General features: G+C 61.2%; 53 protein-coding genes (2 of these 53 only partly in view). 30 read left to right on the top strand and 23 right to left on the bottom strand.

All coding sequences use genetic code 11. From position 1 onward, the window contains the following. Together thiE and ACK6BI_RS05325 are read right to left on the bottom strand one after the other, a co-directional pair. Positions 1 to 403, bottom strand: partial view of a thiamine phosphate synthase gene (thiE, locus tag ACK6BI_RS05330; protein WP_409316262.1) — the 5' portion only. 221 nt of this gene lie to the left of the window's left edge; the window shows 403 of its 624 coding nt (coding positions 1–403); its start codon is at positions 401 to 403; its stop codon lies off the left edge, out of view. An 18-nt stretch (positions 404 to 421) separates the two neighbouring features. Beyond that, positions 422 to 1219, bottom strand: a complete 798-nt coding sequence (locus ACK6BI_RS05325) for a hydroxymethylpyrimidine/phosphomethylpyrimidine kinase (protein ID WP_085712267.1) — start codon at positions 1217 to 1219, stop codon at positions 422 to 424. A 303-nt stretch (positions 1220 to 1522) separates the two neighbouring features. Here ACK6BI_RS05325 and ACK6BI_RS05320 point away from each other — a divergent pair, with 303 nt between their 5' ends. The 4 genes from ACK6BI_RS05320 to ACK6BI_RS05305 all read left to right on the top strand — a co-directional run bounded on the left by ACK6BI_RS05320 (position 1523) and on the right by ACK6BI_RS05305 (position 7933). Beyond that, positions 1523 to 3871 carry a 7TM diverse intracellular signaling domain-containing protein gene (locus tag ACK6BI_RS05320; protein ID WP_409316261.1) on the top strand — a complete coding sequence of 783 codons (2349 nt, stop codon included), beginning with the start codon at positions 1523 to 1525 and terminating at the stop codon, positions 3869 to 3871. A gap of 95 nt (positions 3872 to 3966) precedes the next feature. Then, positions 3967 to 5616 carry an acyl-CoA dehydrogenase family protein gene (locus ACK6BI_RS05315; RefSeq protein ID WP_409316260.1) on the top strand — a complete coding sequence of 550 codons (1650 nt, stop codon included), beginning with the start codon at positions 3967 to 3969 and terminating at the stop codon, positions 5614 to 5616. A gap of 109 nt (positions 5617 to 5725) precedes the next feature. Beyond that, a complete protein-coding gene (gene amn, locus ACK6BI_RS05310) occupies positions 5726 to 7225 on the top strand; it encodes an AMP nucleosidase (protein ID WP_260521124.1) in 1500 nt (499 codons plus the stop codon). A 141-nt stretch (positions 7226 to 7366) separates the two neighbouring features. Then, on the top strand, positions 7367 to 7933 hold the full coding sequence (locus tag ACK6BI_RS05305) for a pseudouridine synthase (protein WP_170931653.1): 567 nt from the start codon (positions 7367 to 7369) through the stop codon (positions 7931 to 7933). Here the strand turns inward: ACK6BI_RS05305 and ACK6BI_RS05300 are convergent. Both ACK6BI_RS05300 and ACK6BI_RS05295 read right to left on the bottom strand, forming a co-directional pair. Beyond that, on the bottom strand, positions 7928 to 8137 hold the full coding sequence (locus tag ACK6BI_RS05300; protein WP_003228500.1) for a DUF2788 domain-containing protein: 210 nt from the start codon (positions 8135 to 8137) through the stop codon (positions 7928 to 7930). The genes ACK6BI_RS05305 and ACK6BI_RS05300 overlap by 6 nt on opposite strands. A gap of 171 nt (positions 8138 to 8308) precedes the next feature. Further along, a complete protein-coding gene (locus ACK6BI_RS05295) occupies positions 8309 to 8788 on the bottom strand; it encodes an Lrp/AsnC family transcriptional regulator (RefSeq protein WP_008081091.1) in 480 nt (159 codons plus the stop codon). A gap of 456 nt (positions 8789 to 9244) precedes the next feature. Here ACK6BI_RS05295 and ACK6BI_RS05290 point away from each other — a divergent pair, with 456 nt between their 5' ends. Next, a complete protein-coding gene (locus ACK6BI_RS05290) occupies positions 9245 to 10276 on the top strand; it encodes a DUF6515 family protein (RefSeq protein WP_409316259.1) in 1032 nt (343 codons plus the stop codon). On the opposite strand, the gene ACK6BI_RS05285 is transcribed toward ACK6BI_RS05290, so the two are convergent. Together ACK6BI_RS05285 and ACK6BI_RS05280 are read right to left on the bottom strand one after the other, a co-directional pair. Beyond that, on the bottom strand, positions 10270 to 11166 hold the full coding sequence (locus ACK6BI_RS05285) for a cation diffusion facilitator family transporter (protein WP_409316258.1): 897 nt from the start codon (positions 11164 to 11166) through the stop codon (positions 10270 to 10272). The genes ACK6BI_RS05290 and ACK6BI_RS05285 overlap by 7 nt on opposite strands. Positions 11167 to 11181: 15 nt before the next feature. Continuing rightward, positions 11182 to 11601 (bottom strand): polyribonucleotide nucleotidyltransferase, encoded by a 420-nt coding sequence (locus tag ACK6BI_RS05280; RefSeq protein ID WP_169432047.1) that lies wholly within the window; start codon positions 11599 to 11601, stop codon positions 11182 to 11184. Between the two features lie 361 nt (positions 11602 to 11962). On the opposite strand from ACK6BI_RS05280, the gene hrpB reads away from it, so the two are divergent. Together hrpB and ACK6BI_RS05270 are read left to right on the top strand one after the other, a co-directional pair. Continuing rightward, on the top strand, positions 11963 to 14482 hold the full coding sequence (gene hrpB, locus ACK6BI_RS05275; protein WP_409316257.1) for an ATP-dependent helicase HrpB: 2520 nt from the start codon (positions 11963 to 11965) through the stop codon (positions 14480 to 14482). 92 nt (positions 14483 to 14574) lie between these two features. After that, the gene (locus tag ACK6BI_RS05270; protein WP_409316256.1) at positions 14575 to 15723 is read left to right on the top strand and encodes a hypothetical protein; all 1149 of its coding nucleotides are present in this window, start codon (positions 14575 to 14577) and stop codon (positions 15721 to 15723) included. A 5-nt stretch (positions 15724 to 15728) separates the two neighbouring features. Here ACK6BI_RS05270 and ACK6BI_RS05265 read toward each other — a convergent pair whose 3' ends face one another. Continuing rightward, positions 15729 to 16643, bottom strand: a complete 915-nt coding sequence (locus tag ACK6BI_RS05265; RefSeq protein ID WP_007958716.1) for a LysR family transcriptional regulator — start codon at positions 16641 to 16643, stop codon at positions 15729 to 15731. A 238-nt stretch (positions 16644 to 16881) separates the two neighbouring features. Here ACK6BI_RS05265 and ACK6BI_RS05260 point away from each other — a divergent pair, with 238 nt between their 5' ends. The 5 genes from ACK6BI_RS05260 (at position 16882) to ACK6BI_RS05240 (ending at position 22782) form a co-directional block, all read left to right on the top strand. Continuing rightward, positions 16882 to 18375: an aldehyde dehydrogenase gene (locus ACK6BI_RS05260; RefSeq protein WP_409316255.1), complete on the top strand. Its 1494-nt coding sequence runs from the start codon at positions 16882 to 16884 to the stop codon at positions 18373 to 18375. A gap of 32 nt (positions 18376 to 18407) precedes the next feature. Further along, positions 18408 to 19778, top strand: coding sequence for an aspartate aminotransferase family protein (locus ACK6BI_RS05255; protein ID WP_409316254.1), 1371 nt, complete (start codon positions 18408 to 18410; stop codon positions 19776 to 19778). Between the two features lie 388 nt (positions 19779 to 20166). After that, positions 20167 to 21144, top strand: a complete 978-nt coding sequence (locus tag ACK6BI_RS05250) for an ABC transporter substrate-binding protein (protein ID WP_409316253.1) — start codon at positions 20167 to 20169, stop codon at positions 21142 to 21144. A 10-nt stretch (positions 21145 to 21154) separates the two neighbouring features. Beyond that, the gene (locus ACK6BI_RS05245; RefSeq protein ID WP_065259616.1) at positions 21155 to 21958 is read left to right on the top strand and encodes an ABC transporter permease; all 804 of its coding nucleotides are present in this window, start codon (positions 21155 to 21157) and stop codon (positions 21956 to 21958) included. Then, entirely contained in the window at positions 21946 to 22782 is an 837-nt protein-coding gene (locus ACK6BI_RS05240) for an ABC transporter ATP-binding protein (RefSeq protein ID WP_409316252.1), read from the top strand. Before ACK6BI_RS05245 ends, ACK6BI_RS05240 begins: the two co-directional genes overlap by 13 nt. 2 nt (positions 22783 to 22784) lie before the next feature. On the opposite strand, the gene ACK6BI_RS05235 is transcribed toward ACK6BI_RS05240, so the two are convergent. Together ACK6BI_RS05235 and ACK6BI_RS05230 are read right to left on the bottom strand one after the other, a co-directional pair. Beyond that, complete coding sequence (locus ACK6BI_RS05235; RefSeq protein ID WP_409316251.1) at positions 22785 to 23861, bottom strand: endonuclease/exonuclease/phosphatase family protein; 1077 nt, start codon at positions 23859 to 23861, stop codon at positions 22785 to 22787. A 74-nt stretch (positions 23862 to 23935) separates the two neighbouring features. Further along, the gene (locus ACK6BI_RS05230) at positions 23936 to 24610 is read right to left on the bottom strand and encodes a YciC family protein (protein ID WP_260521114.1); all 675 of its coding nucleotides are present in this window, start codon (positions 24608 to 24610) and stop codon (positions 23936 to 23938) included. A gap of 178 nt (positions 24611 to 24788) precedes the next feature. On the opposite strand from ACK6BI_RS05230, the gene ACK6BI_RS05225 reads away from it, so the two are divergent. From ACK6BI_RS05225 to ACK6BI_RS05215, 3 genes are all read left to right on the top strand, one after another. Next, positions 24789 to 25547, top strand: a complete 759-nt coding sequence (locus ACK6BI_RS05225; RefSeq protein ID WP_409316250.1) for a DUF2076 domain-containing protein — start codon at positions 24789 to 24791, stop codon at positions 25545 to 25547. A 146-nt stretch (positions 25548 to 25693) separates the two neighbouring features. After that, positions 25694 to 26173 (top strand): NYN domain-containing protein, encoded by a 480-nt coding sequence (locus ACK6BI_RS05220; RefSeq protein ID WP_409316249.1) that lies wholly within the window; start codon positions 25694 to 25696, stop codon positions 26171 to 26173. A gap of 17 nt (positions 26174 to 26190) precedes the next feature. Beyond that, the gene (locus ACK6BI_RS05215) at positions 26191 to 26796 is read left to right on the top strand and encodes a PolC-type DNA polymerase III (protein ID WP_409316248.1); all 606 of its coding nucleotides are present in this window, start codon (positions 26191 to 26193) and stop codon (positions 26794 to 26796) included. A 40-nt stretch (positions 26797 to 26836) separates the two neighbouring features. Here ACK6BI_RS05215 and ACK6BI_RS05210 read toward each other — a convergent pair whose 3' ends face one another. Continuing rightward, positions 26837 to 27292 (bottom strand): Lrp/AsnC family transcriptional regulator, encoded by a 456-nt coding sequence (locus tag ACK6BI_RS05210; RefSeq protein WP_409316247.1) that lies wholly within the window; start codon positions 27290 to 27292, stop codon positions 26837 to 26839. Positions 27293 to 27454: 162 nt separating this feature from the next. Here ACK6BI_RS05210 and yedA point away from each other — a divergent pair, with 162 nt between their 5' ends. After that, the gene (gene yedA / locus ACK6BI_RS05205; RefSeq protein WP_409316246.1) at positions 27455 to 28390 is read left to right on the top strand and encodes a drug/metabolite exporter YedA; all 936 of its coding nucleotides are present in this window, start codon (positions 27455 to 27457) and stop codon (positions 28388 to 28390) included. A 52-nt stretch (positions 28391 to 28442) separates the two neighbouring features. Further along, a complete protein-coding gene (locus tag ACK6BI_RS05200) occupies positions 28443 to 29783 on the top strand; it encodes a DEAD/DEAH box helicase (protein WP_409316245.1) in 1341 nt (446 codons plus the stop codon). A gap of 38 nt (positions 29784 to 29821) precedes the next feature. Here the strand turns inward: ACK6BI_RS05200 and ACK6BI_RS05195 are convergent, their stop codons facing one another. Then, complete coding sequence (locus tag ACK6BI_RS05195; RefSeq protein WP_409316244.1) at positions 29822 to 31063, bottom strand: TIGR03862 family flavoprotein; 1242 nt, start codon at positions 31061 to 31063, stop codon at positions 29822 to 29824. Positions 31064 to 31238: 175 nt separating this feature from the next. Then, on the bottom strand, positions 31239 to 32159 hold the full coding sequence (locus tag ACK6BI_RS05190; protein ID WP_409316243.1) for a histone deacetylase: 921 nt from the start codon (positions 32157 to 32159) through the stop codon (positions 31239 to 31241). Positions 32160 to 32241: 82 nt separating this feature from the next. On the opposite strand from ACK6BI_RS05190, the gene ACK6BI_RS05185 reads away from it, so the two are divergent. From ACK6BI_RS05185 to ACK6BI_RS05175, 3 genes are all read left to right on the top strand, one after another. Then, the gene (locus ACK6BI_RS05185; protein WP_409316242.1) at positions 32242 to 32811 is read left to right on the top strand and encodes a GNAT family N-acetyltransferase; all 570 of its coding nucleotides are present in this window, start codon (positions 32242 to 32244) and stop codon (positions 32809 to 32811) included. A 104-nt stretch (positions 32812 to 32915) separates the two neighbouring features. Next, entirely contained in the window at positions 32916 to 33785 is an 870-nt protein-coding gene (tesB, locus tag ACK6BI_RS05180; protein WP_409316241.1) for an acyl-CoA thioesterase II, read from the top strand. Continuing rightward, positions 33782 to 34375, top strand: a complete 594-nt coding sequence (locus ACK6BI_RS05175; protein WP_409316240.1) for an HAD family hydrolase — start codon at positions 33782 to 33784, stop codon at positions 34373 to 34375. Before tesB ends, ACK6BI_RS05175 begins: the two co-directional genes overlap by 4 nt. A gap of 27 nt (positions 34376 to 34402) precedes the next feature. Here ACK6BI_RS05175 and ACK6BI_RS05170 read toward each other — a convergent pair whose 3' ends face one another. Further along, the gene (locus ACK6BI_RS05170; protein WP_409316239.1) at positions 34403 to 35356 is read right to left on the bottom strand and encodes an alpha/beta fold hydrolase; all 954 of its coding nucleotides are present in this window, start codon (positions 35354 to 35356) and stop codon (positions 34403 to 34405) included. Continuing rightward, positions 35357 to 36244: a neutral zinc metallopeptidase gene (locus ACK6BI_RS05165; protein WP_409316238.1), complete on the bottom strand. Its 888-nt coding sequence runs from the start codon at positions 36242 to 36244 to the stop codon at positions 35357 to 35359. Positions 36245 to 36506: 262 nt separating this feature from the next. Here ACK6BI_RS05165 and ACK6BI_RS05160 point away from each other — a divergent pair, with 262 nt between their 5' ends. Then, a complete protein-coding gene (locus tag ACK6BI_RS05160) occupies positions 36507 to 37385 on the top strand; it encodes a DMT family transporter (protein WP_409316237.1) in 879 nt (292 codons plus the stop codon). A gap of 42 nt (positions 37386 to 37427) precedes the next feature. Here the strand turns inward: ACK6BI_RS05160 and ACK6BI_RS05155 are convergent, their stop codons facing one another. After that, a complete protein-coding gene (locus tag ACK6BI_RS05155) occupies positions 37428 to 38765 on the bottom strand; it encodes an MFS transporter (RefSeq protein WP_409316236.1) in 1338 nt (445 codons plus the stop codon). Positions 38766 to 39037: 272 nt separating this feature from the next. On the opposite strand from ACK6BI_RS05155, the gene quiC reads away from it, so the two are divergent. Continuing rightward, a complete protein-coding gene (gene quiC, locus ACK6BI_RS05150) occupies positions 39038 to 40939 on the top strand; it encodes a 3-dehydroshikimate dehydratase QuiC (protein ID WP_409316235.1) in 1902 nt (633 codons plus the stop codon). Positions 40940 to 41041: 102 nt separating this feature from the next. Beyond that, positions 41042 to 41719 carry a TetR family transcriptional regulator gene (locus ACK6BI_RS05145; RefSeq protein WP_409316234.1) on the top strand — a complete coding sequence of 226 codons (678 nt, stop codon included), beginning with the start codon at positions 41042 to 41044 and terminating at the stop codon, positions 41717 to 41719. Positions 41720 to 41742: 23 nt separating this feature from the next. On the opposite strand, the gene ACK6BI_RS05140 is transcribed toward ACK6BI_RS05145, so the two are convergent. From ACK6BI_RS05140 to ACK6BI_RS05130, 3 genes are all read right to left on the bottom strand, one after another. Further along, positions 41743 to 42597: a shikimate dehydrogenase gene (locus ACK6BI_RS05140; RefSeq protein WP_409316233.1), complete on the bottom strand. Its 855-nt coding sequence runs from the start codon at positions 42595 to 42597 to the stop codon at positions 41743 to 41745. Between the two features lie 5 nt (positions 42598 to 42602). Continuing rightward, on the bottom strand, positions 42603 to 43043 hold the full coding sequence (gene aroQ, locus ACK6BI_RS05135; RefSeq protein WP_409316232.1) for a type II 3-dehydroquinate dehydratase: 441 nt from the start codon (positions 43041 to 43043) through the stop codon (positions 42603 to 42605). Between the two features lie 131 nt (positions 43044 to 43174). Then, positions 43175 to 44086, bottom strand: coding sequence for a LysR substrate-binding domain-containing protein (locus tag ACK6BI_RS05130; protein ID WP_409316231.1), 912 nt, complete (start codon positions 44084 to 44086; stop codon positions 43175 to 43177). Between the two features lie 197 nt (positions 44087 to 44283). Between ACK6BI_RS05130 and ACK6BI_RS05125 the strand changes: the two genes are divergently transcribed. Further along, positions 44284 to 44712: a DUF4160 domain-containing protein gene (locus tag ACK6BI_RS05125; protein ID WP_409316230.1), complete on the top strand. Its 429-nt coding sequence runs from the start codon at positions 44284 to 44286 to the stop codon at positions 44710 to 44712. Next, complete coding sequence (locus ACK6BI_RS05120; RefSeq protein ID WP_409316229.1) at positions 44709 to 45155, top strand: DUF2442 domain-containing protein; 447 nt, start codon at positions 44709 to 44711, stop codon at positions 45153 to 45155. Before ACK6BI_RS05125 ends, ACK6BI_RS05120 begins: the two co-directional genes overlap by 4 nt. 56 nt (positions 45156 to 45211) lie before the next feature. Here the strand turns inward: ACK6BI_RS05120 and trmA are convergent, their stop codons facing one another. Together trmA and ACK6BI_RS05110 are read right to left on the bottom strand one after the other, a co-directional pair. Beyond that, positions 45212 to 46291 carry a tRNA (uridine(54)-C5)-methyltransferase TrmA gene (gene trmA, locus ACK6BI_RS05115; protein WP_236190069.1) on the bottom strand — a complete coding sequence of 360 codons (1080 nt, stop codon included), beginning with the start codon at positions 46289 to 46291 and terminating at the stop codon, positions 45212 to 45214. After that, positions 46288 to 47583 carry an NCS2 family permease gene (locus tag ACK6BI_RS05110; RefSeq protein WP_065257543.1) on the bottom strand — a complete coding sequence of 432 codons (1296 nt, stop codon included), beginning with the start codon at positions 47581 to 47583 and terminating at the stop codon, positions 46288 to 46290. Before ACK6BI_RS05110 ends, trmA begins: the two co-directional genes overlap by 4 nt. A gap of 220 nt (positions 47584 to 47803) precedes the next feature. Between ACK6BI_RS05110 and ACK6BI_RS05105 the strand changes: the two genes are divergently transcribed. Beyond that, complete coding sequence (locus ACK6BI_RS05105) at positions 47804 to 48253, top strand: DUF4879 domain-containing protein (RefSeq protein WP_409316228.1); 450 nt, start codon at positions 47804 to 47806, stop codon at positions 48251 to 48253. Positions 48254 to 48303: 50 nt separating this feature from the next. Here the strand turns inward: ACK6BI_RS05105 and ACK6BI_RS05100 are convergent, their stop codons facing one another. Next, positions 48304 to 49542: an MFS transporter gene (locus tag ACK6BI_RS05100; RefSeq protein ID WP_065257539.1), complete on the bottom strand. Its 1239-nt coding sequence runs from the start codon at positions 49540 to 49542 to the stop codon at positions 48304 to 48306. A gap of 399 nt (positions 49543 to 49941) precedes the next feature. Between ACK6BI_RS05100 and ACK6BI_RS05095 the strand changes: the two genes are divergently transcribed. From ACK6BI_RS05095 to ACK6BI_RS05085, 3 genes are read left to right on the top strand one after another with little or no spacing between them, the layout of a single operon-like run. Further along, complete coding sequence (locus tag ACK6BI_RS05095; RefSeq protein WP_409316227.1) at positions 49942 to 51378, top strand: cytochrome ubiquinol oxidase subunit I; 1437 nt, start codon at positions 49942 to 49944, stop codon at positions 51376 to 51378. A gap of 3 nt (positions 51379 to 51381) precedes the next feature. After that, positions 51382 to 52389 (top strand): cytochrome d ubiquinol oxidase subunit II, encoded by a 1008-nt coding sequence (cydB, locus tag ACK6BI_RS05090; RefSeq protein WP_409316226.1) that lies wholly within the window; start codon positions 51382 to 51384, stop codon positions 52387 to 52389. A 57-nt stretch (positions 52390 to 52446) separates the two neighbouring features. Further along, the gene (locus tag ACK6BI_RS05085; protein WP_197870544.1) at positions 52447 to 52614 is read left to right on the top strand and encodes a DUF2474 domain-containing protein; all 168 of its coding nucleotides are present in this window, start codon (positions 52447 to 52449) and stop codon (positions 52612 to 52614) included. A gap of 69 nt (positions 52615 to 52683) precedes the next feature. On the opposite strand, the gene ACK6BI_RS05080 is transcribed toward ACK6BI_RS05085, so the two are convergent. Both ACK6BI_RS05080 and ACK6BI_RS05075 read right to left on the bottom strand, forming a co-directional pair. After that, entirely contained in the window at positions 52684 to 53808 is a 1125-nt protein-coding gene (locus ACK6BI_RS05080; RefSeq protein ID WP_409316225.1) for a methyltransferase, read from the bottom strand. 164 nt (positions 53809 to 53972) lie between these two features. Next, positions 53973 to 54686, bottom strand: coding sequence for an autoinducer binding domain-containing protein (locus ACK6BI_RS05075; RefSeq protein WP_409316224.1), 714 nt, complete (start codon positions 54684 to 54686; stop codon positions 53973 to 53975). Positions 54687 to 55003: 317 nt separating this feature from the next. Between ACK6BI_RS05075 and ACK6BI_RS05070 the strand changes: the two genes are divergently transcribed. Then, positions 55004 to 55674, top strand: the 5' portion of a protein-coding gene (locus ACK6BI_RS05070; protein ID WP_409316223.1) for a ferredoxin--NADP reductase. It continues 106 nt past the right edge of the window; 671 of the gene's 777 nt are visible here — the first part of the coding sequence; the start codon lies at positions 55004 to 55006; its stop codon lies off the right edge, out of view.

Here is a 55674-nt window from a genome sequence, read left to right as displayed (position 1 = left end):
TGGTATTGGAGTTGAAGAAGCGACCGAAGGCGACGTAGCTCGCGCCTTCTTTGACAGCTTGTTCGGCCAGTTCAAGCCGGGCGTGGCAGGTCGAACCGATGATCGCTTTCGAGCCGAGCAGGGCTCGGGTCGCTGACAGCGGGCCGTCGGTCTGGCCCAGGTGTACGCCGACGTTCAGGCGCGCAGCCAGTTCGGCGTCATCGTTGATGATCAACCGGGTCTTGTAGCGTTCGCACAGGTCGCGCAAGGCCTCGGCCTCGCGCAGGCGGCGGGCTTCGTCGCTGCTCTTGTCGCGGTATTGCAGGAGAGTGACGCCGCCTTCGAGCGCCGCCTCCACATACGGCAGGAGCTTGCCGGCCAGCAATGGACCGTCGGTAATGGCGTACAGGCCACGTAGTTTCATCAGGCACACCTCACGACATTACGAGCAGAAATCCAGCGGCAGGCGACGCGGCACGAACTGGCCTTTGCCCAATTGTTCGGCATCGCGCAGGGTGCGCCAAGTGTAATCCAGCGCGGTACGCACGGCGCTGGCCAGGTTTTCGCCCTGAGCCAGACGGCCGGCGAGGGTACTGGCCAGGGTGCAGCCGGAGCCGTGATAGCTGCCCGGCAGGCGCTGGCACTTGAAGGTTTCGCGCAGGCCGTCCCGGCTGTACAGGCGATTGTGGATTTCGGTTTCGTCGCCGTGACCGCCGGTGATCAGCAGGTTCTTGATGAACGGCAACAGTTTTTCAGCGCACTCGTCCGCGGTGCCTTCCGGCAGTTCGGCGAGGATCCGGGCTTCGGGAAGGTTGGGGGTGGCGATGATCGACAGCGGCAGCAGGCGTTCGCGCATGGCGTAGCCGACCTCGTCCTTGCCCAGACGTCCGCCGCCGCCGGCGCGCAGCACCGGATCGCAGACTACCGGCAAGTGCGGGTGCGCCTGGAGCAGCTCGACAACGGTGTCGACCATCTCCAGGGAACCGAGCATGCCCAGTTTCACTGCCGCGACTTCGGAATCGTTGAGCACGGCATTGGCCTGGGCCAGTACCCACTCACGGTCGAGGACGCGAAAGTCAGTGACGTTGACGGTGTCTTGCACGGTCAGGGCGGTGACGGCCGGAGCCGCATGGCAACCCTGAGCGAGCAGGGCTTCGATATCTGCCTGCAGGCCGGCGCCACCACTGGGGTCGTGGCCGGAGAGACAGAGGACAACGGGGCGGGAACTGTAGATATTCATGGTGCGCGAGCTTACCACCAAACCTGTTTTTCGGGTGTTGTGGCGCAGCCCTTGGCCGATAGCTCGGGTTTCCGGAGCCGAGCAGCATCCTGCAGCTGACCGATCCAACAGCTCTAGCTCGGCACTTTGCTCTGAAATGCCCGTTCTAGAGCCTTTATCGGAAAAATTTCCATGGTGCTCAATGGCCATCAACGGCTATGCTAGAGTGGATCCAAACCAATAACAGGTAATACCGGTTTTACGTCATCTCAAAGGGAATGGGGGGCTTCCTGACGCAACCGGACAAGCCACGCCGGGGCTTCAATGCGCTATTTGTTGATGTTGCTGTTCTGTTTGCCCCTCCTGGCAAACGCCGTCGAATTCGACGAGTTCACCCAGAGCCTCCCGCTGGGTCGATCCCTGCAAGTGTTCGAAGACCCGAGCGGTCAGGCGAGCATTGCCGACGTCCGCGCGCAGGCCGCTGCCGGACAATTCAAAAAACACGATAAAGCCACGCTCAATGCCGGTTACTCACGTTCGGCATTCTGGCTGAAGATCGACCTGCATTACCGCCCGAGCAATCCGGCGGTGCAGCGCACCTGGCTGCTGGAGCTGGCCTATCCGCCGCTCGATCACCTCGACCTGTATCTGCCCGATGCCACCGGCGAGTATCGTCTGGTCCGTCAGACCGGAGATGCGCTGCCATTTGCCAGTCGCGAGATCCGGCAGAACAACTACCTGTTCACCCTCACGTTCAAGCCTGATCAGCAACAGACGGTGTATTTGCGATTGTCCAGCGAAGGCTCGATCCAGGCGCCGGTGACGTTGTGGTCGAGCACCGCGTACCTCGAAGATCAGCCGTTGCGTCTTTACGTGCTGGGCCTGATTTATGGCGTGCTGTTGGGAATGCTGGTGTACAACCTGTTCATCTACCTCAGCGTGCGCGACACCAGCTATCTCTATTACATCTTCTATATCGCATCGTTCGGCCTGTACCAGCTGTCGGTCAATGGCGCGGCAGTCGAGTATTTCTGGCCCGACAACCCTTGGTGGGCCAACGCCGCCACGCCGTTCTTCATTGGTTGCGCGGGGCTGTTCGGCAGTCAGTTCGCCCGCAGTTTCCTGCAGACGAAGAACCACAGTCGTTGGCTCGACCGTCTGTTGATCGCCCTGATCGTTTTTGGCGCCGTGGTGATCGGCCTGTCGCTGATGACCAGTTACGCCCTGGCCTTGCGTCTGGCGACGACGCTGGCACTGACCTTTACCGTGGTGATCTTCGCCGCCGGAATCCTTGCCTGGTGGCGCGGTCTGCGCGTGGCGCGCTACTTCATCATCGCCTGGTCGGCGTTTCTGCTCGGCGGGATCGTCAACACGATGATGGTGCTTGGCTTGCTGCCGAATGTGTTCCTGACCATGTACGCCAGCCAGATCGGTTCGGCCATCGAGGTGGCCCTGCTGTCTCTGGCGCTGGCCGACCGTATCAATGCGATGCGCGAACAACAGGCACAGACCCTGTTCGACGCCGGCCAGAAACTCGAAGCGCTCAACCAGCAACTGGCCCACAGCAACAAACTCAAGGACGAATTCCTTGCGACCCTGACCCACGAACTGCGCACGCCAATGAACGGAGTGATCGGCTCGCTGGAGCTGATGCAGACCGTCGAACTGGACCCTGAGCTGGAGCAATACCAGCAGACTGCTGCCGGTTCGGCGCGGGACATGATGCGCATGGTCAACGGTATCCTCACCCTGACCGAGTTGCAGGCCGGCAAGCTCAAGGCCACGCCGGGCAGTTTCAGCCTGAGGGCGGTGGTGGAGGCGCTGCGCGTGCAGTTCGAAGGCAACGCCTCGAGCAAGTCGCTGGACTTCAAGGTCGACGTGCTGCCGACACTGCCGGATCGATTGAATGGCGACAGCGCCAAGCTCGCGCAATGCCTGGAGTGTCTGCTGGACAACGCGATCAAGTTCACCCGGGTCGGCGGTCTCGCCATGCGGGTCACCGGCAAGCCTTCGACGGACAATCGCCTGGCGCTGTCTTTCGCCGTGATCGACACCGGCATCGGATTTACCGATCTGGGCGAGGCCACGCTGTATCAGCGCTTTTTCCAGCTCGACGGTTCAATGACTCGCGAGTACGGCGGTTTGGGCGTCGGTCTGGCGATCTGCCGCCAACTGGTGGAATTGCTCGGCGGCAAGCTCACGCACCGTTCCGAGCCGGGGCGTGGCAGTCGTTTTCAACTGGACGTGGAGTTCGAGTTGCCGGCGGTTGAAGTCGCGCCGACGCTTGTTCGCGATGCCATACGCGCACCGCAGGACTGCACTGTGTTGCTGGTGGACGACAACAGCGTCAATCAACTGGTGATGCGCGGCATGCTGCTCAAACTCGGTTTTCGCGTGCGCACCGCCGACCACGGTGCCGCCGCCATCGAATGCCTGCAGCGCGAGCCGTTCGATGCGGTGCTGATCGATTGCCAGTTGCCACCGCTCGATGGTGTGTCGCTGTGCTGCCAGATCCATGACTTGCCGGGCTGCGCCCATCTGCCGGTGTTCATGATCGCGCAGGGCACCGATCGCGAGCACTGCGCTTCGGGCGGGGTGATCGATTACTTGAGCAAACCGGTGAAATTCGAGGACTTGCAGGTCGCCATGCAGCGACGGGTATTGAGTTGCTGATGGGGTGAAAGCGCCGCGATTTAGGCCGATATGACACTTTGATCGGTCCGGGGGCGGTGCTTAACTGAAGCTCTGGCCGATCAAGGAGCCCCGTCATGAACCTGCATCAGTTCGCCGAAACCCACGAAGTGACCAACCAGCCACCGTCGCTGGACGGCACCAACCTGTATCGCATCGACCTGCCGTTGCAGGAATGGTCGCGGCGGTTCGGCGCCGGTTGGGCCGAGTCGCGGATCGATGCCTACGGCGCGCTGGCCGGTGGTCCGCTGATGGAGGCCGGGTTTCTCGCCAACCAGAACAAACCGGTGTTCGCCAGCCATGACCGCTATGGTCATCGCATCGATCTGGTGGAATTCCATCCGGCCTACCATGAGCTGATGCGCACGGCCATCGAGCATGGCCTGACGTCGTTGCCCTGGGCCCATCCGCAGGACGGTGCCCATGTGGCCCGGGCCTCCATGACTTATCTGCACAGCCAGGCCGAGGCGGGCAGCGGTTGCCCGTTGACCATGACCTTCGCCAGTGTTCCCGCGCTGCGCTTGCAGCCTGATCTGGCTGAACAGTGGCTGCCGAAAATCCTCGCCACCGAATACGACCCGCGCAATGTCGGCATGGCCCACAAGCCTGGCGTGACCATTGGCATGGCGATGACCGAGAAACAGGGTGGCACCGACGTGCGGGCCAACACCACCAAGGCTTATCCGGTGGGGGCCAGCGGCCCGGGCCAGGCTTATGAGCTGGTGGGCCACAAGTGGTTCTGTTCGGCGCCGATGTGCGACGCGTTCCTGACGCTGGCGCAGACCGACAAGGGCCTGACCTGTTTCCTGCTGCCGCGCCATCGCCCGGACGACACGCGCAATCAGTTCTATATCCAGCGCCTGAAGAACAAGCTCGGCAATCAGTCCAACGCCTCCAGCGAAGTGGAGTTCCGGGGCGCACTGGCTTGGATGGTCGGTGAAGAAGGGCGCGGCGTGCCGACCATCATCGAGATGGTGGCCATGACCCGTTTCGACTGCATGGTCGGTTCCAGCTCGCTGATGCGTCAGGCGCTGACCCAGGCCAGCCATCACTGCGCCCACCGCAAGGTCGGCGGCAAACTGCTCAGCGAACAGCCACTGATGCAAAACGTGCTGGCCGATCTGGCACTGGAAAGCGAAGCCGCGCTGGCCCTGAGCCTGCGCATGGGCAAGGCACTGGATCATCTGAACGACCGCCATGAAGCGCAATTCGCCCGGCTGGTGACGGCAGTGGGCAAATACTGGATCTGCAAACGTGCGCCGGGGATGATCAATGAAGCTGCCGAATGCATGGGCGGCGCCGGGTATGTCGAAGACAGCATCCTGCCGCGCCTGTACCGCGAAGCGCCGGTGAATTCGACATGGGAAGGTTCCGGCAACGTGCAATGCCTGGATGTGTTGCGTGCACTGTCGAAAGAGCCAGGGGTGCTGGATGTACTGTTCAACGAACTGGGTGACGGCCATGGCGACAAGCGGCTGGCCGCGCATATCCAGCAGTTGCAGGCGTCGTTCAAGGACACGGGCGACATTCAATATCGGGCGCGGCAACTGACCGAAGACATCGCTCTGGGGCTGCAAGCGAAGCTGTTGCTCGAGGCCGGGAATTCGGCGGTCAGCGATGCCTTTATCGCCAGTCGCCTGAGTGGGGGCGGCCGGGTCTACGGCGCGTTGCCCCGTGGGCTGGATGTCGAAGCGATCGTTGCTCGCTCGACGCCGCAAGGTTTCTAGACATCCCGTGGGAGCGGGCAAACCCGCTCCCACATGGGCCCGCATACACCTGTCAGAATGATGAATAGCCACAACGCCACTGTTTCCGTGAAGCCACGATGCAGGCAAGATGAAGCTCTGCAAGTCAGAACACAGGAAGCTGATCGTGACCGAAGCGTTTATTGTCGTTCAAACCGCCGAACAGGCCGTGGATCGTCTGGCCGAGCTGCATGAGCGGGCCACCACGGCGCTGAACTCGGCGCTCAAGCGTTATCTCAAGGATCGCGTCGAGCCCGACGCCGGGCAACGAGCCCTGTTCCGTTATCCCGAACTGCGTCTGACCTACCACTGCCAGGGCGAAGTCCCGCAGACCACCCGCGCTTACGCCAAGGTGCAGTTGCCAGGCACCTACAGCGTGACCGTCACCCACCCGACAGCGTTTCGCAAATACCTGCTGGAGCAGCTCACACCGCTGATGCACGACTTCACGGTGACCGTTGAAGTCGGCGTCAGCGAGCAGAATATTCCGTACCCGTACGTGGTCGAGCAGGGTGATGAACTGGCCGGCTCCGGTGTCACCGCCGCCGTGCTGGCGCGGGTGTTCCCGAGTACCGACCTGTCTGCCGCCACCGACGGCATCGCCGACGGTCTCTACGACTGGGAGAACACCCATCCGCTGCCGCTGGCGCTGTTCGATGCGGCGCGTGTCGACTTCTCGCTGCGTCGGCTGGTGCATTACACCGGCAGTGACTGGCGCCATGTACAGCCATGGATTCTGCTGACCAACTATCACCGTTACGTCGACCAGTTCATCGTCCACGGTCTGGAGCAACTGCGCCGCGACCCGCGTTTCGTGCGCATGGTATTGCCGGGCAACGTGATCATCGAAAAAGGCATGGACCACGGCGAAGCCTCGGCCATTGCCGCCGGTGTGGTCTGGCACCGTTACCAGATGCCGGCCTATCACCTGATCGCCAGCGATGGCCACGGCGTGACCCTGGTGAACATCGGCGTCGGCCCGTCCAATGCCAAGAACATCACCGACCACCTGGCGGTACTGCGTCCGCATTGCTGGCTGATGATCGGTCACTGCGGCGGCCTGCGTCAGTCGCAGACCATCGGCGACTACGTGCTGGCCCACGCTTACATGCGTCGCGACGGGATTCTCGACCGGGTTGTGCCGCCGAACATTCCGATCCCGGCCCTGGCCGAAGTGCAGCTGGCGTTGCAGCAAGCGGCGGCCAACATCACGGGTGAAAAAGGTGAAGAGCTGAAGAAACGCCTGCGCACCGGCACCGTATTGACCTACGACGACCGCAACTGGGAATTGCGCTGGGCCCAGGAGCGACCGCTGATCAACCTGTCCCGCGCCGTGGCGGTGGACATGGAAAGCGGCACTATCGCCGCCCAGGGCTATCGCCTGCGGGTGCCGTACGGCACGTTGCTGTGTGTTTCGGACAAGCCGCTGCACAGTGAAATCAAACTGCCGGGTTCGGCCAACGCGTTCTACGAGCGCGCGGTCAGCCAGCACTTGAAGATCGGTATCGAAGCGGTGGACCTGCTGCGTACCGAACTCAACTCGCTGCACTCGCGCAAACTGCGCAGCTTCGACGAGCCGCCGTTCCGCTAACGGTTAATCGTGGTCATTTGGCGGTCGGGGCACTAGCATTGTCAGCCCCGACCGTTAGATGTTCTTTTCGCCATGTCCCGTCCTCAACGTCCACCTTCCCGCCGCCCCGGCGCGAAGCCGTCCTCTTCAGCCCCGCGCCGTGTGGCCAAGGCACCGCCCGCCGAGCCGAAGCTGATCCTGTTCAACAAACCGTTCGATGTGCTGACGCAATTCAGCGACGGTGAAGGGCGGGCGACGCTCAAGGATTACATCGACGTTCCGGGCATCTACCCGGCCGGGCGACTGGACCGCGACAGTGAAGGTTTGCTGCTGCTGACCAACGACGGCCAGTTGCAGGCGCGGATCGCCGACCCCAAGCACAAACTGGCGAAGACCTATTGGGTGCAAGTCGAAGGCGTGCCGACGGCCGAGCAGTTGCAGCGCCTGCGTGACGGTGTCGAATTGAATGACGGCATGACCCTGCCCGCCGAAGCGCGGCAACTGGATGAGCCTGAACTGTGGCCACGCAATCCGCCGGTACGCTTTCGCGCAACCATTCCGACAACCTGGCTGGAACTGGTGATTCGCGAAGGGCGCAACCGTCAGGTGCGGCGGATGACGGCGGCGGTCGGGCTGCCGACGTTGCGGCTGGTGCGGGTCAGGATCGGTGACTGGACGATCGAGGGGCTCGATCAGGGCCAATGGAAGGAAGTGCCGGCGCGCTTATAAGGCGCCGGATTCGATCAGGCCGATCACCACGCTTTTGATGATGAACGCGGCCACGCCCAGGCCCAGCACGAAGAACAGAATGAACGAGCCGAAGCGCCCGGCCTTGGACTTCTTCGCCAGATCCCAGACGATGAAACCCATGAAAATGATCAGGATGCTGACCAGACCGGTCATCATCCACTCTTCAAATACGGCTGGATCCATCGGGCATCTCCGGCACTGTGCGGCTTAAAGGGCGGCGGGGAGTATACGCCAACGACGATTGACGCGGCATTGACCTGCGTCGGTGTGCCGCAGTCATTCGTCGCCTGCACTGGCTTCTTCGCGTTTGCAATGCATTCCCCTGTGGGAGCGAGCCTGCTCGCGAAGAGGGTTTCAGTTACGCAGATGAGTCAGCGGCAGTTCGGTGCTGTTGAGCACCTGATTCAGCACAAAGCTCGAACGCACGCTGGTCACGCCTTCGATGCGGGTCAGGTGCCCCAACAGCAGCTTCTGATAGTGATCCATGTCCGGCACCACCACTTTCAGCTGATAGTCGGCATCCACGCCAGTCACCAGGCTGCATTCCAGCACCTGCGGCAAGGTGCGGATGGCCGCTTCGAAGTTTTCGAAACGCTCCGGCGTGTGCCGGTCCATGCCGATCAGCACGTAGGCCGTCAGGCTCAGTCCGAGCATCTTGCGGTCCAGCAGGGCGACCTGCCGCGAGATGTAGCCATCGTCCTCCAGTTGCTTGACCCGACGCGAGCACGGTGACGGTGACAGACCGATGCGCTCGGCCAGTTCCTGGTTGGAGATGCGGGCGTCTCGCTGCAATTCCGCCAGTATGCTCAGGTCGTAGCGGTCGAGTTTGCTCATGAATCTGTCCTTTGTCCTGACTATTGCGGCGGATTATCTATCCGGGGTTAAAAATTGCGCAAGTGATGTTTAATTGAGCAATCTTCGCAATCATCTGTCGCGGCCTCAGGCCTATCCTTATCACCAGAATCACTGCTCGGTAACACAGTCCACTGCGGCCCGCCCAATCAGGCCCGCCGCGGCCGCCGCCCCCCACCGGGGACGTGTCGGCCCCCGAGCTGCACACTGTCCAGAAGACGGCGTGAGGTGAGCCGGCGTCAAAAGCGTCGAGCCAGGACGAAGTTCTCTGAAGGGGAGGCCGACGGGTCTCCCTTTTTTCTTGCCTGCGATTTGGCCTCCCCCGCTCAATAAATAAATGGCGTGACTGATAACCTGTTGCAGAACCCGGTGTGCCCCTTCCCGGTCTTAGCTACAGGCACTCTTAATGACAGGCTTTGGCCCGCAGTGAGGAATTTCATGAAGTCGCGTATCTGGCGTGTGGCCAGTGTTGGTTTGCTGTGTGTGAGTGTCTGTGCCCAGGTGCTGGCCGACGAGCCGCAGAATCGAGGCCCTGAAGGAGGCGGGCGTGAACGGGAGCATTGGGGGCACAATGAAGGTCGCGAGGGCAACAATCAGCCGCGTCCACAAAACCAGCCGCAACAGAATCCGCCACGGCCGCAGAACAACGAGATCATTCGCGGCGACAACAGCCGTCAGTTCGAGCACAACGGTCAGCCACACAACAACGGGCAGTGGCAGAATCGCCCGCCCGTTCAACCCGCGCCGGTTCATCAGCCGCCTCCGCCGCCGGTGAACAATCTGCCGATCCAGCCGCGCCCCGATACCGTGCGCCAGACTCAGGAGCCGCGTCAGGGCTACTACCGCGACGAGCGTCCGCAGAACGGTTATCACCCGAACTGGCAGACCGGCAACCGACCCGATGATCGTCGCTGGCCGGGACGTCCGGACGGGCATGGCAATGGCTGGGGCCCGGGCCCGCAGTACCGTCCGGGCCACGTAATCGACCGCTTCCCGGATCGCGACTTCCGCGTGCCGTATCGCGGTCAGGATTATTTCTACTCCGGCGGCTACTGGTATCGCCCGCAGGGTCCGCGTTATGTCGTGGTTCAGCCGCCACGGGGTATCCGCATCCAGTACCTGCCGGATTACGCTCGTGAGGTGTGGATCGGCGGTTCGCTGTTGTTCCTGGCGGCAGGTTCGTACTACGCCTATCAGGAAGCGACCCAGGATTACGTGGTCGTCGAGCCGCCGGTGCAGCAACCGCCACAACCGACGGGCAACGGCTACGACGTGGAAGCGTATCCCGCCAACGGCCAGTCGCCGGAGCAGGTCCAGCAGGACGGCTATCAGTGCTACCAATATGCGGTGCAGCAAAGCGGCTTCGATCCGCGTACCGCAACCTATCAGCCAGCGCCCGAGGTGGTGCAGGCCTACCGCCAGGCCCAGGGCAATTGCCTGAGCAGTCGCGGTTATCAGGTCAACTACTGAGCACGGGCAGCTTGTACCACTTCCTGCGGGTCGGCGTGCACCAGCACTTCGGCCCGCGGGTAGGCCGCATGAATCGCATCCGCCGCTTGATCGCTGATGCCGTGGGCGACTGACAGCGTCAGGTCCCCCGGCAACTCCAGATGCAATTGCACGAACCAGTGATTGCCGGAAATCCGCGTACGCAGATCGTGGGCGCCCAAAACGCCCGGCACAGCGCAGGCCAGTTCGAGCATGTGCTGACTGACATCCACCGGCAGCTCTTCATCCATCAGCACCGAAAAACTTTCCCGGGCGATCTGGATCGCGCTCCACAGGATGTACACGGCAATCCCCAGACCGAACCAGGCATCCAGTTGATGAAAACCCAGGCCCGCGAGAATCAGGGCAATCAGGATGCTGCCGTTGAGCAACATGTCCGAACGGTAATGCAACGAGTCCGCCCGCACCGCGTTGGAGCCGGTCTGTTTGATCACCCGGTGTTGCAGCATCAGCAGCGCCGCCGTCAGCACCAATGAAAACACAATGACGCCGATGCTGATCCAGGGCGCGCCGAGCGGTTCCGGTCGCTGGATGCGCTCGTAAGCCTGCAATGCGATCAGCACCGCACTGCCGCCAATGAACAGCGCCTGCGCCATGCCCGCCAGGGATTCGGCCTTGCCGTGGCCATAACGGTGATCGTCATCCGCCGGGCGCAGCGCGTAGTGCACCGCCAGCAGATTGAGCAACGAGGTGACGCCATCGAGGGCCGAGTCGGTGAGGCCGGCGAGCATGCTCACCGAACCGCTCAACCACCAGGCGATGGCTTTGGCGATGATCAGCGTAGAGGCCACCGCCACCGAGGCGCGGGTCGCCAGCCGCAGCAGGCGGGCATGTTCGGGGCTGGAGGTCATGGGAGCGTCGATTCCTTATGCGGCAGGTTGCAGGCCGAACATCGCCAGTTGCTGGGTGCTGCCCTTGTGCTGGATCAGGCGCGGGTCGTCCAGCGGCAGATTGCGGCCCAGTTCCGTTTCGAGAATAGCCTGCAACTTGAGGTTATCGACCTGGCCGTCCGGGCCGATGGCTTGCTTGAGTTTGGCCGGGTCGACCTGCGCCGTGTGGCCCGGTTCGAAATAGATCGCGCCGGTGGTGAAGTCCACGGCAAACGCGATCAGGCCGGGGATGATGTAGAACAGCAGGCCCACGGCATCGAGCACGGCAATCGCCGGGTCGATCTTGCCGTCGATCTGGCCGCGCCGGTCGGGATAGAAAATCGAACCGCACGCGGTGATCTGAGTGAGCAGGGTGGCAACCAGTACACCGCCGATCAGGCGAAAAGGTAAGCGCATGGGAATCTCCTGAGTCATCTGTTAACGAAGCGTCATCGTGTGAAGTTAAGACCCTGACGAACGCTCAGCAGTTCGCCGTTATACTCGCCGCGGCAGGGCGTGCCCACAGTAAATTGTGGCCCCGTCTCACCCCTATCGAAATACGTTGAGGATTGAAGTTGTTTTCTCCAGATCCATACCGCGTGACGGCTACCGAATTCTCTCGGGGTTCGGCCCTCCGGGCTAAAGCTGTGAGCGCGCCATGCTGCGTTGCGGGACTTGGTAAGGAAACGACCCTTACCTGCGTCCCGCGCCTTGCCTGGCACGCTCACAGCTTTAACGCGACTCGCAATTTACTGTGGGCACGCCCTGGGGAGCCAGCATGATTTCTTTGCCGATCGACGAAGTTTTACCCGCCCTGCGTGAAGCCCTCGCGACACGCCACGAAGCCGTGCTCGAAGCACCGCCCGGCGCCGGTAAAACCACCCGCGTGCCCTTGGCCCTGCTCAATGAAGCATGGTTGAACGGGCAGACCATTCTCATGCTCGAACCCCGTCGGCTGGCCGCGCGCGCAGCGGCGGAACGGCTGGCCAGCGAGCTGGGCGAGAAGGTCGGTGAAACCGTCGGTTATCGCATTCGCCTCGACAGCAAGGTCGGTCCGAACACGCGCATCGAGGTGGTCACCGAAGGCATTCTCACCCGGCGCTTGCAGGACGACCCGGCGCTGGAGGGCGTGGGCCTGCTGATCTTCGACGAATTTCATGAACGCAGCCTCGACGCCGATCTGGCGCTGGCCCTCAGTCTGAACGGTCGCGAGCTGTTTCGAGCTGAACAACCGCTGAAGATTCTGCTGATGTCCGCCACCCTCGAAGGCGAACGTCTGGCCAGTTTGCTCGACGACGCGCCGATCCTGCGCAGCGAGGGCCGGATGTTCCCGGTGACGATGCGCTGGGGCCGACCATTCCAGCCCGGCGAATACATCGATCAGCGCGTCACGCAAACGGTGCTCGAAGCTCTGCACGATGAAACCGGCAGTCTGTTGGTGTTCCTGCCGGGGCAGGCGGAAATCCGCCGGGTCCATCAACAACTGGCGGACGCCATCGGTGAGCGCAGCGATGTGTTGCTCTGCCCGTTGCACGGCGAACTCGATCTGAATGCCCAGCGCGCCGCCATCGACCCGGCACCGCATGGCAAACGTAAAGTGGTGCTGGCCACCAACATCGCCGAGACCAGCCTGACCATCGACGGCGTGCGCGTGGTGATCGACGCCGGACTGGCGCGGGTGCCGCGTTTCGATCCGGGCAGCGGCATGACCCGCCTCGATACCCAACGCATCTCCAAAGCCAGTGCTACCCAGCGTGCAGGCCGGGCCGGGCGTCTGGAGCCGGGTGTGTGTTATCGCCTTTGGTCCCAGGATCAGCACGAGCAACTGGCGGCCTATGGCAGTGCGGAAATCCTCTCGGCGGATCTCGCCGGGCTTGCTTTGCAACTCGGGCGCTGGGGCGTGGCGCCGGGTGATCTGATCTGGCTGGACGTACCGCCCGCCGCCGCTTATGCACAAGCTCAGGATCTGTTGCAGCGCCTCGGTGCGCTGGACGGTGAAACCTTGAACCGTCACGGTCAGGCCATGGCTGAATTGCCGGCACATCCACGCATCGCGCATTTACTGTTGCGCGGTCAGGCGTTGGGTCTGGCGAACATGGCGTGTGATGTGGCCGCGTTGCTCGGCGAGCGGGATATCTTGCGCGGCGCCGGGGCGGATCTGCACAGCCGCCTGGTGCTGCTGTCCGGCGAAGAACGCGCGGCCCGCAGCGCTCAGGGCGGCGTGCAGCGCGCCCGGCAGCTGGCGCGGCAATATCGCGGCTTGCTGCGCGGCCAGCCGAGCCAAGCGGTCAGCGATCCCGACCACCCGCACTGGCTCGGTGCTCTGCTGGCGCTGGCCTATCCGGATCGTGTGGCCCAGCAGCGGCGAGCCGGTGGTGCCGAATACCGTCTGGCCAACGGGCGGGCGGCGCTATTCACCGAAGCCGACAGCCTGATGAAAGAACCGTGGATCGTGATTGCCGACCTCGGCAGCCGTCAGGGCCAGCGCGAGGAACGGATTTATCTGGCGGCGGATTTCGATCCGACGCTGTTCGATTCAGTGTTGGCCGAGCAGGTGCACACCGTCGATCAACTGGACTGGGATGAACGTGAGGGCGTGCTGCGGGCCGAACGCCAGCGCAAGGTCGGCGAACTGATCCTCAGCCGTGAACCGCTGACCGGTCTCGACGAAAACGCCCGCAGTCAGGCACTGGTCAATCTGGTGCGGCGCAAAGGTCTGGAGCTGCTGCCGTGGACTCCGGAACTGCGCCAGTGGCAGGCGCGAGTCGCGTTGCTGCGCCAGCTCGACCTGGACGCCAAAGGCGACAGCCAATGGCCGGATGTCAGCGACGCCGAGCTGCTGAGAACCCTCGAAGACTGGCTGATGCCTTATCTGGGCAAGGTCTCGCGCCTCAGCCATTTCGCCAACCTCGACCTGTCGAGCATTGTCCGTAATCTGCTGCCGTGGCCGCTGCCGCAGCAGCTTGATGAGCAGGCACCACACCACCTGAGCGTGCCGTCTGGCTCGTCGATTCGCCTCGACTACAGCGAGCAACCACCGATCCTCGCGGTGCGTTTGCAGGAGCTGTTCGGCCTCGCCGATACCCCGCGCATCGCCGGCGGCCGGCAAGTGGTCAAGCTGCACCTGCTGTCGCCCGCACGACGTCCGGTGCAGGTCACGCAGGATCTGGCCAATTTCTGGCGCAGCACTTATGCCGAGGTGAAGAAGGATCTGAAGGGGCGGTATCCGAAGCACTACTGGCCGGATGATCCGCTGGTGGCTGAAGCGACCGCTCGGGCCAAACCGCGTGGTACCTGACAGACGGCATTCAGGTGAGGCTTTCATCTTTCTTGATTATGCGTAATTATTTTTATATTCATAAATTATGCATTTTTACATAAAGGCTCATAATGACCCCGGAAACCAAGGACTCGCTGCTCTTCCCTCGCACCAATCTGGCTGAAGGAATCCTGGTCACTTTCGAGTCTCGCCTGCAGAACGCCGCGACAATATTCGCGCCTCGGCGCAAGGGCAAGACCACCTTTCTGATCAACGACCTGATACCGATTGCCAAGGCACACGGCTTTATCGTTGCAACAGCAGACCTGTGGTTTGACAAGGCGCATCCCGAGCGGGTGATCGCGGGTGCGTTGTATGAGGCCATCCACGGCGCAGGGTTCTTGCGACGCAATTGGCTAAAGCTCATGCGACCAGGTTCTCTGGTTCAGTCGGTGGAGGCCGGCGCCAGTACCGATGGTGTAACAGTGAAGGCCGAGCTGGCGAAGGAGGGCGGACTGAACCTGATCGAGCTCTTCGAGCGCTTCCGGATACTCGGTAACGGCAAGGCTCTGCTGATCATCGACGAGGTCCAGCATCTGGCGAGCCGGAAGGAATTTGAAGACTTGACCGCTACGCTCCGTTCGCTGCTGCAGCAGGCGCACGGTGAAGTCTTTGCAGTGTTTACAGGGTCCTCCCAGGATGGCCTGCATCGAATGTTTCGACGTACCAAAGCACCGTTCTATCAGTTCAGCCACGAGATCCAGTTTCCTAATCTTGGCCTGGAATTTGTCCAGCATCTGGGTCAGCGGTTCCGTGAAATCACCGGACGGGAGTGGGAGGTAAACGCCGCCTTCGAGCGTTTCGCTGCCCGCGGATACATGCCCAAGTACATTCGCGATGTATTCCTGCTGTGCCTCACTGAGGGGCTCAGTGTGCGAGATGCAGACCATCGAGCCTGGAGTGCCATGACGGACGAAGGCAACTTCGAGAATCTGATCCTGGAGATGGCACCTCTGGATTTCACCGTACTTGTCGGATTGGTGAAAGGCCTTCCAATTTTTTCTACCGAAGGACGCGAGTGGATTGGCAGCGAGATGCCCGGTGGCCACGTGCCCAGCGCGGCAACGGTTCAAACGGCTTTGAAGCGCCTGCAACGCCGTGACCTCGTCGGGAACCTCGGGCATGGTGAGTGGGTGATTGAAGACATTGCCATGGAAGATTACTTGCGTCGGAATTTCGTTGAAATTGACCCTCGACTCGGCACGGATAACGATCAATAGTTTTTTTATCGGCTGGCCTTCGCCGTCAACTGCTCCCGGCAGTAATCGGCAAACAACTGCGCCGGTTTGGTCAGTTGCCCGCGCTTGAGCCACGCCGCGACCAGCCCTGAGCCGGTGACGTCTTCGACGATGTCCACGCACACGACTTTCTTGCCGTCGTAGGTGCATTCCGAATGCGGGCGGGTCACCAGGATCGAGAAGCCGAATCCCTGGCCGACCATGCCACGCACCATTTCAATCGACGGCGAGCTGAATTCGATGCGCGGCGACAGCCCGAGTTCTTCGAACAGGCTGACGAAGTAGGTGCGGCTCGGTTGCACGTCGAGCAGGATCATCGGCTCCAGGCACAAGTCCCGCAGCGACACCTGCTTAAGCTGAGCAAAGCGATGATCCGCCGGCAGCAGGGCGTAAGGCCGTTGGGCCGGCATCAGCGGTTCGGTTTCGATGGTGGCGTCGAGGTCGTGCTTGTACAGGATCGCCAGGTCGAAGGTGCCCGAGGTCAGGCCTTGCACCAGTTCCTGTTGTTCGCCGTCGCGGATGCGGATCTTCACCCCCGGATACAACGCCGAGAAACCTGCGATCAACTGCGGCAGGTACAGCGGCGCGACGGTCTCGAAACAGCCGATATCGATCTGCCCGGCCACCACGTCGTTATCGGCAAGGGCGTTCTGTTCGAACTCCTTGGCCATGCGCAGCAGTTCCTGTGCCTTGCGGAAGAACCGCGCGCCGCTCGGCGTTAGGGATACGCCCTGGGCGTGATGGCGGATCAGCAGTTGCACGCCAAAGCTGTCTTCCAGCCCCTTGATCGCCGTGGAAATCGCCGGTTGCGCGATGTACAGCTTGCGCGAGGCTTCGGCGACGCTGCCGCATTCGACGGTGGTGATGAAGTATTTCAACTGACGCAGGTTGTAAGCGGCCACGGTGAACCTCAAAGCGAACGGATTTCACATCCAAGCAATTTGTACGCCGCCGGCCTCCGTTCTGTCGGCGGTTTTTTTGTCCCTGAACAATAGCCCCATACGCGCGCGAGGGGGCCATCGGCTGGTTACCTTTTTTATTGTCTGCGAAGACATTTTTACTGGTTTTAGCTCGCACAGGCCTGAGCGACTATCGACTGCAGCCGTTTATAAAAGAACAAAAGTCCAGGGAGCATCCACCGTGTTCGAACTTGCAGACTGGCAGCGCAAGGCCGCTGAATTGAGCTATCCGTACCAGGCCGTGATCGACGGCAAGTTGTGTGACGCGCAGTCGGGGCAGAGCTTTGCCGCGATCGACCCGGCCACCGGCAGGCTACTGGCTGATGTGGCCGCGTGTGGTGAAGCCGATGTCGATGCGGCGGTGCGCAATGCGCGGCAGGTGTTCGAGGCAGGCATCTGGGCCGGGCGTTCACCGACCGAGCGCAAACAAGTGCTGCTGCGTCTGGCGGATCTGATCCTGGCCCATCGCGAAGAACTGGCGCTGCTTGATTCGCTGAACATGGGCAAACCGGTGATGGACGCTTTCAACATCGACGTACCGGGCGCCGCCGGGGTGTTCCGCTGGTACGCTGAAAGCCTCGACAAACTCTACGATCAAGTCGCACCGAGCGCCTCGAACGTGCTGGCGACCATCACCCGCGAAGCGCTGGGCGTGGTCGCCGCCGTGGTGCCGTGGAATTTCCCGCTGGACATGGCCGCGTGGAAACTCGCCCCGGCGCTGGCGGCGGGCAACTCGGTGATTCTCAAACCCGCCGAGCAATCACCGTTTTCCGCCTTGCGTCTGGCCGAGCTGGCACTGGAAGCCGGGCTACCGGCCGGCGTATTGAACGTGCTGCCGGGTCTCGGCGAACAGGCCGGAAAAGCGTTGGGCCTGCACCCGGATGTCGATTGTCTGGTGTTCACCGGTTCGACCCAGGTCGGCAAATATTTCATGCAGTACTCCGCGCAGTCGAACCTCAAACAGGTGTGGCTGGAGTGCGGCGGCAAGAGCGCCAACCTGGTGTTCGCCGACTGCAAGGATCTGGATCTGGCGGCGCAGAAAGCCGCGTTCGGGATCTTCTTCAATCAGGGCGAAGTCTGCTCGGCCAACTCGCGGTTGCTGGTGGAGCGCTCGATTCATGACGAGTTCATTGAACGTCTGAAGGCGCAGGTCGAACGCTGGCAACCGGGCGATCCGCTGGATCCGGCGAGTGCGGCAGGGGCGATCGTCGATACCCGTCAGACCGAAAGCATTCTGCGCTTCATTCATCAGGCCGAACGCGAAGGCGCGACCCGCGTCTGTGGCGGGCAGCAGCTGAGTTTCAACGGTTCGGACAACTTCGTTCAGCCGACGATTTTCACCGACGTGCAGCCGCACATGACCCTGTTTCGCGAAGAAGTGTTCGGCCCGGTGCTGGCGGTGATTCCGTTCGATGATGAAGCCCACGCCTTGCAACTGGCCAATGACAGCGTCTACGGTCTGGCAGCATCGCTGTGGACGGATGATCTGCACCGTGCCCATCGGGTGGCGCGGCAATTGCGAGCCGGTACGGTGTCGGTCAACAGCGTCGATGCGCTGGACGTGACCGTGCCGTTCGGCGGCGGCAAGCAATCGGGTTTCGGCCGCGATCTGTCGCTGCACTCGTTCGACAAATACACCCAGTTGAAAACCACCTGGTTTCAACTGCGCTCATGACAGCCGCTCACAACAAGAAAGGAGATCCGGCGATGACCACCTCACGTGAAACCCGCGACTACCAGGCCGCCGATGCAGCGCACCACATTCATGCGTTCGTCGACCAGAAGGCCCTCAACGACGAAGGCCCACGGGTGATGGTGCGTGGTGAACGCCTGCATCTTTGGGACAATGACGGTCGGCGCTATCTCGACGGCATGTCCGGACTGTGGTGCACCAACCTCGGTTACGGACGCAAGGATCTGAACGCCGCCGCGAGCCGGCAACTGGAGCAGCTGCCGTACTACAACATGTTTTTCCACACCACCCACCCGCAGGTGATCGAGCTCTCCGAGCTGCTGTTCAGCCTGCTGCCGGGGCACTACAGCCACGCGATCTACACCAACTCCGGCTCTGAGGCCAACGAGGTGCTGATCCGCACCGTGCGCCGTTACTGGCAGGTGCTGGGCAAGCCCGAAAAGAAAATCATGATCGGCCGCTGGAACGGCTACCACGGTTCGACCCTGGCGGCGACGGCCCTCGGCGGCATGAAGTTCATGCACGAAATGGGCGGGATGATTCCCGATATCGCGCACATCGACGAGCCGTACTTCTTCGCCCACGAAGGTCATCTGACCCCGGCGGAATTCGGCCTGCGGGCGGCACAGCAACTGGAAGCGAAAATCCTCGAACTGGGCGCCGACAAGGTCGCCGGCTTCATCGCCGAACCGTTCCAGGGCGCGGGCGGCATGATTTTCCCGCCGGAAAGCTACTGGCCGGAAATTCAGCGCATCTGCCGCAAATACGACGTGCTGTTGTGCGCCGATGAAGTGATCGGCGGCTTTGGTCGCACCGGCGAATGGTTCGCCCACGAATACTTCGGATTCGAGCCGGACACCCTGTCCATCGCCAAGGGTTTGACCTCTGGCTACATCCCCATGGGTGGCTTGATTCTGTCGAAAAAAATGGCTGACGTGCTGGTGGAGCAGGGCGGTGTGTTCGCCCACGGCCTGACCTATTCCGGGCACCCGGTGGCGGCGGCGGTGGCGATTGCCAACCTCAAGGCATTGCGCGATGAGGGCGTGGTAACGCGGGTCAAGGATGACATCGGCCCGTACCTGCAACAGTGCCTGCGCGAGGTGTTCGGCAATCACCCGTTGGTGGGCGACATCCAGGGCACGGGCATGGTTGCGGCGTTGCAACTGGCTGAAGACAAAGCGACCCGCAAACGCTTCGTCAATGAAAACGACATGGCCTGGCGCTGCCGCACGATCGGTTTTGAAGAGGGGGTGATCATTCGTTCGACCCTGGGGCGAATGATCATGGCGCCGGCGCTGATTGCCAGTCGTGAAGAGATTGACGAGCTGGTGGGCAAGACCCTGAAAGCGGTTGATCGTACGGCGCAGGAATACGGTCGGCTCTGAATCTTCGTAAATCTCAAGGGCCCCATCGCGGGCAAGCTCGCTCCCACAGTTGTCAGGGTCGATCACATTTTTGTGAACGACCCTGACAACTGTGGGAGCGAGCTTGCTCGCGATTTGCGTCAGCCGATTCAACATCGTTTTATCTGCCTTGCACCCCCTCCGTGCACCTCCGCCCGACGCGCCCTTTCGCGGTGCGCACTACCCAGTTTTTTCATCGTTCGCGTCTAACTATTTCCTCGTTTTCCTGACGCCGGGCCTGGGTCAACATCGATTTCGCCAGCCAAGGCATTGCCTGCCAGAGTCCGACAGAGACCGCAGCGTGCAATCGCGAAACCCCGACTGGCCGTACTGCCCATGACAACTAAATCAACAGCGTTGGGAGTGCTCCATGAACAAGTCCTTGTTTACCCGTCTTGCATGTCCTCTGGCGATTTCCGCCCTTTCAGTCACCGGCGCCCAGGCCGGCACCTTGTCGATCGGCCACACCACATGGGTCGGTTACGGCACCCTGTATCTGGCCCAGGATTTGGGTTACTTCAAGGAAAACGGCCTGACCGTCGAATTGCCGGTGGTCGAGGAAGCCTCGATGTACATGGCCGCTCAGGCGTCCGGGCAATTGTCCGGCTCGGCTTCGACCATCGACGAAGTGCTCAAGTACCGCCCGCAGTTCTGCTTCAAGGCCGTGGCCGCGCTGGATGACAGCCATGGCGGCGACGGCGTGCTGGTCGGCAAAAACGTCAAGAGCCTGCAGGAGCTCAAGGGCCAGGCGGTGGCCGTCAACGAGGGATCGACTTCGCAGTTCTGGCTCTCATACCTGCTGAAAAAGAACGGGATGAGCATGAGTGACATCACCGTGCAGAACATGACCGCCGACGACGCCGCCACGGCGTTCATCGCCGGTCGCGTACCGGCTGCCGTGACCTGGGAACCGCATCTGTCGATGGTGCGTGACAAGCAGCAGGGCAAGGTGCTGATCGACAGCAGCAGTACCCCCGGCGTGATCGTCGACGTGGTGGCGCTCAACTGCACGGTGATCGAGAAGCAGCCGGAAGACGTCAAGGCGCTGGTCGCCGGTCTCTACAAAGCGGTGCAGTACACCAAGGATCATCCACAGAAAGCCTACGAAATCATGGCCAAGGGCGTCGGCGGTTACCTGTCCGATCCGAAGGAGCTGGCCGCCGCCGCGCAAGGCGTGCGTTTTTACGATCAGGCCATGAGTGAGAAGCTGCTGGGCAAACCGGGCGTGCCGGGTGAAAGCGCACCGCTGATCAAACTGGCCAACGAAACCGCCAGCGAATTGCAGGGCAAGCCCTATAACGTCAGCAACGACGATCTGGTGGATAACCGTTTCGTCAGCCCGCTCTAGGAGACTGCTCATGTTCAAGCGCAATTCATGGCTGAGCCGCTGCATCACGCCGAAGACCGGATTGCCGGTGCCGGTGGTGTGGAGCGCCAGCGGTCTGGCCTGGGTGTTGCTGGTCGGCCTGTGGGCCGGGTTGTCCTACGGCGGCATCGTGCCGGGTATGTTCCTGCCGACACCCGGCGCGGTGGTCGAGGCAGCCCTGCGCCTGAGTCGCGACGGCACCCTCGGCCAGCATGTCTGGGCCAGTGTCGAAGTGGTGATGGTCGGCTTCATTGTCTCGTCGCTGGTGGCGGTGCCGCTGGGCCTGCTGATGGGCAGCTTCCGCATCGTCCAGGCGTTCCTCGAACCGATGGTCAATTTCATCCGCTACCTGCCGGTGACCTCGTTCGTGCCGCTGTTCATTCTCTGGATCGGCATCGGTCTGGAGCAGCGGGTGTCGGTGATTATTTTCGGTGTGTTCTTTCAGCAACTGGTGATGGTTGCGGACGTCTCCAAAGGCATTTCCAAAGACCTGATCAACGCCTCCTACACCCTCGGTTCCAACCGGCGTGACGCGGTGCTGCATGTGATCGCCCCGGCGTCGTTGCCCGGCGTACTCGACACCTTGCGGGTGACCATGGGCTGGGCCTGGACCTATCTGGTGGTCGCCGAACTAGTCGCCGCGTCCAGTGGTCTCGGTTACTTGAGCCTCAAGGCCATGCGCGGTTTTCAGGTCGACGTGATTTTTCTCGCCATCGCGATCATCGGCCTGCTGGGCCTGGTCACCGATCAACTGTTCCGCTTCTTGCGTTTGAGGATTGCCGCATGGGCTCAGTAACCGCTGCCAACCGTCGTTTCATCGAGCCGGTCGCCGCACCGGCACTAGCCGCGCCAAGGTTGCAGGTGGACAAGGTCAGCCTGCGTTACACCAAGCCCGGCGGCGGAACATTCACCGCGCTGGAGCAAGTGTCGTTCGACGTGCCGGATCAGCAATTCGCGGTGCTGGTCGGGCCGTCGGGCTGCGGCAAGTCGAGCTTGCTGTACCTCACTGCCGGCCTGGCCGAGCCGACGTCCGGCGAGATCTACGTCGGCGGTCAGCAAGTGCAGGGCCCCGGCGCGGATCGCGGCATGGTGTTCCAGAGCTACACGCTGTTCCCGTGGCTGACCGTGCGGCAGAACGTCGAGTTCGGCCTCAAGCGCCGGGGCATGCCGGCAGCGAAACGCAAGGAGATTGTCGATCACTATGTGCACGAAGTCGGCCTGTCGGGATTTGCCGACAACTACGCCAAGCAGTTGTCCGGCGGCATGATGCAGCGGGTGGCGATTGCCCGGGCCCTGGCCAACGACCCGCAGATCCTGCTGATGGATGAACCCTTCGGCGCCCTCGACAGCCAGACCCGCCTGCAAATGCAGCAGCTGTTGTTGCGGGTGTGGGGCAACAGCAAGAAAACCGTGCTGTTCGTCACCCACGATATCGATGAGGCGATCCTGCTCGGCGACCGGGTGTACGTGATGGGCGCCAGGCCTGGGCGGATCAAGCAGATCCTTGATGTGCCGATCGAACGTCCGCGTTCGCTGGACATGGTCATGGAGCGCTCGTTCATCGACATGAAACGGCAGATCTTCGGGCTGTTGCACGACGATCTCGAAGAGGCTCACTGAGTTCAGTTGGGTGGCAGGAGGAACTTCGCAATCACCGGCAGATGATCGGAAATGCGCAACGTATCGTCCTGCCGCACCGTGGCTTCGATCCGTTTGATTTTCGGGCTGTAGAACAGGTAGTCGACCGTGCGGTCCGGGCCGTTGAGGCCGGGGTCGTTGGGGTAATGGGTCAGCCACTTGGCGCGGTCGATGCCGCCGGCTTCGTTGTTGGTCGGGATCATCGGGTACTTGTCCCACAACAGATGCAGCGCACTGTCCACGGAGTAGGGCGTGCGCTGTTCGACCGGCAGACGCCGGTACTGGCCGAGCGGCAACAGGTTGAAGTCGCCCCCGATCAGCCACGGCGTGCCGTGGCTTTCGTGTTTATCGAGGACTTTCGCCACCGCCGTGACCTGCGCCTGCAAGGTTTCGTCCGGCTGCATGGCGCGATCCAGGTGCGTGTTGAACACCGCCAGTTTCCCGCCATCGCTGAATGGCAGTGTAGTGGTGAGCAGGGCGTTCTTCGGCTGGAACTGGCGGCTGATGATATTCAGCGGCTGCACCGGCAATTGCACGCGTTCGGCGTGTTCGATGCGGTAGCGGCTCAGGGTGGCGAGCTGTCGGCCGACGCTGCCGAAGATATGTGGATCGGGGACGAAATCGGCCTTCCAGTCGAAGGCGTGGGCGCTGCACGGGTAGAGGTCGGTGAGGCGTTCCTGCAACAGCTTGAGCTGGTTCTGATAGTCGCTGGCCTTGGCGCCGTCATCCAGTTCCTGGATCAGCACCACATCGGGCTGTTCGTCGCGGATCACCCGGGCCACTTCATCGAGGCTGAACGCCATGTCCTCAGGGGTCGGGGCTTCATCGTCGCCACGGGCCAGGTCGTTCCAGAACACATAACGCTTGCCCGCCAGGTATTGCACGTTCCAGGTCATGACTTTCAACGCCTGCCCGGGCACCAGCGTCGGCGGTTGCCCGGTGCAACTGACCGGCAGGGACTCGCGGGCGTCGGGGCGCCAGGTCAGGCTGAAAATCATCACGCCGATCAGGGCGACGGCCAGCAGCATAGAGAGCAGGATGTAGCGCAGTAGACGGGTCATGGCTCGGCTTGTAGCGATACGGAAGTGGTCCCGAGCATACCCGAGACCCGTCGCTCGGCCCAAGCCCTGAGCGGTCAGACCCTTCCGTCGCGTTTGTCGGGCAATTCGCTGATCAGCATGAACAGGCGGAACAGCACCACGCTGGTGAACAGTTGCAGGAAGCTGTGACCGCTGTCGATCAGTACGGCGATCAACGGATTCTGCGGATCGGGATAGACCTGCAACGTCAGGCCCTTGAGCAGCCACAGCGGCCCCATCACACAGAGAATGCACACCAGAATCCGCAGGAAATGCCCACGGCTCAGGCGCAGGCTTTCCTTCATGGCCTGCAACGGGCCGTAGCCGCGCAGTACCAGCAGGTATTCGCCGAAGGCCAGGGTGACCATCAGCCACAGGCCCGGCAGGAAGTACAACGACAGACCGAGCAGGATCAGCAAGGTGTTCAGCGCAGTGAGCACGGCGAAGCGCGGCCACAGGCGCGCCGCCATCGCCAGCAGATCGAGGGTCTGCGGGGATTCGCCACGGGTGCGGGCATCGAGAAACAGGATCAGCGCGGCGGTGTACAGCGGGTAGACCAGCAGGCCGACGATCACGCTGATGGCCGAATAACCGTCCGGGTCGCTGGCGTGATCGACCACTTGTTGCAGCGCGGCTTCGAAGATCACCAGCGGCAGGCACAGCTGGACGATCCGCGCCAGATTGCGTTTAAAGAAATACAGCGAGTCACGCAGCACATCGAAGGCATTCATCAGTCGGTATCGCAGGTCAAAAACAGTGGCTCACTTTAACCGATGAAGTGCTGCGAGGCGCAAACGTAAACGTTCGGTAAAGACCATTGAAACATTCTGTCACTGCCTCCATTACGTAGGTGCGCCTCTTCCACCGTGGACGAGGGCAACGTTATCTCCGGCAATCTACGAGGTCGCCATGAACAACGAAGAGCAAACCCTGATCGATGGACTGTTTTCCCGGCTGCAACAGGCCGAAACGGAGGCAGCCCCGCGCGACGCCCAGGCCGAGGCGCGGATCAAGGAACACCTGACGCGCCAGCCGGCCGCAGGCTATTTCATGACCCAGGCGATTCTGGTGCAGGAGGCCGCGATCAAGAGCCTCGACGAACAAAACAAACAACTGACTCAACAGGTTCAGCAACTGCAGGCCGAACTGCAATCGGCCAAGGCGCAAAGCGCAGCCCCGGCGTCGAGCGGCGGCGGTTTCCTGTCGAGCATTTTCGGTAGCAGCAGCCCGCGCCCGGCACCGACCCAGAGCGCCCCGGCTTCCACTGGCGGCTGGCGTGAACCGGCTCCGCAGCAGAACTTCGGTGCCCCCGCGCCGCAACAGAACTTCGGCGCGCCACCAGCGGGTTATGGCCAGCCACAAGCGGCACCGGCGGCCGGTAGCAGCTTCCTCGGCGGCGCCCTGAAAACCGCGGCCGGTGTGGCGGGCGGCGTAATGCTGGCGCAGGGCATCAGCAGCCTGTTCCATCACAACCAGCAGCCGCAGGAAATCGTCGAAGTGATCAAGGAAGAGCCTGCGCAAGTGGCCGACCAGGGCAACAACGGTTGGGGCGATGACCAGCGCATGGCCAACAACGACTCCTGGGGCAACAACCAGGGTGGTTTCACCGACACCGACTACAGCGATGACAACTCATCGTTCTTCGATGACGATGATTCCTTTGTCTGATAAACGGTAAGTCACCGGGCAATACCCCACTCCGTGGCGAGGGAGCCAGCTCCCTCGCCACACTGCTTTTTACTGGCATACTGAGCGCCTTTTTCGGGCCTGGTGCCTGATCCGGCTCATGCGCCTCAGCGCTCACAGGAACTCCGGTGAAAAAAATCGCAGTGTTCGCCGATGTGCAGAACCTCTACTACACCGTCCGCCAGGCCTATGGCTGCCACTTCAACTACGCGGCGCTGTGGACGGATGTCAGCCAGCACGGGCAGATCGTCGAGGCCTACGCCTACGCGATCGACCGGGGCGACAGCAAACAGCAGCAGTTCCAGCAGATCCTGCGCAACCTCGGTTTCACCGTGAAACTCAAACCCTATATCCAGCGCAGCGACGGCTCGGCCAAGGGCGACTGGGACGTGGGCATCACCCTCGACATCATGGACGCCGCCGACCATGTCGACGAAATCGTCCTGGCCTCCGGTGATGGCGATTTCGACATGCTGCTCGAACGCATCATTAACAAACATGGCGTACAAGCGGTGGCCTACGGCGTTCCTGGCCTGACCGCCAACTCGCTGATCCGCGCCGCCAGCCGTTATGTGCCGATCGAAGGCACGCTTTTGCTGAAGAATTGAACGGAGTTGAACCCGGTTTGGAACGCATTGCAGTCATCGACTTTGAAACCACCGGCATTTCGCCGAGCAGCAGTTGCCGGGCCACGGAAATCGCCGTGGTCATGCTGGAAAACGGCCGCATCGTCGAGCGTTACCAGAGCCTGATGAACGCTGGCGTACGCGTCCCGGCCTTCATCGAACAACTCACCGGCATCAGCAACGCCATGCTGCGCACCGCACCGTCGGCCGAACAGGTGATGAACGAAGTCAACGAATTCGTCGGCTGCACGCCGCTGCTGGCGCACAACGCCGCGTTCGACCAGAAGTTCTGGGACTTCGAACTGGGCCGGATCAAACGCACCCGTTTGCAGAACTTCGCCTGCTCGCTGCTGCTGGCCCGACGCCTGATGCCGGCGGCGCCGAACCACAAGCTTGGCACGCTCACGACCTTCGCCCAACTGCCGCATACCGGCCAGGCGCACCGGGCAATGGCAGATGCGGAGATGGCGGCCAACCTGCTGGTGCATCTGGCGGATGAACTGCGGCACAAGCATGGGGTGCGGGAGCTATCGCACGACCTGCTGTGCAAATTGCAGAAAGTGCCGGCGGCTAAAGTGGGCGAGCACTTGCAGCGCTATCGCTGATTTTCAGGCAAACACATTTCCCTGTGGGTGCGGGCTTGTCTCAGGCTTTACCGTTCCCTTCGATATGCCCCAACGGCACCCGCTTCTCTATCGCACTCGACAACACGATCGACGTCTTGCTGAACCCGAATTTCGCCACCCGGTTGATCAGCTCCTCCAGCTCGGTCATCGAGCCTACGGCGGCCTGCATGATCACGCAGGGGTCGCCGGTGACGCGGTGGCATTCGGTCAGTTGCGGGATGCTGATCAGCTCGTCGTACACCTTCGGGTTGCCGTGCTGGTTCAGGCGCAGTTCGATGACGCACTGGATCGGCAGGCCGAGTTTGGCCATGTCGACCTTGGCCGAGTAACCGGTGATCACGCCGCTGGCCTCGAGTTTGGCCACGCGTTCGGCGACGGCGGGGGCGGAAAGGTTCACTTTGCGGGCGAGGTCGGCGTAGGACGCGCGACCGTTTTCGAGCAGGGCGCCGAGCAGCATGCGGTCGTATCTGTCCAAGGTCGGACTCCTGAAAATGCCAGACTTTCGAAATCGCGGTTAAGGCCGTCGATCTCCGTGTTTTCAAAAGTGTACCGGCACTATAAACAGGTTTTGTAACTTATTTTTAGCGGTTGGCCTTTCTAGAATGATCCATCCCTGCCCCTGACTTCCGAGTTGCCCATGTCTGCCTTGCGCCGTTTTTCCTTGCCGTTGATCGCTGCGTTTTTTGCGTTGTACGTGATTTGGGGATCGACCTATCTGGTGATCCGCATCGGCGTCGAATACTGGCCGCCCTTCATGCTCGGCGGCGTGCGATTCGTGATCGGTGGCAGTCTGATGTATGCGTTCCTGCGCTGGCGCGGGGTGCCGGCGCCGACCTGGGCGCAGTGGAAAGCGGCAGGGATCATCGGGATTCTGCTGCTGAGTTTCGGCAACGGTGCGGTGACGGTGGCCGAACACACTGGCGTGGCATCGGGGGTCGCTGCGCTGGCGGTGGCGACGGTGCCGTTGTTCACCTTGCTCTGCGGTTATTTCTGGGGCGCGCGCAATACCCGTCTGGAATGGGCCGGGGTGGGGATGGGGATTATCGGCATCGCCATGCTTAATATGGGGTCCAACCTGCAATCGAGTCCGCTGGGTGCGGCGTTGCTGGTTTTCGCGGCGGCGAGCTGGGCCTTCGGCTCGGTGTGGAGCAAGCACTTGCCGTTGCCCCAGGGCGCAATGGCCAGTGCCGTGGAAATGCTGGTGGGTGGCGTGGTGCTGCTGATCGGCAGCGCAGTCAGCGGCGAGCACCTGGAGGCCATGCCCCCGCTGGAAGGCTGGCTGGCGCTGGCGTACCTGATCTTTTTCGGCTCGATCATCGCCTTCAACGCGTACATGTATCTGTTGAAAAACGTTCGTCCGGCGGCGGCCACCAGTTATGCCTATGTGAACCCGGCGGTGGCGGTGTTGCTGGGGATCGTGTTCGTCGGCGAGACCATCGGGATCGAAGAGGCGTTGGCAATGCTGGTGATCATTGGTGCAGTGGTGCTGATCGGTCTGCCACAGTGGCGGCGTCCGGCGCCACCGGTGGTCTGCGAGCCCGATGGCATTGCGACGGAGCAGCGTGCGAATTAGGGTAAACTGCGCGCCATCGCACACTTGCCCTGATTTTTCCTACGGTACTCCCATGACTTTCGCCACCCTTGGCCTGATCGAACCCTTGCTGCGTTCCCTCGAGAAGCTCGGCTACCAGACCCCGACGCCGGTGCAGGCGCAAGCCATTCCGGCGGTGCTGGCTGGTCGTGACTTGATGGCCGCCGCCCAGACCGGGACCGGCAAGACCGCCGGTTTCGCCTTGCCGCTGCTGCAATTGCTGGCGATGGAAGGGCCGAAAGTCGCTGCCAATTCGGTACGCGCGCTGATCCTGGTGCCGACCCGTGAACTGGCCGAACAAGTCCACGAAGCCGTGCGCCAATACGCCGAAAACCTGCCGCTGCGCACTTATGCGGTGTACGGCGGCGTCAGCATCAACCCGCAGATGATGAAGCTGCGTGGCGGTGTCGACCTGCTGGTCGCGACCCCGGGTCGTCTGCTCGACCTGTTCCGTCAGAACGCGCTGAAGTTCAATCAGCTGCAAACCCTGGTGCTGGACGAAGCCGACCGCATGCTCGATCTGGGTTTCACTGAAGAACTGGCGAACATTTACCGCGCACTGCCGAAAAAACGTCAGACGCTGCTGTTCTCCGCGACGTTCTCCGATGACATCCGTCTGCTGGCCGGGCAGATGCTCAACGATCCGCTGAGCATCGAAGTCAGTCCGCGCAACGTGGCCGCCAACACCGTCAAGCAGTGGATTGTCACGGTGGACAAGAAGCGCAAGCCCGAACTGTTCGTGCACCTGATGCGCAAGAACAAGTGGAAGCAGGTGCTGGTGTTCGCCAAGACCCGTAACGGTGTGGACGCGCTGGTGGAAAAACTCCAGGGCCTGGGCGTGAACGCCGATGGCATCCACGGCGACAAGCCGCAGGCGACCCGTCAGCGTGCGCTTGACCGTTTCAAGCTGAGCGAAGTGCAGATTCTGGTGGCCACCGATGTGGCGGCCCGTGGGCTGGATATCGAAGACCTGCCATTGGTGGTCAACTTCGATCTGCCGATCGTGGCCGAGGATTACATTCACCGTATCGGTCGCACCGGCCGTGCGGGATCGACCGGTGAGGCGATTTCGCTGGTGTGTGCCGATGAAGTGAATCTGCTGTCGGCCATCGAGATGCTGACCCGTCAGACCCTCAAGCGTCAGAACGAGCCGGACTTCGAGCCTGATCACCGCGTACCGGAGACCGATGCCAGCGGTCAGGTGATCAAGAAACCGAAGAAACCGAAAAAGCCGAAAGCGTCCGGTGGTGGTGGTGGCAAACGCAATCTGGGCAAGTGGGTGGACAGCGGGGATAGCCAGGCGCCGGAGCCTTCGATCAAGCCTGTGCGTAAAGTACCGGCGTTCAATACCGGGCCGCGCAAGCGCAAGCCTTAAGCGTCAGATCGGATCGTTCCCGCACGATGCGGGAACGATCAGTTACGCTGTTTCAACCAGTCCAGCATGCCAATTCCGGCCGCCCGGCCACTGGCAAAACACGCCGTCAGCAGATACCCGCCAGTCGGCGCTTCCCAGTCCAGCATTTCCCCCGCACAGAACACCCCTGGCAATGCCTTGAGCATCAAGCGCTCATCCATCGATTCGAATGTCACGCCTCCGGCACTGCTGATCGCTTCGTCCAGAGGTCGAGTTTTCACCAGCTTCAGTGGCAGGGCCTTGATCGCCCGGGCCAGCAATGCCGGATCGGCAAACGTCGCGGCGTCAGTGAGTTCACGCAGCAACGCCGCTTTCACCCCGTCAATCCCGACCTGACTGTGCAGGTGCTTGGCCATCGAGCGCGAACCCCGGGGTTTGCTCAAGGCCGCCTGCAATTTATCCACAGGTCGGCCGGGCAGCAGGTCGATGTGAATGACAGCCGCGCCATATTGATTGATTGCTTCACGAATCGGCGCCGACAGGGCGTAAATCAGACTGCCCTCGATGCCGGTCGCCGTGATCACGCACTCGCCCAGACGCGGAACGTCGTCGTTCAAACCGATGGCGATATTTTTCAGCGGCGCGCCGGCGAATTTGCTGACCATCAGTTCGCTCCAGGCCTGCACCTCGAAGCCGCAATTGCTCGGTTGCAAAGGCGCCAGTCCTACGCCGCGCTGCTCCAGCGCCAGCATCCACGCACCGTCGGAGCCCAGCCGCGACCAACTGCCGCCGCCGAGGGCGAGCAGGGTGGCGTCGGGGTTGAGGGTTTTCTCGCCGTCCGGGCTGTCGATGCGCAGCGCGCCGTTTTCATCCCAGCCGAGCCAGCGGTGACGGGTGTGGATAACCACGCCGCTGTCGCGCAGGCGCTTGAGCCAGGCACGCAGCAGCGGCGCGGCTTTCATGTCGGTGGGGAACACCCGGCCGGAGCTGCCGATGAAAGTTTCGATACCCAGGTCGTGAATCCAGCGGCACAGGGCGTCGGCATCGAACGCGCGCAGCAGCGGGGCGATGTTCGGGGCGCGTTCGGCGTAGCGCGAGAGGAAGGCCGGCCAGGCCTCGGAATGGGTGATATTCATGCCGCCGACCCCGGCCAGCAGGAACTTGCGGCCCACCGAAGGCATGCCGTCGTACAGGTCGACGCGCACTCCGGCCTGGCTCAGCACTTCGGCGGCCATCAGGCCGGCGGGGCCACCGCCGATGATGGCGACGTGAGCGGGAAGGGCGGCGGAAGTCTGGGTCATGGCAGCGGCAATAGCGTGGCGGAATAAGCCGCGGATTCTAGCAGCAGCGGCTATCGTCAGGCCTGATCAAAAAACAACCAGTGCGCTGCGGGCCATGTTCAGCGTGGGCTGTAGTCCCTTTCGCTCAGGTTATCCACAGGCCGTTCCACAGCCATTGTGGGTAACGCAGCACAGCTCAATGACAACCGGATGACTGCCAGACGCGCTGCGCACTGTGATGCAAGATGCCGTGGCGCCGTGCGAGGGCCCGGCGGTCCTTGCTGTAACCACCGCCGATGACACCGACCACCGGGATGTCACGGCCCAGGCAGTGACGCATCACGCTTTCGTCGCGGGCGGCAACGCCTGCGTCGGTCAGTTGCAGATAGCCGAGAGCATCGTCCTTGTGCACGTCGACACCGGCGTCGTACAGCACCAGATCCGGCTGGTACAGCGGCAGCAGATAGTTGAGTGCATCGTCGACGACTTTCAGGTAGTCGGCGTCGCCCATGCCGTTGGGCAGCGGAATGTCCCAGTCGCTCTGGGCCTTGCGTGCAGGAAAGTTCTTTTCGCAATGCAGGGAAACGGTGATGGCTTCCTGGGTGTCGTGCAGAATCCGTGCAGTGCCGTCGCCCTGATGCACGTCGCAATCGAAGATCAGCACCCGGTTCACCCGGCCGCTTTGCAGCAGGTAGTGGCTGATGATCGCCAGATCATTGAAGATGCAGAACCCGGCGGGATAGTCGTAGTGGGCGTGGTGGGTGCCGCCGGCCAGGTGACAGGCCAGGCCATGTTCCAGCGCTTTTTCCGCTGCCAGAATCGAGCCGCCCACGGCCCGCACTGTTCGTCGGGCCAGGGCTTCGTTCCATGGCAAACCCAACCGGCGCTGGTCTTCGCGAGACAATTCGCCGCTCATGTAACGCTCGATGTAGCTGCGGTCATGGGCCAGGGCAAGGATGTCGGCAGGGCACAGTTCAGGGCGCAGCAGGTCTTCGTCGCGGGTCAGGCCGCTGTCCACCAGGTGATCGCGCAGCAGGCGGAACTTGTCCATGGGAAAGCGGTGATCTGCCGGAAATTCCGGGCTGTAGTCTTCGTGGTAGATCAGCGGCAACGGCATGGTGGGCTATTCATAAAAGGCTGCAGAAAGAGTGCAAAGCCTAACAGCGATGTAGACTGACGGCATCAAGCGGAGGGGCAGGATGGAACCGATACTGGAGCTGGAAAGCGCAAGGTTGCTGATGCGCCAGTGGCAAGACGCGGATCTGCCGGCATTTGCAGCGATGTGCGCCGATCCACAGGTGATGCGTTACTTTCCGGCGCCTTTGAGCCGGCTGGAAAGCGCAGCGCTGATCGGCCGTGTCCGTGGCCATTTCGCCGAGCACGGTTTCGGATTGTGGGCGCTGGAGCGCAAGGACACTGGCCAATTCATCGGTTTCACCGGGCTCGGCGTAGTCGGTTTCGATGCGCCGTTCACTCCGGCGGTGGAGATCGGCTGGCGTCTGGCGAAGGAGCACTGGGGCCTGGGATATGCCAGCGAAGCGGCGTGGACGGCGCTGCGCTGCGGTTTTGACCGGCTGGCTCTGGAGGAGATCGTGTCCTTCACCGCGCAGAGCAATCTGCCGTCGGAAAAAGTCATGCAGGCCATTGGCATGCATCACGACCCGGCCGACGATTTCGATCACCCGAAACTGACGGTCGACCATCCGTTGCGTCGACATCTGTTGTACCGCATCACCAGGGAGCAATGGCTGCAGACCCTGCATGGCTAAGCCGACACGGACGTTTACAAGGGCGCGACCAAGGCTCGCGCCGGAACCTGAATTGGCCGCCGCAGCCCGGCTGCGCGGCATAGTGTTGTGTGAGGAGAGTCTGAATGAGCCAAGTGTTGGAAGATCTGGTGGATCTGCTGACCCTCGAACCGATCGAGGAAAACCTGTTCCGTGGTCGCAGTCAGGATCTGGGCTTTCGCCAGTTGTTCGGCGGCCAGGTGCTCGGTCAGTCGCTGTCGGCGGCCAGTCAGACGGTTGAGGAAGCACGTCATGTGCATTCGATGCACGGTTACTTCCTGCGTCCGGGGGATGCCAAGTTGCCGGTGGTCTACTCGGTTGACCGCGTGCGTGACGGCGGCAGTTTCAGCACCCGTCGCGTGACCGCGATCCAGAAAGGCCACCCGATTTTCACCTGCAGCGCTTCGTTCCAGTACGACGAAGAAGGCTTCCAGCACCAGAGCCGGATGCCGCAAGTGGTCGGCCCGGAGAACCTGCCGTCGGAGCTGGAACTGACCCAGCAACGCGCGCACCTGATCCCGGAACACATGCGCGAAAAACTGCTGTGCCCGAAACCGATCGAAGTGCGCCCGGTCACTGAAAAGGATCCGTACAACCCGCAGCCGGCAGACCCGATCAAGTACGTGTGGTTCCGCGCCGACGGCGCGTTGGCCGACATTCCGGCGCTGCACAAATACCTGCTGGCCTACGCTTCGGACTTCGGTCTGCTGACCACATCGATGCTGCCTCACGGCAAATCGGTCTGGCAGAAGGACATGCAGGTCGCCAGCCTCGACCACGCCTTGTGGTTCCACAACGATCTGCGCGCCGATGACTGGTTGCTCTACGCCATGGACAGCCCATGGGCCGGCAACTCCCGCGGGTTCTCCCGTGGCAGCGTGTTCAACCGTGCCGGGCAACTGGTGGCATCGGTGACTCAGGAAGGCCTGATCCGTCATCGCAAGGATTGGGCATGAGCCTTGCGGATGTACGGCACTGGGTGTTCGACATGGACGGCACCCTGACCGTTGCCGTGCATGATTTCGCGGCGATCCGCGTGGCGCTGTCGATCCCGCCCGAGGACGACATCCTCACTCACCTCGCCGCGTTGCCTGCCGATGAAGCGGCGGCAAAACATGCGTGGTTGCTGGAACATGAGCGGGATCTGGCGCTCGGCTCGACCCCGGCAGTCGGTGCGGTGGAGCTGGTGCGCGACCTGCACGCACGGGGTTATCGTCTTGGCATCCTGACTCGCAATGCGCGAGAGCTGGCCCATGTGACGCTGGAGGCCATCGGTCTGGCTGACTGCTTTGCAGTGGCGGATGTGCTGGGCCGCGATGAAGCACCGCCGAAACCGCATCCCGGTGGCCTGCTGAAACTGGCCGATGCCTGGCAAGTGCCGACGAGCGAGATGGTGATGGTCGGCGACTACCGCTTCGATCTCGATTGCGGTCGGGCAGCGGGCACCCAAACGGTGCTGGTGAACCTGCCGGACAATCCCTGGCCGTCGCTGAGCGACTGGCATGCGAAGGATTGTGTCGAGTTGCGGCGGATGTTGTTCGCTTGAAAAAAACGGGGGCTTTGGCCCCCGTTTTTATTGGTCGAAGATGGCTTTCCGGCCTTCCGGCGATGTCAGCATGCCGTCGCCGTTGTGCCCGACGCCGGGCACTTCCACCAGGCGCTGATTCACCCCTTCCGGATGTCGGCGCAGCAGGTAACTGAAAAACATCTTTCCGCGCATCAGGCGATAGGCGCCCTGCGCTTCGGCGGCACAGCTCTTGTCCAGCGCCGGGTGTTCCGGGTCGGTGTCCTGCTGGCCCAGCAGATAAACCACTTCGCGTTTGATGTAGCGGCCTTCAAGCTGCGCAGGCGTTTGTCCACCCGAGTAAATGGGCGGATCCACCAGCCCGTACTTCCAGCGATTGAAACCCGGACACTGCGCATGATCGAACGCCACTGGCCGTTGCTCGTTGAAGTAGGCATAGGACGACGGATTGGCCACCACATAACGCAGGCGAATGCCTTCGGTCTTGAGTGCCGGTTGTTCGCGGGCGAGCAGGGCATAACGCTGCACCACCTGACCACCGCCGGAATGGCCGAAGATCACGATCTGCTTCACGTCCGGAAACTGCTTGCGATCGGTCAGCCGCCCGACGATTTCATCCAGCGCAGCGTAGGAACTCAGCGGGTTCGGCCCTGTGGATAACCCGCCGCCCATCCATTCATTGCCTTTCCAGCGCAGCACGCTGGCTGGCAATGAGTAGAGCGCGACATCGCTTTCATTGAGAAACTGCGGAGCGATCACCAAAGTGTTGGCTGTCTGCCCGGCCAGTTCGGCAGCGCTCTCGCCACTCTTGCGATAGGTTTCGGCGTTGCGCAGCTTGCCATGAATGACGATCAGCACCCGCTCGATTTTCGCCGGTGCCGGGCCGATGCCCACCGCCATTTCACCGGCCTGCAATTGCAGGCGTCCGGGACTGATTGCGTCAACGCCGGCCGCTTGCGCGGTGCCGCCGATCAACAGTAAAGCCAACAGCCATTTATGCATTTACAGGTTTTTCGCCGCAAAGGTATCGCACTGGCCGACCTGGCCCTGAGCGAATCCGGTTTTGAACCAGCGCACCCTTTGCGCCGACGTACCGTGGGTAAACGAGTCCGGCACCACACGGCCCTGACCCTGTTGTTGCAGGCGATCATCACCGATGGCATTCGCTGCGTTCAAGGCTTCTTCGACGTCGCCCGGCTCCAGCCAGTTCAGGCGCTTTTGCGCATGGTAGGCCCAGACGCCGGCCAGGCAATCGGCCTGCAGTTCCTGGCGCACCAGCAGTCCGCCATCGCCTTGCATCTGTCGACCCTGCTGGCGGGCGGCCTGAATTTTCGCCGAGACGCCCAGCAGCGTCTGCACATGATGTCCGACTTCGTGAGCGATCACGTAGGCCTGGGCGAAGTCGCCGGCCGCCTTGAAGCGCTGTGCCATTTCCTGGAAGAACGCCATGTCCAGATAGACCTTCTGGTCCGCCGGGCAATAGAACGGGCCGGTGGCCGAAGTGGCCATGCCGCAGGCCGAATTGACCCGATTGCTGAACAGCACCAGGGTCGGGTCTTTATATTGGCGACCGGCCTGTTGGAAAATCGCACCCCAGGTGTCTTCGGTGTCACCCAGGATCGAGCGCACGAATTCAGCCTGCTCATCGTTGGCCGGTGGAGCCTTGCGGGTTTGCGAAGAGGGGGCCGATTGTTCGGTCATCTGTCCGGTGAGTTGACCGAGGATCTGCAGCGGATCCTGTCCGGTGATCCAGCCGATGCCGACGATCAGCAGAATCGCCCCGAGGCTCAGGCCTTTGCCGCCACCGAAGCGCATGCCACCGCCATCGCCCATGTCATCGCCACGGGCGTCGACGACGTTGTCACTGCGTCGGCCTTTTCTCCATAGCATGCGGGAATCCTCGTTCGTGTAGGTGGTGATGAGTGTTGCTGGTCAGTCAGTGTGGCGCCAGTCCGGTCGTCAGACACTGGAACGGTGTCGGCAGTTCGATGGTCCAGTCAAGGGGCATGGGACTGATGCGGACTATAACCGTGCTTCAGCAAAAGTTCTGCCCGAGCGAAGTTGTGCGTTGTTCGCCCGGTATTTCGAATGTTATCTGTAAGCGCCACAGCGCTGGCTCTAGATTGTTGCGCAGTCTCTACATGGAGGTCTCATGACCGTCAGCACCCCGCTTTCCGGCGTCAACCAGCCCTTCAAGGGGATCTTGCTGATTGTCGTGGCAACCTTCCTGTTCTCCAGCCACGATGCGCTTTCGAAATACCTCTCCGGTTTTTATCCGATCATCATGGTGGTGTGGGCTCGGTATCTGGTGCACACGTTGTTGATGGCGGGGATTTTCCTGCCGCAGTCCGGGCTGCGTGTGCTGCGCACCAAACGCCCGTTGTGGCAATTGGCGCGGGCGTTGTGCCTGCTGGGCACCAGCCTGTTTTTCACCACGGCACTGTTGTATATCCCGCTGGCCGAAGCCACGGCGGTCAACTTTCTCGCACCGGTGCTGGTGACGGCATTGTCGGTGCCGCTGCTCAAGGAGCGGGTGACGCAGGGTCAATGGATTGCCGTGATTTGTGGGTTCATCGGCGTGCTGATCATCGTCCATCCCGGTGGTGAATTGTTCACCCCGGCGGTGCTGTTGCCGTTCTGCTCGGCGCTGTTTTTTTGCTTCTATCAGTTGCTGACACGCAAGCTCAGCGAGTTCGACAGCCCCACCACCAGCAACTTTTTTGCCGGGTTGTGCAACACGCTGGTGATGAGTGCGCTGGTGCCGTTCTTCTGGCAGGTGCCGAGCCTTGGCCATGGTTTGTTGATGCTGGCACTGGGCACCTGCGGGATGACGGCGCACCTGTTTCTGACCCAGGCGTTCCGGCATGCCGCACCGGCGCTGCTGGCGCCCTTCGGCTATTGCCAGATCGTGTTTGCGGGGCTGTTGGGTTGGCTGCTGTTCGCGCACACGCCGACGCTGATGACGGTGATCGGGATTGCGGTGATCTGTTGCAGCGGGCTGGCGGCAGCGTGGCAGCAGAGCCGGCGCTGAAAGGACAACCGGCCTGAGGTCAGGCCGGTCGATACAGGACGATTACTCAGTGACGGTAGGAATCTTGCGCGGTGCCATGAAGTACATCCAGGTCAGGGCAATGAAGTACATCGCCGGGATCAGGGTGAACAACACGGTGTAATTGTTGTTGGTGACGGTCAGGATGTGGCCGACGATCTGGGTCATGAACATTCCGCCGATTGCTGCGCACATGCCGCCGAAACCGAACACCGTGCTCATCATGTGCTTGGGCGTGTAGTCCATCACCAGGCTCCAGATGTTGGCGGTCCAGGCCTGATGCGCGCCGATGGCCAGGGAGATGGCGGCGACGGCGATCCACAGGTTGGCGGATCCGGCAGCCATCACCACGCCGATGATGCAGCAGGCGAACAGGAACATCGACAGCAGCCGCGCCTTGATCGAGTTCATGCCGCGACCGATCAGGAACGAAGACAGAATCCCGCCCCCCACGCTGCCGAAGTCGGCAGTCACGTAAATGATGATCAATGGAATGCCCATCTGGGTGACGTTGATGCCCAGGTTGTATTGCTGATTGAGAAACGGCGGCAGCCAGTACAGGTAGAACCAGAACACCGGCGCGGTCAGCGCGTAGGCGAGGGCGAAGGCCCAGGTGCCGCGCATGCGCAGGATGCGCGAGAACGGCACGCCGGCCTGTTCCGGTTCGATTTCTTTCTGGATGTAGTCCAGTTCCGACTGTTTGACGCTCGGATGATCTTCCGGGTTGAAATACTTCAGACCCCAGAACAGCAGCCAGATCCCGCCCAATGCCGACATGCACAGGAACGCGGCCTGCCAGCCCCAGGCGTGAAGGATCAGCGGGAGCAGCATCGGGGTGAACATCGCGCCGACGTTGGTGCCGGCGTTGAAGATGCCGGTGGCCACGGCGCGCTCGCCGGCCGGGAACCACAGGCGCGTGGTCTTCACACAGGCCGGGTAGTTGGCCGCTTCGGTCAGGCCGAGGATGAACCGGCAGACCATGAAGCCCGCCGCCGAGGTCGCCAGACCATGGGCGCCGGTGGCCAGGCTCCATAGCAGCACGGCGCAGAAGAACACGCGTTTGACGCCGACCCGGTCGATCAGCCGTCCCTGCAGCACGAAGCCGATGGCGTAGCCGACCTGAAACCAGAAGTTGATGTTGGCGTAATCCATCGCCGTCCAGCTCATTTCCCTGGCGAGGATCGGCTGCATGACGCCGAGGGCGGCGCGGTCGATGTAGTTCAGAGTGGTGGCGAAAAACACCAGCGCCAGCATGCCCCAACGGGTCTTGCCGACGGCCATGGCGCCGCGGAGCTTGTCGCCGATGCCACCGGTGGCAGGGCTCATGGCCGGGGCCATGCGGGAAGTCTGTGAAGGAATCATGTGTTCCACCCGTTTTTGGATTTGTTATTTGGTGTGCTTTTTTGTGCACGCTGCGACCGGTGCTTCAGATCCGGACTCAAGGTGAAAGGGATGTTGGGCAGTGGGCAAAAAATCGTCAATTCGCCAGACCGGCATTGTGTTCGATAATCGCACGCAAAACTAACCGGGTAGTACAGTTTAAATTGCTCATTGAAAAACCGGGACCAATAATTCGCTCACCCTATAAAAGCGGCGCAATTTTCGTAGCCGACGTCTCCACCGGGAGTTGAAACATGCAGCGATCCATTGCCACCGTTTCCTTGAGCGGAACCCTGCCGGAAAAACTCGAAGCCATCGCCGCCGCCGGGTTCGACGGGGTGGAGATTTTCGAAAATGATCTTCTGTATTACGACGGCAGTCCCCGGGAAATCCGGCAGATGTGTTCCGACCTCGGAATTGCCATCACTCTGTTCCAGCCGTTTCGCGATTTCGAAGGCTGCCGTCGTGACCGGCTGGAGCGCAATCTGGAGCGGGCCGAGCGCAAGTTCGACCTGATGCAGGAGCTGGGCACCGACCTGGTGCTGGTGTGCAGCAATGCTTCCCCCGACAGCATCGGTGATCGGCAGATCCTGATCGATGACTTGCGCCTGCTGGCCGAGCGCGCCGGTGCTCGCGGCTTGCGCATCGGCTATGAGGCGCTGGCCTGGGGCCGTCACGTCAATACTTATCAACAGGTCTGGGACATTGTCCGCCAGGCCGATCACCCAAGCCTCGGCGTGCTGCTCGACAGCTTCCACACCCTGTCGCTCAAGGGCGATCCACGGGCGATTGCCGAGATTCCCGGCGACAAGATCTTCTTCGTGCAGATGGCTGACGCGCCGATCCTCGCCATGGACGTGCTGGAGTGGAGCCGGCATTTCCGCTGCTTCCCCGGCCAGGGTGAATTCGATCTGCCGGGGTTTCTCGCACCGATCATTCAAAGTGGTTACACCGGGCCGCTGTCGCTGGAAATCTTCAACGACGGCTTCCGCGCCGCGCCACCCCGGGCCAACGCCGCCGACGGTTTGCGTTCGCTGCTGTATCTGGAGGAGAAAACCCGGCAGCGTCTGGAGCAGGACATCCGCCCGGTGGACAACCGTGAAATCCTCTTCGAGACGCCGAAAGCCAGCGAATACAACGGCATCGAATTTCTGGAGTTTGCCGTCGATGAAGCACTCGGTGCCAAGCTGTCGAACTGGCTGGAACGGTTGGGCTTCGTCAAGGCCGGGCAGCATCGCTCCAAGAGCGTCAGCCTGCTGCGTCAGGGCGATATCAACCTGATCCTCAACTCGGAGCCTTATTCCTTCGGTCACAGTTTCTTCGAAGCCCACGGCCCGTCGCTGTGCGCCATCGCCGTGCGGGTCAAGGACAGCGCCAGTGCCCTGGCCCGCGCCGTCGCTTATAAAGGTCAGCCCTATCGCGGACTGGTCGGCCCCAACGAGCTGGAGCTGGCAGCCGTGCGCGCGCCGGACGGCAGCCTGATTTATCTGGTGGATGAGGACGCGGATGTCTACGGCACCGACTTCAATCTGCTGCCGGGCGTGGTGACGCACGGCGGTCTCAAGCGCATCGACCACATGGCCATGGCGCTGCCGGCGGACAGCCTCGACAGCTGGGTGTTGTTCTACAAGAGCCTGCTGGATTTCGAGGCTGACGACGAAGTGGTGTTGCCCGATCCATACGGACTGGTGAAGAGCCGGGCGCTGCGCAGTCGTGACAGCTCGATCCGTTTGCCGCTGAACATTTCCGAGAACCGCAACACCGCAATCTCACACGCCTTGTCGAGTTATCGCGGTTCCGGGGTGCACCATATCGCGTTCGATTGCGATGATATTTTTGCTCAGGTCCGCGACGCGAAAGAGGCGGGCGTGCCGTTGCTGGATATTCCGCTCAACTATTACGATGACCTCGCCGCGCGTTTCGATTTCGATGACGAGTTCCTCAGCGAGCTGGCGTACTACAACGTGCTCTACGACCGCGATGCTCAGGGCGGCGAGTTGTTTCACGTTTATACCGAGCCGTTCGAAGGGCGTTTCTTCTTCGAGATCATCCAGCGCAAGAGTGGTTACGCTGGCTATGGCGCGGCCAACGTCGCGGTGCGGCTGGCGGCGATGGCCAAAGCACGCAGTGGCGCCGTTCGCCAGGCGAAGTTGTAGGAAATTCGTAAACGCGGGATTAAACACGGGCCTCGCGGCTTCCTTCACTGTGCCGCGCGGCCCATAATCGCCAGCCTGTGCAGTGATGGCCGTGAGCCCGCAATGACAATGACTTCAGAACTTTCCGCAGCCCCTGTCGTACCAGTGGTAGAGCCGCGCAAGAGTCGCAAGAACAACCCGGAAAAAACCCGCGAGAACATCCTTCAGGAAGCGATCGTCGAGTTCGTGCAGCAAGGTCTGTCCGGTGCTCGCGTCGATGCGATCGCCGAACGTATCCACACCTCAAAGCGCATGATTTATTACTACTTCGGCAGCAAGGAGCAGCTGTACGTCGAGGTGCTGGAGAAGCTCTACGGTGATATCCGCAGCACCGAAAGCCGTCTTCACCTGGCCGAGCTGCCGCCGGTGGAGGCGATCCGGCGCCTGGTGGAGTTCACCTTCGATCATCATGATCGCAATGTCGATTTCGTGCGTATCGTCTGCATCGAAAACATCCACAACGCCGAGTACGTGAAGCGTTCCGATGCGATCAAGGCAATGAACAACACCATTCTTGATTCGCTTGGGGAGATCCTGGCGCGGGGTGCCGCTGAAGGGGTCTTCCGCGCCGGACTCGATGCGCTGGATGTGCATCTGTTGATCAGTTCGTTCTGCTTCTATCGCGTGTCGAACCGCCACACGTTCGGTGAGATCTTTCAGATCGACCTGCCGGACGAAGCCATAAAACAGCGCCATCGCGAGATGATTTGCGAGTCGGTGCTGCGCTATCTGCAAGCCTGAAGGCCAACCGGGGGCGTTGCCCCCTATCCGTTCATGCTTTGAAAATGCGCCAGCATTCGCTGTGCGTCCGGCACCACGCCGCTGAACAATTCAAACGCCTTCACCGCCTGAAACACTGCCATGTTGCCGCCATCCAGAGTCCGGCAACCCAGAGCACGGGCATTGCGCAGCAATTCGGTTTCCAGCGGGAAATACACGATCTCCGCCACCCACAGTTCCTTGTGTAGTAATGCCGCCGGTACCGGTGTGCCCGGAAGCTTGGCCATGCCCATTGGTGTGGTGTTCACCAACCCGTCGGCATGGCTCAGTGTGCTTGCCAGATCATGCCCGGCCAAGGCGCGACCGGCGCCGAAATGCTGATTGAGGTTGTTGGCCAGGCTTTCGGCGCGTTCCGCAGCCACATCAAAAATGTTCAATTGCTGCACGCCTTCGCTCAACAAGGCGTGAGCCACCGCCGCGCCGGCGCCACCGGCACCCATCTGGACCACACGCTCGCGGGCGACGTCTGGCAGGCCACGACGAAAACCCTCGGCGAAACCCAGGCAATCGGTGTTGTGGCCGACGCGTTTGCCGTCCTTGAGCACCACCGTGTTCACGGCACCGATGCCTCGTGCTTCCGGAGACAATGCATCGAGCAGCGGGATGATTGCCTGCTTGCACGGAAAGGTGATGTTCAGCCCGGTGTAGTTCATGCGCTCGGCGGCCAGCAGCAGATCGGACAGGGCATGGCTGTCCAGTTGCAGTTGGTCGAGGTCGATCAAACGGTACAGGTAACGCAACCCCTGTTCGTCACCTTCATGTTCATGCAGTGCCGGAGTGCGGGAGGCCTGAATGCCGGCGCCGATCAGCCCGGCGAGTATCACGTTTTTGCGGTTCATGCGGTTCACCCCTTCAACCGCTGGCTGAAATGCTCCAGGGCCAGGCGATAACCGTGGCTGCCGAAGCCGCACATCACGGCCGTGGCGATGGACGAAACGAACGAGTGATGACGGAACGGCTCGCGGGCGTGGACGTTGGAAAGATGCACTTCGATTACCGGTAATTCACTGGCGACCAGGGCATCGCGGATCGCTACCGATGTGTGCGTCCAGGCCGCCGGGTTGATGATGATGCCGGCGCAGCGTTGCCGGGCGCCGTGAATCCAGTCGAGCAGTTCGCCTTCATGGTTGGTCTGACGAAATTCCACGGCCAGGCCGAATTCTTCGGCGGCGCGCCCGCACAGGGCAGAAATGTCGGCCAGGGTTTCGTGACCGTAAGTCGCCGGTTCACGGGTGCCGAGCAGGTTCAGGTTCGGGCCGTTGAGCACCAGAACGATAGGGGACATGGGGGCAAACTCCACTTATTGTTTTTGGCTTGGGCCGAAGGTTTCGGCTTGTGGAGCTAAATTGTACTAGCTGGTTACTTTAATCAATTGCTCAACATCGACATCCCTGTTTTGTGTGCGGTGATCGGACGTTACTGCGGCAACTGCTCGACCAGAAAATCGATGAACGCCCGGACGCGCAGCGGCATATGGCGGTTCTGGGGATACAGCAACGTGAACGGTCGCGAACGTCCGCTGTAGGGTTTGAGCACTTCCACCAGCGAACCGTCGGCCAGTTCTTTTTCGACGATGAAGCGATAAGTCTGGAACAGTCCGGCGCCGTGTCTGGCCAGGGTCACGCCACCGAGCACGTCATCGGAACAACAGAAATTTCCCTCGGCGAGGATTTCCCGAGGCGCGTCTTCGTCATAGAACAGCCAGGTGATCCGCCGCCCGTTGCTGGGCAATTCATACTGAATGCACTCGTGCTGCCCGAGGTCTTCGAGGGTCTGCGGCGTGCCGGCGCGTTTGAGGTAGTCGGGACTGGCAACCACCGCCAATGCTGCATCTTCCAGATGCCGGGCGATCAGACCCGAATCGGGAATCGCCCGTACGCGGATCGCCATGTCGTAACCCTCACCGACGAAGTCGATGTTGCGGTTGCTGATGTGCATGTCGACCTTCACTTGCGGAAAACGCGCATGAAAGGCTGGCAACATCGGCAGGATCCGATGATGGGCGTAAGTTGTAGGAATACTGATGCGCAGGGTGCCGGACGGTTCCTGCTGCCGGCCCATGACCTCCCGTTGCGCCTCCACCAGTTGCGCCAATGCCTGACGGCATTCTTCGTAGTAGCGCCGGCCACTGTCGGTCAATTTCACGCTGCGGGTGGTTCGCGCGAACAACCGCACCCCCAGGCGTTCCTCCATGCGTGACACCGAGCGGCTGACCGCGGCAGGCGTCACCGAAGCTGCCTGCGCCGCAGCGGTGAAACTGCCGCACTCGGCCGCCAGACAAAACAACTCGATGCTGCCCAGCTGAAGATCGTCGAAATGTCGCTGCATGATTGATTACACCGGGGAATGAGTCTTCGTGTGTAGCAAATACGCGGACGTTGCGAAAGAACTGCTTACCATTTTGCCCGTGGCTTGAGCCGTGCCCGCACTAGGCTCGAAAGGTAGCGATCACCGCAGGCGTCGGCGGTCGGATTTGCCAGGGAATGGCAAATGTTGAAACTCTTAAACCTAACGGATGGGTTAGCATGAAGGTATGCAGTTACAAAGGGCTGTCTGTGGTGATCATGTTGCGTGACGAACATTGTCCGCCCCATGCGCACGTAGATTCAGGTGCATGGAGTGCCCGCTTCAAATTCAGCTTCTGGCACAACGGTGTGGAGCTGTGGGATGTGGTGCCCCTGTCGCGACGGCCACCGATTGCAGTGCTTGAGGGGCTGCGTCAGTCGCTGCGTGAAACGGATCATCTGCGGCGGGCCCGTCGAATCTGGTGGACCCGCTTACAGACCGCCTGTCTCGATCACCAATGGTGGGACGGGGACTCGAACGAAGTGGCCATCATGCGCGAAGTCACCGGTGCGACTTTCAGAATTGGATCGGCGTATTACGAACCTGAAGAAAACAAAACCCTGCTGGCCCTGGTCGGTGCTCGGGAAGGTGTGGAGATCGAATTATGAAAACAGTAAAGGCCGGCTTGCATGCTGATCGACCGGTCACGGAAAAGCGTCTTGATGAAGCTGTCGATCGCGGAGGGCTGCGCCGTCGCAGCAGCTTGCAAGCCGTAGCGGTAACGTTTCAGAAGCCATGCATTGCGATCCATTTCGAAGACGGCAGTGGCGTACTGCTGCCGGTGAATCTTTACACCGAGTTCGATGACTTCGAACCGGACGACTTTGCACAGCTGAAAATCGGTTTTGCCGGTACCGCCCTTTGCCATGAAGGCAAGGATCTGCAGATATCCATCGCCGGCATGATCTCGGCCAGTCAGCCCTTGATGTCGATGGCTGCATCGGTGATCGCCTCACGCAACGGGCGTCAGAGCAGCACTGCGAAGGCTGAAGCGGCACGGGCCAACGGCAGGAAGGGCGGGCGCCCGCGCAAGATCGATCCCGTGCCATGAACAGGTACAAAAAAGCCGTCGGTCAGGACGGCTTTCTTGTTTCTGGCACCTGCAGATCAACGCCGGGTCAGCAGCACACCGGATTCCATGTGGTGAGTCCACGGGAACTGGTCGAACAGCGCACAGCGGGTGATCCGGTGCGTGTCGTGCAGTTGCGCGATGTTGGCCGCCAGCGTCTCCGGGTTGCAGGAGATGTACAGGATGTTATCGAAGCGACGGGTCAGTTCGCAGGTGTCCGGGTCCATGCCGGCCCGTGGCGGGTCGACGAACACGCTACCGAACTCGTAGCTTTTCAGATCGATACCGTGCAGGCGACGGAACGGCCGCACTTCGTTCAGGGCTTCGGTCAGCTCTTCGGCGGACAGGCGCACCAGGGTGACGTTATCCACAGCGTTTTCGGCCAGATTGCTCAACGCGGCGTTGACCGATGTCTTGCTGATTTCCGTGGCCAGCACTTTGCGCACACGCGTCGCCAGCGGCAGGGTGAAGTTGCCGTTGCCGCAGTACAGCTCCAGCAGATCGTCGCTGCGATCGCCCAAGGCTTCGTATGCCCAGTTGAGCATCTTCTGGTTCACGGTGCCGTTGGGCTGGGTGAACGCACCTTCCGGCTGGCGATAACTGAAGGTGCGACCGCCGACGTCGAGTTTCTCGACCACGTAGTCGAGGCCGAGCACTTCGCGCTTGCCCTTGGAACGACCGATGATGCTGACGCCCAGGTCCGCCGCCAGTTGGGTGGCCGCCGCGTGCCAGTGCTCGTCCAGCGGACGGTGATAGCACAGGGTGATCATCGCGTCGCCGGCCAGGGTGGTCAGAAACTCCACCTGGAACAGCTTGTGGCTCAGCGCCGCACTGGCCTGCCATGCCGCCTTCAATTGCGGCATCAACTGGTTGATGCGCAGGCTGGCGATCGGGAACTCCTCGATCAGGATCGGCGTGCGCTTGTCGTCCTGGGAGAACATCGCGTAATGCCGTTCACCGGCCTCGCGCCACAGGCGGAATTCGGCGCGCAGGCGGAAGTTCTGCAGCGGCGAATCGAACACCGTTGGTTCCGGTGCATCGAACGGGGCCAGCAGGTCACGCAGACGCGTGACCTTGTCTTCAAGTTGTGCGGCGTAGGCCTGGGAATCAAAAGTCATGCGTTGAACCAACCCAGCTTGATCACGAACAGAATCGACAGGATCACCAGCGCCGGGTTCAGCTCACGGGCACGGCCGGACAGCAGTTTGATTGCAGTCCAGGCGATGAAACCGAAGGCGATGCCGTTGGCGATGGAATAGGTGAAAGGCATCGCCAGGGCGGTGACCACGACCGGCGCGGCAACGGTGATGTCTTCCCAGTCTATTTCCGCCAGGCCCGACGTCATCAGCACGGCGACGAACAGCAGCGCCGGCGCGGTGGCGAAGGCCGGTACGCTGGCGGCCAGCGGCGAGAAGAACAGCGCCAGCAGGAACAGGATCGCGACGACGATGGCGGTCAGGCCGGTACGGCCCCCGGCGCTTACGCCGGCGGCGGATTCGATGTAGCTGGTGGTGGTCGAGGTGCCCAGCAGCGAGCCGGCCATCGCAGCGGTACTGTCGGCGATCAGCGCACGGCCCATCTTCGGCATGTGACCATCCTTGCCCATCAGGCCGGCGCGCTTGGCGACGCCGATCAGGGTGCCGGAATTGTCGAACAGGTCGACGAACAGGAAGGCGAAAATCACGCTGACCAGACCGATGTCCAGTGCACCCTTGATGTCCAGTTGCAGGAAGGTCGGGGCCAGCGAAGGTGGCATCGAGGTCACGCCGCCGAACGGGGTGAAGCCCATCACGATCGAAACGATGGTCACGGCGAGGATGCCGATCAGCACCGCGCCGCGCACTTTCAGGGCTTCAAGGGCGACGATCAGCGCGAAGCCGAGGGTGGCGAGAATCGGTGCCGGTTGTTTCAGGTCACCGAGGCCGACCATGGTGGCCGGGTTGCCGACCACGATACCGGCGTTGTGCAGGGCGATCAGCGCCAGGAACAGGCCGATACCGGCGGCAATCGCCGAACGCAGCGGCAGCGGGATGCTGTTGATGATCCACTCACGGATGCGGAAGATCGACAGCAGGAAGAAACACACGGCCGAGATGAACACGGCACCCAGCGCCACTTGCCAGGTGTGGCCCATGTGCAGCACGACGGTGTAGGTGAAGAAGGCGTTCAGACCCATGCCCGGCGCGAGGGCGATCGGGTAGTTGGCGATCAGGCCCATGACCGTGGAGCCGATGGCGGCTGCCAGACACGTGGCGACGAACACCGCGCCCTTGTCCATGCCGGTCTCGCCGAGGATGCTCGGGTTGACGAACAGAATGTAGGCCATGGCCAGGAAGGTCGTGACGCCCGCCAGAATCTCGGTCCGCACGTTGGTGTTGTGTGCCTTGAGTTGAAACAGCCTTTCCAGCATGTCTGCTCCCCGTGGCGCGCGTGGCGCCGTGAATGTATCGACCTCAACAGCAAAGCACAGACCGTACCAGGCGTCTGGGAAATTGTGGTGGGCCGGAAAAAGCCGCGCATCATACCAGCAGCGTGAGGAATATGGCGGATGTTGGCGTCGATCGTCGGCGAAGTTTTGCACCACGACCAAGTGCGCCATACTGCGCGCTGTTTTTTCGGGGATGGATGGCATGAACAAGGGTTGGATGAAGGCCGGCGGGCTGATCGCACTGCTGATGAGCACGACAAGCGCTGCACTTGCCGCCTCGGCACCGCCGCTGAGCGAAGTGAAAGTCATCAAGGTGCAGTCATCGTCCTGCGGCCTCGAGGACATTTCCGATGGTCAGGTGCAGACCCGTTGCGATCACGGCGGCCCGGGCATCAAGGTCTATGTGCTGGAAATCGGCTATGGCCAGAGCCAGCCTCAGGCGGCACTGGACGGGTTTGAAGTGAACGGTACGCGAAGCCCGGTGTGCGCCTTCGATAACGGCAACCTGACCGAGTGCACGCCCGGCAGCAAAACCGTCGGTTCTCTGTATACCTTCGATCTGGCAGGTCGCCAGGAGGGCACGTTCACGTTCAGCAACACGTCGATCAACGCCCCGCGCAATACATTGTCGACGCAGCTTTACATCAAATAACGAAAGAGGCCGGCGGGCTTGTGCCTGACATCCTGTCTGTGCGAGCGACGTCAGGCCTTCACCTCGTCCACCGGCACATGCATCCGGTCGCGACTGGCCAGGGTCGGGAACAGTTTGATCCAGGTCCCGGTTACCACCAGCGTGCCGATGCCGCCCATCACCACCGCCGGCACGGTGCCGAACCAGTGGGCGGTGAGACCGGATTCGAACTCGCCCAACTGGTTCGACGCACCGATGAACAGGCCGTTCACTGCGCTGACCCGGCCGCGCATTTCGTCCGGGGTTTCCAGTTGCACGAACGAGGCGCGGATCACCATGCTGATCATGTCCGCCGCGCCGAGTACCACCAGCACCGCCAATGAGAACCAGAATGACGTCGACAGGCCGAAGGCGATGGTGGCGACGCCGAATACGCCGACGGCGGTGAACATCACCCGGCCTACATTGCGCTCGACGGCGAAGCGCGCCAGGAACAGCGACATCATCAACGCGCCCACCGCCGGTGCCGAACGCAGCAGCCCCAGCCCCCACGGTCCGGTCAACAGAATGTCCTTGGCGAACACCGGCAACAGTGCGGTAGCCCCGCCGAGCAGTACGGCGAACAGATCCAGTGAGATCGCACCAAGAATGTCCGGCCGACTGCGGATGAAGCGAATCCCCGCCAGCAGCGAGTCCAGTGTCGCCTTGCCCTTGTTCAGCGGGGTCTGTCGGGCAGGCAGGTTGAGCATCAGCGTGCAGGCAATCACGTACAGCACCACGGTCGGGCCATACACCCAGACGCTGCCGAAGGCATAAAGCAGACCGCCAAGAGCCGGGGCGACGATGGTTGCCGATTGCTGCGCCGACTGCGCCGCCGCGACCGCTCGGGGGAACAGTGCGCCGGGCACAATGCTTGGGAGCAATGCCTGAGTGGTCGGCATCTCGAACGAGCGCGCGGCGCCGAGCAGGAACGCCAGGATAAAAATCATTTCCCGGGTGACATGATCGGTGGCGCTGCCAATGGCCAGAGACAGCGCGATCAATGCCTGTAGCGACTGGCAGATCGCAGCGACCTTGCGCCGATCGTAGCGGTCGGCGACATGCCCAGTGTGCAGCATGAACAGCACCCGCGGTGCGAACTCCACCAGTCCGACCAGGCCCAGGTCGAGCACGTTGCCAGTCAGTTGATAGAGGTTCCAGCCGATCGCCACGGTGAGCATCTGGAAACCGCTGGCAGTGAAGATCCGGGCCAGCCAGAACGCGAGAAAAGGACGATGGTGACGTAACAGCAAGGGCTCTTGGCTGGGCATCTGCGGGCCGGTCTTGATCGAGGGGAACCGCGAGATTATCACCAGTCTGTAACAGGGAGTTGCCATGATGAAAAATTTAGTTAGCCAGACATCGAATTTCCACCGTCAGGACATCGAACCGGCCAAGGATGTATTTCAGGGCGTTGCCGGGACTGTGAGGCAACTTGTCACGCGGCAATAGACCACGCGGTTTCTCGTCGGAAATGGGACTACTCTTTCTACGTTGATTGATCCAGATCAAGACCCTTCGCGGAACTGATCCGTGACCCGTCGGCAGACTCCCTGCGTCGCGATGCCTGTAAAAAGAAGAACGAATCCGAGTTCGCCGCACTCCATACCCGTGGGGGCAGTGGTTCAAGGTCGCCAGCCCTGGAACCGTTATCTGACAGAGGAAAGCTTATGTTCGGTTTAGAGGCACTCGATCTCGCCCGAATCCAGTTTGCGTTCACCATCTCGTTCCACATCCTGTTTCCGGCGATCACCATCGGTCTTGCGAGCTATCTTGCGGTGCTGGAAGGTCTGTGGCTGAAAACCGGCAACGACACGTACCGCGATCTCTACCATTTCTGGTCGAAGATCTTTGCCGTCAACTTCGGCATGGGCGTGGTCTCGGGGCTGGTCATGGCCTATCAGTTCGGCACCAACTGGAGCCGTTTCTCGGATTTTGCCGGTTCAGTCACCGGGCCTTTGCTGACCTATGAGGTGCTCACGGCGTTCTTCCTCGAAGCCGGTTTCCTCGGGGTGATGCTGTTCGGCTGGAACAAGGTCGGGCGCAAGCTGCACTTCTTTTCCACGGTCATGGTGGCCATCGGTACATTGATCTCGACGTTCTGGATTCTGGCGTCCAACAGCTGGATGCAGACACCGCAGGGTTTCGAGATCGTCAACGGCCAGGTGATCCCGACCGACTGGCTGGCCATTGTCTTCAACCCGTCATTCCCTTATCGCCTGATGCACATGGCGACTGCCGCGTTTGTCGCAACGGCGTTCTTCGTCGGCTCGTCGGCAGCGTGGCACCTGCTGCGCGGCAAGGACAACCCGGCCATTCGCACCATGCTGTCGATGGCGATGTGGATGGCGTTGATCGTTGCACCGATCCAGGCAGTGATCGGCGACTTCCACGGCCTCAACACCCTCAAACACCAACCGGCGAAAATCGCTGCGATCGAAGGTCACTGGGAAAACGTTGGTAACGAAGCGACGCCGCTGATCCTGTTCGGCTGGCCGGACATGAAAGAAGAGAAAACCAGATATGCCGTGGAGATCCCGTATCTCGGCAGCCTGATCCTGACTCACTCGCTGGACAAACAGGTGCCGGCGCTCAAGGAGTTTCCACCTGAGGACCGGCCCAATTCGACCATTGTGTTCTGGTCGTTCCGGATCATGGTCGGCCTCGGTTTGCTGATGATCTTCACCGGACTCTGGAGCCTGTGGCTGCGCAAGCGCGACACGCTCTACACCTCGCGACCGTTCCTGTATCTGGCGTTGTGGATGGGGCCGTCCGGGCTGATCGCGATCCTGGCCGGCTGGTTCACCACGGAAATCGGCCGTCAGCCCTGGGTGGTCTACGGGCTGATGCGTACGGCGGATGCGTCTTCCAACCACAGTTTCATGCAGATGAGCATCACGCTGATCATGTTCGTGGTGGTGTATTTCGCGCTGTTCGGTGCGGGGCTGGGCTACATGATGCGTCTGGTGCGCAAAGGGCCGAAGACCGACGAAGGCAAGGAAACCAACGACGGTGGTCCCGGCCAGAAACGTACACCGGCCCGTCCATTGTCTGCTGCCGATGACGAAGGCGCCGAACACGACCGCACCCTGACCAAGGAGATTTGAACCATGGGTATTGATCTTCCGCTGATCTGGGCCGTGATCATCATCTTCGGCATCATGATGTACGTGGTCATGGACGGCTTCGACCTGGGGATCGGGATTCTCTTCCCGTTCATCCCCGGCAAGACCGATCGCGACGTCATGATGAACACCGTCGCTCCGGTATGGGACGGCAACGAAACCTGGCTGGTACTGGGCGGTGCGGCATTGTTCGGCGCCTTCCCGCTGGCCTATTCGGTGGTGCTGTCGGCGTTGTACCTGCCGCTGATCTTCATGCTGATCGGGCTGATTTTCCGCGGCGTGGCGTTCGAGTTTCGCTTCAAGGCCAAGGACGCCAAGCGTCACCTGTGGGACAAGGCGTTCATCGGTGGCTCGGTGGCAGCAACGTTCTTCCAGGGTGTAGCGCTTGGCGCTTTCATCGATGGCTTGCCTGTGGTCAACCGACAATACGCCGGCGGTTCACTGGACTGGCTGACACCGTTCACGATGTTCTGCGGCGCCGCGCTGGTGGTGGCATACGCCTTGCTCGGCTGCACCTGGCTGATCATGAAGACCGAAGGCAAACTGCAGAAACAGATGCATGATCTGGCGCGTCCTCTGGCCTTCGTTCTGTTGGCAGTGATCGGTGTCGTCAGTCTGTGGACTCCGCTGGCTCATCCGGAAATCGCGACGCGCTGGTTCAGCATGCCGAATCTGTTCTGGTTCATGCCGGTACCGATTCTGGTGCTGGTGACGATGTACGGTCTCATTCGCGCGGTGGCACGCAATGCCAATTACATGCCGTTCCTGCTGACCCTGGTGCTGATCTTCCTCGGTTACAGCGGTCTGGGCATCAGCCTGTGGCCGAATATCGTGCCGCCGTCGATCTCGATCTGGGACGCCGCCGCACCGCCGCAGAGCCAGGGTTTCATGCTGGTCGGCACGCTGTTCATCATTCCGTTCATCCTGGGGTACACCTTCTGGAGCTACTACGTGTTCCGCGGCAAGGTCACCCACGAGGACGGCTATCACTAGGGACGATCACGATGGCGCCAGCTGCGGCGCCATCTCCCTCAACCGGAGGATGAAATCATGACCGGCAAACATTCCCTGCATGACATTGAAGAGGCCGAAAAAAAGCCGCTGTGGCAGCGGCTCGGCTGGCTGGCGATGATCTGGGTCGGCAGTGTCGGCGCGCTGTTCATTGTCGCCAGCCTGATGCGCCTGTTCATGAACGCCGCAGGCCTGACCACGCACTGAAACTTCCCATCCCGTCGCCATGCGGCACGGATTTCTGACCCTCCGAGCGGAGGGTTTTTTTTGTCCGGATTATTTGCGCGCCTTGAGGATGACAAATTTCGGTGTGGCCGCGACCTGCTCGACACCCCGGAACAGGCGCGCCAGTTTGCTGTGATAACCCAGGTGACGGTTGCCGACGATGTACAGCGCACCGCCCACCACCAGCGCTTCGCGGGCTTGCTGGAACATGCGCCAGGCGAGGAAGTCACCGACCACTTGTTGTTGATGAAACGGCGGGTTGCACAGCACGACGTCCAGGGATTGCGTTTCCTGTCCGGCCAGGCCGTCGCCGGCGCGCACGATGACTTGCCGTTCGCCCAATGCTGCGCGCCAGTTCTCCGCGGCTGATTGCACCGCCATGAACGATTCGTCCACCAGCGTGTAATGCGCATCGGGGTTTTGCAGGGCACTGGCGATGGCCAGCACGCCGTTGCCGCAACCGAGGTCGGCGACTCGCGCCGCGCCGAGGCTTGTTGGCAAGTGCGGGAGGAAGGCACGGGTGCCGATGTCCAGCCCTTCACGGCAGAACACGTTGGCGTGATTGAGCAGTTCGATGGCCGGTTGTTCGAGGCGATAACGGCTGGGGTAGGGCGAAAGCGCGGGAGTCTTGGCTTCGGGAGTGGAAATCAGCAATCGGGCCTTTTTCACCGCCAGTGACGCCTGAACCGGTCCGATGTAACGCTCCAGCAGATCACCGGCAGCGCGGGGCAGGTGTTTGATCATGGCGGCGGCCACCACTTGTGCGCCAGGTGCCAATTGCCCTTGCAGACGAATCAGTTGTTCTTCCAGCAGCGCCAGGGTTTTCGGAACACGGATCAGCACCCGGTCGAACGGCCCGACCACCGGTTCGCTGGCCGGCGTGCCGCGCAGTGCATCGAATGTGTGGCCGTTGCGCAGCAAGTTTTTTTCCAGGCCTTGAAACGCCAGAAAGGAATCTCCGCTGGTGCTGACCTGCACTTTGCCCAAAAGGCTGATGGCCAGCGCGCCGAAGCTGTCGTTGAGCACCAGAACCCGTGTCTCGACCGGCAGATTCTGTTCCGCCAGATGGTTGAGCAGGTATTCGTCAGCCGCATCGAAGGCTTGCAGCGGTTCGTTCTGCTGTTCGGGCTGGCGGATCAGATCGAGTTGGGCGAAGGGCGTATCGAGCAAAGGCATGATGCAGGGACTCTGGGTAATCGACGGGTGTCCCGCGGCCCAGGGTAGCGTGCGGCGGAACCGTCCGAGTGGACAGCGGCGCGAGGTTTCGCGTCATCACTCAGGAAGGTCGCAAATGGTACTTTTTTTTCGAAGGCAGTAGTGGTTTGTTTTAGGGGGGGCGACTAGATGATCCCGGCCTTGGCGGCGGCGATGACCGCAGAGATCTTGTTGCAGACGTTCATTTTCACAATCACGTTCTGCACGTGATAGTTCACCGTGCGTTCGCTCAGGCTGAGGATTCTGGCGGTTTCATAGGCGGTCTTTCCGGAAGCACAGAGCTTGAGTACTTCGATCTCCCGTGTGGAGAGGCGAGGCGGTCGAACCTTCTCGGGGCGTGAAGGAAGCGTGCGGGCGAAGAGTTCACTCAGATGGCTGGTGACATAGAACATGTAGCCAAAATGCTCGTACAGCTCGATCGAACTGATGGGGCAGTGGGGGCGGGCCAGACTGAGAATGCTGCACAGACCGCTGTCCTCGTGATGAAAGGACTGCGACCAGCCGTGTTCCAATCCCTGTTCTACTAATGACTCCCACAATTGTGGTGTATTTGAGAATAATGATTCGCTCCAGATAATCGGTAGCATTGAGTGGTTGCAGTGTGCTACTACCGGGTCGTACTCCCAGTGATGTTCCTCTTCATATTGTTTATTCCAAGCCAGCGGATAGTTGTTGATACGCAAGGGCTTTGGCAGTGAGTTGCGGTCAGGCGAACTGATTGAAAATCCGCAAAACTGGAAGCCTATGTTTTTGGCAAATGTAAGTAGAATCGGATAAGCGGTGTCGACTTTCGTGGCGAAAGTCAGCTGCTTTATCTGTGACTCCTTCCAAATTTCCATTTGAATTCTCTCCGAGAATTTTCGCTGGGGGTGCAATATTGGATCCAAGTGAAATGCACGGAAAAGGAGTGTAGGATATTTCCTATACCGGTGTTTGGAATTTTTTGCTCTTAAGGTAGGAGGTAGTTAATCGTTTGTGATTAGCGACATTGGACTATTGGATTGACTCCATCATTTGATGTTTGTGATGTGTCATTTTGCTAGTACTTAATTGCATAACTTTCCCATCAAGAAACCTGGTTCAATCCACTACAAATCGTAGGTTTTTTATTGAGCGTCAGTGCGTGACACTATGGCTATTGCCCAGGGAGTAACCGATGACCGCCAGCGCAGAAAAATTCAGTCGCCAGACCCTGCTTGATGTGCACTCGTTGACGCCGAGTCTGTTCACCTTGCGAACCACCCGCGATGCCGGCTTTCGCTTTCGCGCCGGGCAGTTTGCAAGGCTCGGGGTGACCAGGGATGACGGCAGTACGGTATGGCGAGCCTATTCCATGGTGTCTTCGCCGTTCGACGAATTCCTCGAGTTCTTTTCCATCGTGGTGCCGGGCGGTGAATTCACCAGTGAACTGAGCCGGCTCAGGGCGGGCGATACATTGTTGGTCGATCGTCAGGCCTTTGGCTATCTGACGCTGGACCGTTTCGTCGATGGCCGGGACCTCTGGCTGTTATCCACAGGCACCGGCGTGGCACCGTTTCTATCGATCCTGCAGGACTTCGAGGTCTGGGAGCGATTCGACCGAATCATCCTCGTCTACAGCGTGCGGGAGGCGAGGGAGCTGGCTTATCAACAATTGATCGCCGAACTGATACAGCGGGATTATCTGGCCGAATACGCGCACAAGTTCCAGTTCATCCCGGTCGTGACGCGCGAGCCACACGTCGGGGCGCTGAACGGGCGCATTACCACCCTTATTGAAAACGGCGAGCTTGAGGGCGCGGCCGGGGTCAATCTTGATCCGCTTCACTCGCGGGTCATGCTGTGTGG

The organism is Pseudomonas sp. KCJK9016 (assembly GCF_046231795.1).
GTDB lineage: Bacteria > Pseudomonadota > Gammaproteobacteria > Pseudomonadales > Pseudomonadaceae > Aquipseudomonas > Aquipseudomonas bananamidigenes.
The sequence above is the reverse complement of the archived record's forward strand: the minus strand, read 5'-3'. Positions and strand labels throughout refer to the sequence as shown.

What these genes read in the sequence shown, in the direction of transcription:
- ACK6BI_RS05325 (WP_085712267.1), bottom strand. Translation starts at nt 1,219, where the DNA reads ATGAATATCTACAGTTCCCGCCCCGTTGTCCTCTGTCTCTCCGGCCAC.
- ACK6BI_RS05320 (WP_409316261.1), top strand. Translation starts at nt 1,523, where the DNA reads ATGCGCTATTTGTTGATGTTGCTGTTCTGTTTGCCCCTCCTGGCAAAC.
- ACK6BI_RS05315 (WP_409316260.1), top strand. Translation starts at nt 3,967, where the DNA reads ATGAACCTGCATCAGTTCGCCGAAACCCACGAAGTGACCAACCAGCCA.
- amn (WP_260521124.1), top strand. Translation starts at nt 5,726, where the DNA reads ATGAAGCTCTGCAAGTCAGAACACAGGAAGCTGATCGTGACCGAAGCG.
- ACK6BI_RS05300 (WP_003228500.1), bottom strand. Translation starts at nt 8,137, where the DNA reads ATGGATCCAGCCGTATTTGAAGAGTGGATGATGACCGGTCTGGTCAGC.
- ACK6BI_RS05295 (WP_008081091.1), bottom strand. Translation starts at nt 8,788, where the DNA reads ATGAGCAAACTCGACCGCTACGACCTGAGCATACTGGCGGAATTGCAG.
- ACK6BI_RS05290 (WP_409316259.1), top strand. Translation starts at nt 9,245, where the DNA reads ATGAAGTCGCGTATCTGGCGTGTGGCCAGTGTTGGTTTGCTGTGTGTG.
- ACK6BI_RS05285 (WP_409316258.1), bottom strand. Translation starts at nt 11,166, where the DNA reads ATGACCTCCAGCCCCGAACATGCCCGCCTGCTGCGGCTGGCGACCCGC.
- ACK6BI_RS05280 (WP_169432047.1), bottom strand. Translation starts at nt 11,601, where the DNA reads ATGCGCTTACCTTTTCGCCTGATCGGCGGTGTACTGGTTGCCACCCTG.
- hrpB (WP_409316257.1), top strand. Translation starts at nt 11,963, where the DNA reads ATGATTTCTTTGCCGATCGACGAAGTTTTACCCGCCCTGCGTGAAGCC.
- ACK6BI_RS05270 (WP_409316256.1), top strand. Translation starts at nt 14,575, where the DNA reads ATGACCCCGGAAACCAAGGACTCGCTGCTCTTCCCTCGCACCAATCTG.
- ACK6BI_RS05255 (WP_409316254.1), top strand. Translation starts at nt 18,408, where the DNA reads ATGACCACCTCACGTGAAACCCGCGACTACCAGGCCGCCGATGCAGCG.
- ACK6BI_RS05250 (WP_409316253.1), top strand. Translation starts at nt 20,167, where the DNA reads ATGAACAAGTCCTTGTTTACCCGTCTTGCATGTCCTCTGGCGATTTCC.
- ACK6BI_RS05245 (WP_065259616.1), top strand. Translation starts at nt 21,155, where the DNA reads ATGTTCAAGCGCAATTCATGGCTGAGCCGCTGCATCACGCCGAAGACC.
- ACK6BI_RS05240 (WP_409316252.1), top strand. Translation starts at nt 21,946, where the DNA reads ATGGGCTCAGTAACCGCTGCCAACCGTCGTTTCATCGAGCCGGTCGCC.
- ACK6BI_RS05235 (WP_409316251.1), bottom strand. Translation starts at nt 23,861, where the DNA reads ATGACCCGTCTACTGCGCTACATCCTGCTCTCTATGCTGCTGGCCGTC.
- ACK6BI_RS05230 (WP_260521114.1), bottom strand. Translation starts at nt 24,610, where the DNA reads ATGAATGCCTTCGATGTGCTGCGTGACTCGCTGTATTTCTTTAAACGC.
- ACK6BI_RS05225 (WP_409316250.1), top strand. Translation starts at nt 24,789, where the DNA reads ATGAACAACGAAGAGCAAACCCTGATCGATGGACTGTTTTCCCGGCTG.
- yedA (WP_409316246.1), top strand. Translation starts at nt 27,455, where the DNA reads ATGTCTGCCTTGCGCCGTTTTTCCTTGCCGTTGATCGCTGCGTTTTTT.
- ACK6BI_RS05200 (WP_409316245.1), top strand. Translation starts at nt 28,443, where the DNA reads ATGACTTTCGCCACCCTTGGCCTGATCGAACCCTTGCTGCGTTCCCTC.
- ACK6BI_RS05195 (WP_409316244.1), bottom strand. Translation starts at nt 31,063, where the DNA reads ATGACCCAGACTTCCGCCGCCCTTCCCGCTCACGTCGCCATCATCGGC.
- ACK6BI_RS05190 (WP_409316243.1), bottom strand. Translation starts at nt 32,159, where the DNA reads ATGCCGTTGCCGCTGATCTACCACGAAGACTACAGCCCGGAATTTCCG.
- ACK6BI_RS05185 (WP_409316242.1), top strand. Translation starts at nt 32,242, where the DNA reads ATGGAACCGATACTGGAGCTGGAAAGCGCAAGGTTGCTGATGCGCCAG.
- tesB (WP_409316241.1), top strand. Translation starts at nt 32,916, where the DNA reads ATGAGCCAAGTGTTGGAAGATCTGGTGGATCTGCTGACCCTCGAACCG.
- ACK6BI_RS05175 (WP_409316240.1), top strand. Translation starts at nt 33,782, where the DNA reads ATGAGCCTTGCGGATGTACGGCACTGGGTGTTCGACATGGACGGCACC.
- ACK6BI_RS05170 (WP_409316239.1), bottom strand. Translation starts at nt 35,356, where the DNA reads ATGCATAAATGGCTGTTGGCTTTACTGTTGATCGGCGGCACCGCGCAA.
- ACK6BI_RS05165 (WP_409316238.1), bottom strand. Translation starts at nt 36,244, where the DNA reads ATGCTATGGAGAAAAGGCCGACGCAGTGACAACGTCGTCGACGCCCGT.
- ACK6BI_RS05160 (WP_409316237.1), top strand. Translation starts at nt 36,507, where the DNA reads ATGACCGTCAGCACCCCGCTTTCCGGCGTCAACCAGCCCTTCAAGGGG.
- ACK6BI_RS05155 (WP_409316236.1), bottom strand. Translation starts at nt 38,765, where the DNA reads ATGATTCCTTCACAGACTTCCCGCATGGCCCCGGCCATGAGCCCTGCC.
- quiC (WP_409316235.1), top strand. Translation starts at nt 39,038, where the DNA reads ATGCAGCGATCCATTGCCACCGTTTCCTTGAGCGGAACCCTGCCGGAA.
- ACK6BI_RS05145 (WP_409316234.1), top strand. Translation starts at nt 41,042, where the DNA reads ATGACAATGACTTCAGAACTTTCCGCAGCCCCTGTCGTACCAGTGGTA.
- ACK6BI_RS05140 (WP_409316233.1), bottom strand. Translation starts at nt 42,597, where the DNA reads ATGAACCGCAAAAACGTGATACTCGCCGGGCTGATCGGCGCCGGCATT.
- aroQ (WP_409316232.1), bottom strand. Translation starts at nt 43,043, where the DNA reads ATGTCCCCTATCGTTCTGGTGCTCAACGGCCCGAACCTGAACCTGCTC.
- ACK6BI_RS05130 (WP_409316231.1), bottom strand. Translation starts at nt 44,086, where the DNA reads ATGCAGCGACATTTCGACGATCTTCAGCTGGGCAGCATCGAGTTGTTT.
- ACK6BI_RS05125 (WP_409316230.1), top strand. Translation starts at nt 44,284, where the DNA reads ATGAAGGTATGCAGTTACAAAGGGCTGTCTGTGGTGATCATGTTGCGT.
- ACK6BI_RS05120 (WP_409316229.1), top strand. Translation starts at nt 44,709, where the DNA reads ATGAAAACAGTAAAGGCCGGCTTGCATGCTGATCGACCGGTCACGGAA.
- trmA (WP_236190069.1), bottom strand. Translation starts at nt 46,291, where the DNA reads ATGACTTTTGATTCCCAGGCCTACGCCGCACAACTTGAAGACAAGGTC.
- ACK6BI_RS05110 (WP_065257543.1), bottom strand. Translation starts at nt 47,583, where the DNA reads ATGCTGGAAAGGCTGTTTCAACTCAAGGCACACAACACCAACGTGCGG.
- ACK6BI_RS05105 (WP_409316228.1), top strand. Translation starts at nt 47,804, where the DNA reads ATGAACAAGGGTTGGATGAAGGCCGGCGGGCTGATCGCACTGCTGATG.
- ACK6BI_RS05100 (WP_065257539.1), bottom strand. Translation starts at nt 49,542, where the DNA reads ATGCCCAGCCAAGAGCCCTTGCTGTTACGTCACCATCGTCCTTTTCTC.
- ACK6BI_RS05095 (WP_409316227.1), top strand. Translation starts at nt 49,942, where the DNA reads ATGTTCGGTTTAGAGGCACTCGATCTCGCCCGAATCCAGTTTGCGTTC.
- cydB (WP_409316226.1), top strand. Translation starts at nt 51,382, where the DNA reads ATGGGTATTGATCTTCCGCTGATCTGGGCCGTGATCATCATCTTCGGC.
- ACK6BI_RS05085 (WP_197870544.1), top strand. Translation starts at nt 52,447, where the DNA reads ATGACCGGCAAACATTCCCTGCATGACATTGAAGAGGCCGAAAAAAAG.
- ACK6BI_RS05080 (WP_409316225.1), bottom strand. Translation starts at nt 53,808, where the DNA reads ATGCCTTTGCTCGATACGCCCTTCGCCCAACTCGATCTGATCCGCCAG.
- ACK6BI_RS05075 (WP_409316224.1), bottom strand. Translation starts at nt 54,686, where the DNA reads ATGGAAATTTGGAAGGAGTCACAGATAAAGCAGCTGACTTTCGCCACG.